The sequence below is a fragment of the Citrobacter sp. S-77 genome (assembly GCF_963864895.1).
GTDB classification, from domain to species: domain Bacteria; phylum Pseudomonadota; class Gammaproteobacteria; order Enterobacterales; family Enterobacteriaceae; genus Citrobacter; species Citrobacter murliniae.
Window position 1 is genome coordinate 749194 of record NZ_CAWLWU010000002.1, and the last position, 57671, is coordinate 806864.

The following is a 57671-nucleotide window of genomic DNA, read 5'->3' on the forward strand; positions in this document are numbered from 1 at the left end:
TACCCAGCGACTTCCAGATGGGCGATACCATCACGCTTAATCTGAAACGTCCCTCTTTTAAAGATGCTAATAACATTGCGGGGGCGATCAACGCGGCATTTGGCGGTATTGCAACTGCGCAAAGCTCGACCAACGTTATCGTTCGTGCCCCAACCAGTCCAGGTGCTCGCGTTGCCTTTATGTCCCAGTTGGATGATGTACAGGTACTGGCCGAAAAAGTCCGTGCTCGCGTGGTGTTTAACTCGCGTACTGGCACGGTCGTCATGGGAGAGGGGATCGCCCTGCATGCGGCGGCAGTATCCCACGGCAGTCTGACGGTTTCTATCAACGAAAGCAGCAATGTTAGCCAGCCGAATGCCCTGGCAGGTGGCCGTACTGCGGTTACTCCACAGAGCAATATATCGGTGAATCATGCCCGACCTGGGGTGATTAACTTACCGGAGTCCAGCAGCCTGAAAACACTGGTTAATGCTCTCAATAGCCTGGGTGCAACGCCGGACGACATTATGTCTATTTTGCAGGCGCTGCATGAAGCTGGTGCGCTGGATGCCGACCTGGAGGTGATCTGATGGCTGACATCAAGGTGAATCACAGCGGGGGCGTTGACGGTAGCGATGCGTTAATGGGACCCAAAATTAAAGATAACGATTTGCAGAAAGCGGCTCAGCAGTTTGAGGCGATTTTTTTACGCAACATGATGAAAGAGATGCGTAAAACCAATGAGATCTTTGATTCAAAAGATAACCCGTTTAACAGCGACTCGGTGCGTATGATGCAGGGTTTTTATGACGACCAATTGAGCAACAGTCTGGCCCAACATAACGGGATTGGGATTGCGGCCATGATCGTGAAGCAACTCTCACCCCACCACAAAGGATAAAGGTCAGGCGGCGGCTTAAGAACCGCGGTTTTGCGCCGCTCTTTATCGGCAAGGTTGTTAACGACAGACCGGGCGACAGGCCGGTAAGGATTCTTTGATGGATATGATTAATATTGGCTACAGCGGTGCATCTACGGCGCAGGTGGAGCTGAACGTCACTGCGCAAAACACCGCCAACGCGCTGACGGATGGTTACACCAGGCAGGTTGCTGTCACCAGTACCATTGGCGCCAGCTCGGGCTCGTCAAACAGCGCCGGTAATGGTGTGCAGGTGGACAGTATTCGCCGGGTGTCGAACCAGTATCAGGTGAATCAGGTCTGGTATTCTGCCAGCGAATTTCATTACTACGACACTCAACAGGGATACCTGCTCCAGTTGGAAACGGTACTTAGCGATGACAACAGTAACCTGAACGCGGGATTTGATAATTTTTTTGCTGCGCTGAGCGAGGCGACAACCAGCCCGGATGACTCTGCTTTACGTGAACAGGTGATCAGCGAGTCTGGTGCGCTGGCGCTGCGTGTGAATAACACTCTGGATTATATCGACTCGCAAAGTAGTGAGATTGCCAGCCAGGAGCAGGCATATGTTGCTCAGGTGAATACGTTGACCAGCGGCATTGCCAGTTATAACCAGCAGATCACTGAGGCGGAAGCGAACGGTGATAACGCATCTGCCCTGTACGACGCCCGCGATCAATTGGTTGAACAGCTTAGCGGCATCATGGATGTTCAGGTCAATATTGATGATGAGGGGAACTACGACGTTACGTTGCAAAATGGTCAGCCATTGGTCAGCGGACAAGAAAGTTCAACCATTGCATTGGAAACCAATGCTGATGGCACTCAGAGCATGTCACTGACGTTTGCCGGAACGACATCGTCAATGAATTCCGATACGGGTGGCGCTTTAGGTGCGCTGTTTGATTACCAGAACGAAGTGCTGACGCCGCTGAGCGGTACTATCAACAGTATGGCGGAACAATTTGCCAATGCGGTGAATACTCAGCTTGCACAAGGCTATGACCTGAACGGTAATCCCGGCGAGCCGCTGTTTATTTATGATGAAAACTCTGCCGATGGCCCACTGGAGGTTAACCCGGATATCACCGCCGATGAACTGGCATTTTCCAGTTCGCCGGACGAAAGCGGCAATAGCGATAATCTGCAGGCGTTGATCAACATTTCCACCGAACCGCTGGAAATTGAGGGGCTGGGAAGCGTGACCGTCGGTGAAGCTTGCTCATCGATCATCAGCAACATCGGTATTTACAGCCAGCAGACTCAAACGGAAGCGACGGCAGCATCGAACGTTTACTCTGAAGCACAAAACCAACAGAGCAGCGTCAGCGGCGTCAGTATGGATGAAGAAGCGGTGAATCTTATTACTTATCAGCAAATCTATGAGGCCAACCTGAAAGTGATCTCTACGGGTGCTGATATTTTCGATTCCGTGCTGGAAATGTGTAGCTAACCTGGAGGGTTATTATTATGCGAGTCTCTACCCAACAATCTTATGTGTCCATGACGCAGAGTTTTAATAATCTCTCCAGCCAACTGTCACATGTTGTTGAGCAAATGGCGACCGGGAAAAGTATTTTGCTGCCGTCTGATGATCCGATAGCCGCTACCCGTATCACCCAGCTTAATCGCCAGCAAACCGCTCTCGATCAATATCAGAGTAATATTGATTCCGCATCGTCGGGTATGAGCCAGCAGGAGTCGATTCTTGATGGGGTTAACAACGATCTGTTAGCGATACGCGACGATCTGCTGGAGGCGGCGAACGGCACTAATACCGCTGATTCGTTAGCCAGTCTGGGCCAGGATATTCAGTCTATGACCGAGGCTATGGTATCGGCATTAAATTATCAGGATGAAGACGGCCACTATGTATTTGGCGGTACGGTCAACGATCAGCCGCCGATTGTTGCAGTGGATGATGACGGTGATGGTGTAACTGACAGCTACACCTATCAGGGCAACAGCAATCATCGTCAAACCACGGTTTCCAATGGCGTTGAGGTTGATACCAATGTCGCAGTCAGTGATTTTTTTGGCAGTAGTCTTGATGTACTGAACACGCTCACGTCGCTGTCGAAAGAGCTACAGGATCCATCAGTTGACCCTTCCAATCCGCAAGTGCAAAGCGATATTCAGAATGCCATCGATACAGTGGATGACGCCTCTGATTCTCTCAATGTGTCAATCGCTTCGTTGGGGGAAACGCAGAATACGATGACCATGTTGAGTGATGCCCAGACGGATATCTCCACCTCTAACGATCAGCTTATCAGCCAGTTGAGCGATCTGGATTACGGCCCCGCGTCTATTGAATTTACCGGGCTGGAAATGGCGATGGAAGCCACCTTGAAAACCTACTCCAAAGTGAGTGAGTTAAACCTTTTTAGTGTGATTTAACAATTAGCAACGGTTCAGGAACAGTATGCAGGTCGGTTTAAATACAACATCACTCTCCGCTAACGGAGCGCTCAATCCTTCCGTTCAACAGCATGCTGTTGCTCAGAATGCTCCCGTCCGTCAAAAGTTACCCGCAACGGCGAGTGATTACCCGGCCTCTCCACTGATCACTACCCGGCCCCAGCGTTACAGTGTTCAGCTCAACGACCAGCTCACTACGCTGCAACAGGCCGATCACTATCTGGGCCAACTGGAGCAGCATTTGCTGGATTATCGCCATGCGGCACGTCGTGGCGGGCAGGCGCAGCAGCAGAAGGGGGCCGATCTTACACAGTGGCTGGAAAAACGATCGTCGCTCTCCGGTGGAGCGGTCGATCGTCAATTGCGCCCGGTATTGCAGGGGGAAGCGCGAGTGACGTTCCAATCGCCTGATCTGGTGCGGATGCTGCAAAAAAATGCCTCGGAGTCGCGGATGTTCAGCGTCTCCGATGGACGGCAAACTCAGCTTTCTGCGGTGGTGGTCGGAGACGATGTCGAGTCTGGCCAATATAAAATGATGATGAGTCATGCGCTGCGTCGTGTTGGAGTGCAAATGCACGAGCAGCAGGGCATGCTCAACTTTTCCACCACAGAAAAACAGTGGCCTCAGTTGGAAAAGACGCTGAGCGCACGCGATGTGGAGGCAAAGTCATCAACGTTTACCCCGTTGAAAACCTTTGCCGATCCTTCGCGAGCAGAAGAATTGTTGCAGACCCTGTCACGAGGAAATTCCCGTACTCCAGATGCCATACAACACGCCCTGGATGCCATTGGCGATCAGAGGGCGCAAATGGCGACCCAGCAAGAGAAAGCCCGACAATTGATTGATGGTATGGCGCGCTTCCCACAGGCAGAAAGCGCAGTAAAAGCATCGGAGTCACTTGGTGGAATACTGGATCACGCTAATCATAATTATCAGGTGTTAGCGCAAGCGGTTAACGGGCAGGCCAGACTTTCTGGCCAGACCGTGCGGAGTTTATTACGTTAGTCAGACTGACATGCTTTTGCTTGTGATATAAACGAGGATGGATCCAAGACAAGCAGGCCACCAGCATCCTGATTAAAAAGTAAAATTTGCTGCGTATCTAAATGGAACCACCACATACGCAGATTATGTTCGTTAACAAAGGCGCCTAAATTCGACAGGCGGCGATCCGTATGATCGGTTTCTGCACCGCTAAAATGAAATTCTCCCTGCTTAGCCGTGCCAGAATAGCGATTAATACATGCCGATACCTTAAATATTGAGGGGGTATTGTTACCTTCCCCGATTGGCAGGAAGGTTAGGGTTGTGTTTTTTCCAGGAGGGCTCAAGATGAGTTCGTAATGAGAACTTTCCCCAGTGGCAAGGTTATAATTACTGGCAACAGTGTTTTCAATGTGTGCATGTACCATAAATGAAGCGAGCGAAAAAAAAGTAAACGCAATGTAAGAAAAATAGTTATTTGCACTTAGGAATTTCATTTAACATTTTCTCCACTTCTTTAAACATAATAGCATTCATTTCATTATCTTTGTTCTGCCAGTTATCAAAATTCAATACCAGCTGCCAACTGTCATTGCATTGATTGCTAAGCACAATATCAAGGACAAACTTACTCAGAGACTCTCTGTAGTACACATTCATTGTCATATTATGTGAGATCAACAACGGATTGATAAGTTGCATTCCTGGTAAAAGATGTTGAGAAAAAAAAGATGTCGTTTTATTTTTGGTATCAGTATCGTAAAGATGATAGACCGAGATCTGATTGGCATTATCAGTGTTTTCTTTTATCAACTGTGGTACATCAACAGGTTTTGTCGCGAACGGAGCTTCAAAGTAATACATGAAAATAAATAAAAATAGAGTGATAGCGATGACAGGCAATGTTATGAATACGGCTCTATAGGGATGCCGTGATGTGATGTTTTCTTTCTCTTTTTTTTCTGGTGATTCATTGATAAGTAATGACTTATCATGGTTTTCCAGTTGTTCATGGCCTGCCTCGTTGTCCTCCTCAGGTGTCCTGCAAGCGGGAGACAGTATGCTCTCTTCAGCGACCTCGGTTTCATCATTAATTAATGTCTGATCACTGAGGGTGGTAAGGTAACTTTTATTAAATAAATAGCCTTTTTTGGGGATGGTCTTAATAATTTCTTGTTGTTTTCCATCATCATCAATCGCAACACGTAAAGCATGAATAGCCGTCGGAAGGCTATTCCCACCCACAATACGACTTTTCCAGACTTCGCTCATTAAATATGAACGAGATAAAACAGAGTCGGCATTTTTAGCTAATGTTTCTAAAAGAATAAAATGGTATTCGCCCAGACGGCGCGTTTCACCTGTCTCGCAATGGATCAGGGCATTAAGCGAAGGATCCATCCGCCAGTTGTTGACTATAATACTCATGGTTTGGTTTACCTGTGCAAGAATTTTTATATCCCTGATGCCACACCGTTAAATATTAGTGCATTAAAGTTCTGGATAAACAGAGATATCGTACTGGCTGGAAAGTGACAGTTTAAGTATAGAGTGTTTTTTTGCGTAGTCCAAAAATGGACTTGGAATGTAACGAAAGCACTAAAAACTCACAATATAAAAGTAGACTGCATTTGCAACGAAATGTAAAAAAAAGCGCAGGGTTGGTAAAATAAAAAGATCTGATTTGAGTTTAATCTCATTGGTTTCATGGTGTTAACGATTTTTGGTTATCAGGGGTAATGGCTTAATGAGATATTACTAATAATCTTTTTATTTAAGCTCAATTTGCGCTTGTCTTGGTTTTGAGTGCTGACAACAACAGCACAGAATGCTTAATGATGATGTCGGCAAAAAAAATTTATGTGGTGCTTTAAGTTTTCTGAACGGGTGGTCGTTTTTACAGGGTATCGAAACGAAGATGATTATTCCCAAGGAGCTGTACCATGTTATCAATTAATACCAATACCGCATCAATGGCGGCTGTTAACGCAATCAACAAAAGTAGTTCATCTCTGTCTACTTCTATGGAACGCCTGGCGACGGGTAGCCGTATTAACTCTTCTGCAGATGACGCCGCAGGCAAACAAATTGCTAACCGTCTGACTGCACAGTCAAGCGGTATGGGTGTTGCGCTGAGCAACATTCAGGACGCAACCGCAATGCTGCAAACTGCAGATAGCACGTTTGATGAAATGACCGACGTTCTCGGCCGTATGAAAGACTTGTCCACGCAAGCAGCGAACGGAACATACAACGCTGACGACATGCAGGCTATGCAGGATGAGTTTGATGAACTGGGTCAGCAGATGTCCGACATGCTGCAGAACACCACCTACGGCGGTACTAACCTGTTTGGTACAGCTTCTGGCAGCAACACCGGTGCTTCTGGTCTGTTCCAGAGCGCAGTGACCTTCCAGGTTGGTGCTGAATCTTCTGACACCATGACTGTGGATATCTCCAGCCAGCTGGACACTCTGGTAACTGACCTGACCGCTGTCAGCACCTCTTTCGGTGCCGATCAGTCGGGTGCAACGGGTGTTTCCGGTGGTACTGAACTGACCACTTCTGGTTCTGCAAACGCGATGATCGGTACCATTCAGACTGCAATGGATGACGTTTCTAAAATTCAGTCCAAGTTGGGTGCGTCTATCAACCGTCTGAACGACACTGCGAATAACCTGACCAGCATGCAGGACAACACTGAAGTGGCAATCGGTAACATTATGGATACCGATTACGCGACGGAAGCCTCCAACATGACGCAACAACAGGTGCTGATGCAAACCGGTATTACCATGCTGAAGCAGTCCAACAGCATGTCCAGCATGGTGTCCAGCCTGCTGCAGTAATTCTGTTCAGTGGTGAAATTGCGCCAATCACAACACCGCCGACTGGCGGTGTTGTGCTTTCAGCGGCAGAGGGTTGGTCTGCAAGCTTCCCGCTCAGCGGAAATTTGATTTCCACGTGCTCAATAATTTGTTGATTTTAAATGAAATGTAAAATTGGCACACCTCTTGCTTAAGTATCAATAACGTCGCACGGAGTTATTCATGATTAACCCAAGAACCATGGCGAAAGCTGCCGCCTATGCGGATATCGCCACGCAAAGTGCAAACCTGATGCAACAGCAGGCGCAACTGGACGCTGAAAGTAGCGGGCTGGATTCGCTGAGTACGGCTTTAACCGATTTTCAATCGGCCATTGATGCATTAAACAGTGATACCGACGGTCCGCTGACCTTTTCGGCGACGACAAATAATGATGCAGCAACGGTGTCGGCGAACTCAGAAGCGCAGGCGGGAACGTATTCGTTTTATGTTCAGCAACTGGCTCAGGCGCAGCAGTCAACGTTCCAGATGGCAGATAATACCTACGATGCAACGGGTACGTTTGACCTGACCATGGCAGATGGCAGCACCATGGAGATCGATCTCTCTACAGCTGATAGCGATGGTGATAATAAGATCGATTCCACCGGGCTGGTGAATGCTATCAATAATTCCGATGATAACCCTGGGGTCTCGGCGGCGCTGGTAAAAACGGACGGTCAGACAACCATTATGCTGACGTCTGACAGTACCGGTGAGGATAGCGCCTTTACGGCGACCGTGAATGGAACCGTCATTGCCAGCCCCGACACCGCGATGACAAAAGCGCAAGATGCTGTGATTTGTCTGGGGGGAGCTAGTGGGCAAACCATAACCAGCAGCACCAATACCTTTGATGATGTGATCCCTGGTGTGAGCATGACTTTCACAGAAGCCAGCGATCCCGATGATCCCAGTGATGTTACCACTATTACCATTGCGGAAGACTCCAGCGCTTCGCAGGCAAAAGTACAAACTTTTGTAGATGCTTATAACACGCTTATCGATACCGTCAATTCACTCACCAGCAATGGTGGTAATGGTTCAAATCCCGGTGTATTTGCGGGCGATGCAGGACTCAGTTCGTTAACGAGCCAACTCGATGACATAGCGCATGCTTACTATGGCGGTGTGTCGATCGTGGATTACGGCATTTCGCTGGATTCTGACGGCCATTTACAGGTCGACTCAGATAAGTTTAACGAAGCGATGGAAGAGAATCCGGATGGCCTGACTTCTATCTTCGTCGGTGACGACAGCATGGTCGCACAGATGGACAGCCTGATGGAAAGCTACCTGGATTCCAGCACCGGTATTATCGCCATGCGTGAGGATAATATTGAGGATCAGCAGGGCAAAATCCAGGACGAAAGCGATCAGCTCACTCAAACCTATAACACCAACTATGACCGCTACCTGGAAGAGTACACCAATACGCTGATTGAAACGTACACCATGAAAGTGAGTATGGCTGCGTTTATGTAAGCAACTGGTTTAGCAAAAGAATAGAGAGTCAACATGTACGACACGCAGGATGGTTATTCGCAATACAAAGAGATGGATCTTGCTGCCCGCACGGCTGCCGCTTCACCGTTAGAGCTGGTACTGGTGCTGTTCTCCGGTTTGATGGATGAACTGGAGCGCGCTAAAAGTCACATCGAGAACAAACGTTTCGAGAAGAAGGCGCAAAGCATCAACAAATGCATCGATATTCTCAACGCCTTAACCAGTTCGCTGGAGTTTGAAACAGGTGGCGAACTGGTGGTGAATTTGTCCCGCCTTTATGACCATTGCGTCTACCGTCTGTATGAAGCCAGCGGTGAAATGTCATTGGAAAAGATTGATGAAGTGATCCTGATTCTGACCAATCTGCGCACAGGCTGGGAAGGTCTGTCGGCCAAACTTGGATAGGGCGATGGAAAGAGAGCAACAGCAACAGCAGCTTTATGCCCTGGTCGATGCGATGAACGAAGCTCTGGACAAAAATCGCTGGCGGCGATTGCCCGCGCTGCATAAGCAAGTGATGAGCGTCTTTCATGAATATGAAGCATGGGAACAAGACGTCACAGCGCTGCATGAAGTGAAAAATCACATGCGTGCGGCATTTTCAGCGCTGATTGAGCGCCGTGAGCGGCGTGCGGGAGAGCTCAAAACGCGTATGGATAAACATCAGCAAAATCAGGAGGGGATGATGGCGTATTCAATGGTTAATTTAATTTCGGAGAAGGCATGAACCCTGTATTAGCTGCTCTGGCCAGTGCGCTGGCAGAGGCCGCGCCCGAAAAGGCCTCTATTTCGGCCCCGGAACCTTCCGGGAGCGGCAGCGCATTTACTTTACCACAGGCGGGGTTTAACGCTGTGGCGGAACGTCTGCTCGGTGCAAAAGTTAACCAGCAGCAGGCGTCTGCTGCTGAGCGTCATCACGATGATACTAACCCAGCAGCAATGCAGGCATTACTGGCTATGCTGCTGGCGCATCCAGCTCAGACGGCGGTTCCCGCTGCTGCACAGAAACCACCTGATGGTGACGTGTTGAAAATGCTGTCGCAGGTGCAATCCGGAAATACAGAAGGGGCGCTCGTCCGGCAACTGGCAAGCGCAATGGCGCAGCAGGAAAAACCCGCAGCAGTTGCGCAGAATGTGAAAGATCTCTCCTCACTTCCGCCTAAACTGCAAGCGTTGTTGACGTCATTAACCCAGGATATGCCGCAGGCAACACCTGAGCAGCAGGCAAAACTGAGCACGTTTTCCGCCCAGGATTTACGTGCGATCTCTCCGGAACAGCCGCCACTCTCTTCCCCGCAGCAAATGACTGCTCGAGTGAAGTCAGCGGAAGCTCCTCTTCCGCACCCAATGGCGGTGGTAAAAAAAAGTGGCAGCAGTGATGTGAGTCAGTCCACCTCCGCCCAGAACTTGCTCAATATGTCCGCTCGGGTGAATCAACCGGCGAATGCTGTTGCTGATCGTAGCGTGGCGCCGATGCAAATTTCTGAGTCTGTGGCAATGTCGCCAGATGAACTGGGGGAGAAACTCACGGCACTGCTGAAAGACCGGATTCAGTTTCAATTAGGTCAGCAGCAGCAAATTTCTACCATTCGTCTGGACCCTCCATCACTTGGCAAACTGGAAATTGCCGTACAGCTGGATGCGGGAAAGCTGATGGTTCACATCGGCGCAAATCAGAGTGATGTCTGCCGTTCGTTGCAGCAATTTAGCGAGAACTTACGTCAGCATCTGACGGCGCAGAACTTCATGGAAGTGAATGTGCAGGTCTCCTCTGAAGGGCAATCGCAACAGCGGCAGCAACAACAGCAGTCAGGTCATCAACAGGATGAGGTGACGTCGGCATTAACCCTTAATGACGAACCTCAATTTCAACGGAATGAATCCGTTTTGATCAAAGTGTAAAAGCAAAATGAAGAAAATTGTTATCGCGTGTGTAATCAGTTCCGTCGTGGCTCTGGGTATTGCGGGGGGAGCCGCGTGGGGTATTTATCATTTTATGGCAAAGGGAACCGCAGCTGCGACGACACATCCTGCCGCAGAAGCAGAAAATAGCCTTGATGATACCAGCAGTATTTTTGTCTCCTTACCTGAAACGGTGGTCACTCTTCATGACAGTGAAGGTGAAGATCATTACATGGTGGCTGAATTAGTTATGGTTGTGAATACAGACAAAGATGCTGAAAAAATAAAGAAAGAAGAACCGTTATATCAGAGTATTACTGTCGATAAGCTTTCAAATATGAAATATGAAGAGATTCGTTCTTTAAAAATATCAGAAATCAGGACGATGGTTTCTAATACGTTGAAAAAAGAATTAACAACCCGAAAAATGGCTGCACCGTATAAGGATATTCTGGTGAAAAAAGTCGTGTTTCAATAAACGGCAAGCCAGGAAATAAAATGATACAGGAAGCTTACGAATCAGAAGATTTTAATGCGACACCCGTGCTCACGCCACAGGAAGAGAGTCATTATTTACAGGCTTATCTTCCACTGGTACGCAAAGTCGTGCGGCAACTTGCGCCGCAATGTACCTGCGTTATCGACAGGCAGGATATGGAGCAAACGGCGCTGATGGGGTTGCTGAATGCAATTCGTCGCTACGGTATGCCTGATGAAGGCTTTGCCGGATATGCCGTACATCGCATACGTGGGGCAATTCTGGATGAACTACGCAGCCTCGACTGGCGTCCTCGCCAGTTACGACAGAAATACCATCAGATTAAAGATCTGATTCGTGATGCGCGCAAACAACTCGGACACGAGCCTGGGTGGGAAGAGCTCTCACAGTTGGGATTGTCGTCAGAAGATTATCAAGAATACCAACAGCTGGAAGGTGCAGAAACACTGGCCAGTCTGGATGAATTATTGAGTGGTGACATGTCAGTTGTCACGCTCGAAGGGCGGGGGCTTGAGGAACAAATTGTTACTCAGGAAATGTTGAGCCATGCGCTGAGACAACTCAGTGAAAAAGAGGGCCTCGTGCTCTCAATGTATTACCAGCACGATATGAATTTAAAAGAGATTGCGCTGGTGTTGGGGCTGACGGAAGCCCGAATTTGTCAAATGAATAAAAAAATCACGCAGAAGATTCGTGATTGTTTATATCAAGATTAACAATTACGCATCGCGATGCGGAGGATGTAATGCAAAAGATTTTTGGTCTATTGGTCATTTTAGGCTGTGTATTTGGTGGTTATTTTGAAGCTGGTGGGCAGTTAATTGCTATTTGGCAACCGGCGGAAATTATCATTATTATCGGGGCGGGTTTGGGGGCCATGATTATTGGTAACCCGATGCATGTGCTTAAAGAGATCATCCACCAAATTAAAGGGGTGATCAGTAAAAAGAAAATGGGGCCGGAGTTTCAGCGCCAGTTACTGATGTGCCTGTATGAACTGCTGGAAATGGTACAAAACGGTGGGCTGCGTATGCTGGATCAGCATATAGAACAGCCGGAAGAAAGTACCATCTTTCAAAAATACCCGCTGGTGCTGACACAAAAACGCCTGGTGACATTTATTGCGGATAACTTCCGCCTGATGGCTATGGGAAAAATTGATGCCCATGAACTGGAAGGCATTCTTGATCAGGAGCTGGATACGGCGGAAGAGTCTCTGTTAACCCCCTCGCGTTCACTACAGCGTACCGCAGAGGCGATGCCTGGTTTTGGTATTTGTGCGGCGGTGCTGGGGATTATCATCACCATGCAGTCTATCGATGGATCTATCGCACTAATCGGTCTGAAAGTTGCCGCCGCGCTGGTGGGGACCTTTTTAGGGGTATTCATCTGCTACTGCCTGATGGATCCGCTGGCGAACGCTATGGAACAACAGGCCCGTGCAGAGCACTCTCTGCTGGAATGTGTGCGTACCGTGTTGGTGGCGCAGGCGGGCGGTAAACCGACTCTGCTGGCTGTAGATGCCGGTCGTAAACTCCTTCACCTGGCTTCTAAACCCACATTTGCCAATCTGGATGCATGGGTCAATGCGATGCTGGAGCAAGAATAAGCATGGGGAAGGGGCCAAATCGTCGTGACCGCGGTGCAAAGACCACTATTATCCGGCGACAAATTAAAAAGAATCATGCTGGTCATCATGGCGGCGCATGGAAGGTGGCATTTGCTGACTTCACGCTGGCGATGATGGCGCTCTTTATGACGCTGTGGATTGTGAACAGCGTCAGTAAGGCCGATCGTGAAAATATCGTGGCGGCACTACACGGTCAGTCAATTTTTAATGGTGGCGGTATGGCACCGTTAAACAAACTGGGTAAACAGCCGATAGCGCCGGGTGCCCAGAAGAAAAACGTCACGCCAAACAAACTGGATAAAACCACGCATCCGCAAGAGACCGCGAAGGTCACAGAAGAAAACGCCAAAAAGGCGCTGGATGTAAATGAGAAAACGGTATTACTGAAGCAAAAATCGGCGCGTGAACTCGGTGAACTGGCGACCAACATCAATGCTATTGCCCGCAATGCACATATGGAAACCAATCTGGAAATGGAGATCGTTCCCCAGGGGTTGCGGGTGCTGATTAAAGATGACCAGAACCGGAATATGTTTGAACGCGGCAGTGCGAAAATTATGCCGTTCTTTAAATCATTGCTGGTTGAGCTTGCTCCTGTATTTGATTCGCTGGATAACAGGATCATCATTACCGGACATACGGATGCGATGAGTTATAAGAGCAACATCTATAACAACTGGAATCTTTCTGGCGATCGCGCATTGTCGGCCCGTCGTGTTCTGGAAGATGCCGGAATGCCTCAGGATAAAGTCATGCAGGTCAGTGCAATGGCGGATCAAATGCTGCTGGATGCGAATAATCCAGAGAGCGCAGGTAACCGCCGCATTGAGATCATGGTGTTGACGCAAAGCGCTTCCGACACGCTGTATCAGTATTTTGGTCAGCATGGAGAGAAGGTGGTGCAACCGCTGGTGGACAAGCTGGATAAGCAAAAGCAGGTGACTTCCTTGAGTCAACAACCCGTTTCTGTACCTCATTAATTCTGTTCTCTGCTCCCACGCAACGTGGGGGCATTTTTTCTCAAGAGAGTCGCATGATTGCTGTAACCGATTTAATTCCCTTAGATATTCCGACCGATAGTAGTACTGATGTTACTCGTCAGGGGGCGCATTTCGACAATGTTTCCGGTATCTGGTACACCGAACCTCGTCAGCTGAATGAGGCACTTCGTGGTTATGCTTACGATACTGATGCTTTTAATATCGTGGCACCTTACTGCCTGGTGATTACATCGAAGATGCACTGTTGGAGCTGCCACCAGCCAACGCGTATTCATGGAGTGATGTTTACCCGCTTTATTAAACAAAATCAGGATGGTAAAGGCTGGCAGTCTGTGCGGCGCAATACGTTTCTCTTCCATATTAATTCTCTGCCTGATGAGATAAAAAAGAACATCAAGGCCAGCAATTACTATCTGGATAAGAGTAAAACAACCGGGCTTCGCTACTGGATGAATCATTGTGAAATTTGTGGCGAACGGTTGGGCGACTACGAGCTTTTTTGCATCGAAGATGAGGCATTTCATCAGATGACCATTGAGAGGATCCTGCGGGCAAATGTCAGAAAAGTGAATAAGCTGTTTGTCAGTTTGGCGGGCAATCCCGCGGATCATGCGCCGAAAGACGTTGTACGTTACCTGTGTGACGCTCGCTTTGTCATGAATGAACCGGAGCCAGCGTAATCCCCCGCGTAAGGCAGATTCATACTTCTCACGATACAAAAATACTGTATACTTAAACAGTGTTGTGGGAGGCGAGTTATGCGCAAAATCATACATGTCGATATGGACTGCTTTTTCGCGGCGGTGGAAATGCGCGATAACCCCGCCCTGCGTGATATTCCCATTGCTATCGGTGGGAGCCGTGAACGCAGAGGGGTCATCAGTACGGCTAATTACCCGGCGAGGAAATTTGGTGTACGCAGTGCGATGCCCACAGGAATGGCGCTAAAATTGTGTCCGCATCTCACCTTATTGCCTGGGCGCTATGAGGCTTATAAAGAAGCCTCCAGCCAGATCCAGGCTATCTTTTCGCGCTACACCTCACTCATCGAGCCTCTTTCCCTGGATGAAGCCTATCTGGATGTTACCGACAGCACTCATTGCCACGGCTCCGCCACGCTGATTGCCCACGAGATCCGCCAGACGATTTTTAATGAGTTACAACTCACCGCCTCGGCGGGGATTGCACCGGTTAAGTTCCTGGCCAAAATCGCCTCAGATTTGAATAAACCCAACGGGCAATATGTGATAACCCCTGCGGATGTCCCTGAATTCATCAGAACGTTACCCCTGGGGAAAATTCCTGGCGTCGGGAAAGTTTCTGCTGCAAAGCTCGAAGCCATGGGGTTGCGCACCTGCGAGGATGTACAAAAATGCGATCTGGCCATATTGCTTAAGCGTTTTGGTAAATTTGGTCGGGTGCTGTGGGAGCGCAGCCAGGGGATTGACGAACGGGATGTCAGCAATGACAGAATGCGTAAGTCAGTTGGCGTCGAGCGTACCCTCGCGGAAGACATTCATGAGTGGCCAGAGTGCGAGGCGATCATCGAACGGCTTTACCCGGAACTGGAACGACGTCTGGCGAAAGTGAAGCCGGATCTCTTCATCGCTCGCCAGGGCATTAAATTAAAGTTTAATGATTTTCAGCAGACGACGCAGGAACACGTCTGGCCGCGCTTAAATAAAGACGATTTAATTGCAACCGCGCGTAAAACCTGGGATGAGCGTCGGGGAGGGCGGGGAGTTCGGCTGGTGGGATTACACGTGACGCTGCTGGATCCGCAGCTCGAGAGACAACTGTTGTTAGGACTCTAACCTGGATTATTTGCCGGACAGAGGCGTTAACGCCGCCATCCGGCAATGTATTACAGAGAGTTATTTCGCCGGAATAGATTTCAACAGCTCAGTCAGCAGCGTCCAGTAATGGCCGACGCTTTCAATATGAACTTGTTCATCCGGGGAGTGCGGACCGGTGATGGTTGGCCCGATGGATACCATGTCCATATCCGGATACGGTTTCTTGAACAGACCGCATTCCAGACCTGCGTGGATAATCTGGATGTTCGGCGTCTTGTTGAACAGACGCTGATAGGTTTCACGCACCAGATGCATCACTGGGGAGTTAGCGTCCGGTTGCCAGCCAGGATACGCGCCTTTGGCTTCGGTTTTTGCACCAGCCAGCTTGCCCAGAGAATCCAGCATACTCACGACATAGTCTTTACCGCTGTCGATCAGCGAGCGAACCAGGCAGTGAATCTGCACGTTATCGTCAGTCATAGTGACAACGCCGACGTTCAGGGAGGTTTCCACAACGCCTTTCGCCACATCTGAATTACGGATCACACCGTTTGGTGTGGCGTTCAGCAGGCGAACAAAGGTATCGCGAGACTGAGCAGTCAGCGCGGCTTTATCATTGGCAACAGCATCCAGCAACAGAGCCAGATTCTTCTCTTTTGCTGCCAGTTCGTTTTTCAGGATGTCCTGATAAGTGTTCACCAGCGCTTTTAACGCATCGACTTTATCTGCGGCAACGGCGAGGGTAGCAAAGGCTTCACGTGGAATCGCGTTACGCAGCGTACCGCCGTTGAAATCAACCAGACGCAGATCCAGCTCTTCAGCGTGGCCTGCCAGGAAACGTACCAGCAACTTGTTAGCATTACCGAGGCCAACGTGAATTTCGCCACCGGAGTGACCACCCTTCAGACCTTTTAACGTCAGCTTAAAGCTCTGGAAACCAGCTGGAATGGCTTCACGAGATAGCGGCAGGTTAGAGGTAAAGTCGATCCCCCCGGCGCAACCCATGTAGATCTCACCTTCTTCTTCGGAGTCGGTGTTGATCAGAATGTCTGCCTGCAGCCAGTTAGCTTGCAGACCAAACGCGCCGTCCATTCCTGCTTCTTCAGTCATGGTCAGCAGAACTTCCAGCGGGCCATGGACGACATTGTCATCAGCCAGAACCGCCAGCGCAGAGGCCATACCGATACCGTTATCTGCACCCAGAGTGGTGCCGCGGGCTTTCACCCATTCGCCGTCGATATAAGGCTGGATAGGATCTTTAGTGAAGTCGTGGACGGTGTCGTTGTTTTTCTGCGGCACCATATCCAGGTGCGCCTGCAGAACTACCGGCTTGCGGTTTTCCATTCCTGCGGTAGCGGGTTTACGAATCAGGATATTACCGACCTGATCGCGCTCGACGTGAAAACCTTTCTCTTTGGCCCAGCTCAGAATGTGTTCAGCGAGCTGCTCTTCATGATAGGACGGATGAGGAATAGAACAGATTTTAGCAAAAATATCCCACAGCGGTTGTGGAGATAATTGAGACAGTTCAGACACGTTGAGTCTCCTTGGCGATGTCCTACAAAATTGACTTGCAGGCCACAGGGTTAGCAGAATTAAAAACACCACAAGTCAGGCTTGCGAGATGCGATTGAGAATACCACTTTCTCTGCTCGCGGGTAGTATAAAGCATGCAAAAAGAGGCGTGGATTCCGCTAAACACTGGTTTTTAGTGCGTCAGATCTCTATAATCTCGCGCAACCTATTTCCCCCTCGAACACTTTTTAAGCCGTAGATAAACAGGCTGGGACACTTTACATGAGCGAAAAATACGTCGTCACCTGGGACATGTTGCAAATTCATGCACGTAAACTGGCGAGCCGCCTGATGCCTTCTGAACAATGGAAAGGCATCATTGCCGTTAGCCGTGGTGGTCTGGTGCCGGGCGCATTGCTGGCGCGTGAATTGGGTATTCGTCATGTTGATACCGTATGTATCTCCAGCTACGATCACGATAACCAGCGCGAACTGAAAGTGCTGAAGCGTGCCGAAGGTGACGGTGAAGGTTTCATCGTTATTGATGACCTCGTTGACACCGGTGGTACCGCCGTTGCCATTCGCGAAATGTACCCTAAAGCACATTTCGTCACCATCTTCGCTAAACCAGCAGGCCGCCCGCTGGTGAATGATTATGTAGTTGATATCCCTCAGGATACCTGGATTGAGCAACCGTGGGATATGGGCGTGGTGTTCGTCCCGCCAATTTCTGGTCGCTAATCAATAACGCTTTCAACGCCTGGCCATGCCGGGCGTTGTTCTTTATTAAGCCCCATCAGGTTACAATGCGCCTTAGTGAGTATTCATGGAGGCCGCAAGAATGTCACAGGCTAACCTCAGCGAAGTTCTGTTTAAACCCCGCTTCAAACACCCTGAAACGTCAACGCTTGTTCGTCGTTTTAATCACGGTGCGCAGCCGTCCGTGCAATCTGCTCTGGATGGAAAAACAATCCCGCACTGGTATCGCATGGTTAACCGTCTGATGTGGATCTGGCGTGGTGTCGATCCGCGTGAAATCCTTGAAGTGCAGGCTCGCATCGTCATGAGCGAAGCGGAGCGCACGGATAAAGAGCTCTACGACACGGTAATTGGTTACCGTGGTGGGAACTGGATATATGAGTGGGCAAAGCAGGCGATGGACTGGCAACAAAAAGCCGCCCAGGAACAGGACCCACAAATTAGCGGACGCCACTGGTTGCACGCATCCACGCTGTACAACATTGCTGCTTATCCGCATCTGAAAGGCGACGAGCTGGCAGAACAAGCTCAGGCCCTCGCGAATCGCGCCTATGAAGAGGCAGCTCAGCGCTTGCCCGGCACACTGCGTGAAATGGAATTTGCCGTCACTGGCGGCGCGCCCATCACGGCATTTTTACATATGCCAAAAGGTGACGGTCCGTTCCCGACCGTATTGATGTGCGGTGGTCTGGATTCAATGCAAACGGACTACTACACCCTGTATGAGCGCTATTTCGCCCCACGTGGTATTGCGATGCTGACGCTGGACATGCCTTCGGTCGGATTCTCATCTAAATGGAAACTGACACAGGATTCCAGTCTGCTCCATCAGCATGTTTTAAAAGCACTGCCTAATATTCCGTGGGTGGATCATACCCGTGTAGCTGCGTTTGGTTTTCGCTTTGGCGCTAACGTGGCAGTACGCCTGGCGTATCTTGAACCTTCGCGCCTGAAAGCGGTGGCCTGCCTTGGGCCGGTGGTTCATGCGCTGCTCAGTGACCCACAGCGTCAGGCTTCTGTTCCTGAAATGTATCTTGACGTGTTGGCCAGTCGCCTGGGTATGCACGATGCCTCAGATGAAGCGCTGCGGGTTGAGCTAAATCGCTATTCATTAAAAGTACAAGGCCTGCTGGGAAGACGCTGCCCAACACCGATGCTTTCGGGATTCTGGAAAAACGATCCGTTCAGCCCGGAAGAGGAGTCTCGCTTAATCGCATCTTCATCTTCTGACGGTAAGCTACTGGAGATCCCGTTCAATCCGGTGTATCGGAATTTTGACAAAGCGTTGCAAGAAATAACCGGGTGGATCAATCATAGATTGTGTTAATAGATTGCTAAATTTTATTGATTTGGTAAAACAGTTGCTTCACCTAAGGAGATCGCAATGACGTTACCGAGTGGGCACCCGAAAAGTAGATTGATCAAGAAATTCACCGCGCTTGGCCCGTACATCCGGGAAGGGCAGTGCGAAGATAATCGGTTTTTTTTCGATTGTCTGGCTGTTTGCGTCAACGTGAAACCCGCACCGGAGAAACGTGAATTCTGGGGCTGGTGGATGGAGCTGGAGGCACAGGAAAAACGCTTTACGTACAGCTACCAGTTTGGTTTGTTTGATAAAGACGGCAACTGGACTGCCGTGCCGATTAAAGAGACTGAAGTGGTAGAGCGGCTGGAATACACCTTGCGTGAGTTCCATGAAAAATTGCGTGGGCTGTTAACGTCGCTGAATCTGGCGCTGGAACCTGCTGACGATTTTAAGGATGAACCGGTTAAATTAACGGCATAATGAACAGTAAAATGCCGGATGGCGGCGCAACCCCATCCGGCATTTTTTATGCTATATCAGAACTGGTAGGTCATACCCACCGCGACGATATCATCGTTGTTGATGGCCAGCTTATTATCGCTATCCAGCTGGTTGATTTTATAATCAACAAATGCCGACATATTTTTGTTGAAATAATATGTTGCACCAACATCGATATAATTCACCAGATCTTCATTGCCTACGCCTTCAATATCTTTGCCTTTCGACAACACATAACCCAGTGACGGACGCAGACCAAAGTCAAATTGATACTGGACAACCGCTTCGAAGTTTTGTGTTTTGTTGGCAAAGCCACCGGAAATAGGTGTCATATTGCGTGTTTCAGAATACATTGTCGCAATATAAATATCGTTGGCATCATATTTTAAGCCCGTGGCCCAGGCTTCCGCTTTATCACCTGTCCCGCGGCTTTGCAGATTTTGCTGATTCGTACGATCGGAATTGGTGTAAGCGCCGCTGATAGCGAAATCGCTGCCGCCAAAGTCGTAGGTCACAGAAGTACCAAAACCATCACCGTTTTGTTTCTTCACATCGCGGTCCTGGTTTTTACCCTGGTATTGCAGGGTGAGATCCAGACCATCTACAACGCCGAAGAAGTCGGTGTTACGGTAAGTCGCCAGGCCGCTGGCGCGCTTGGTCATGAAGTTATCGGTCTGCGCGGAAGAGTCGCCACCGAATTCCGGGAACATATCCGTCCACGCTTCTACGTCGTACAGCGCGCCCAGGTTACGGCCATAATCAAAGGAACCGAGATTTTTTAATTTCAGACCGGCGAAGGCCAGACGCGTTTTTTGCTGGTTTGAATCGCTTTCGGCTTTATTGCCCGCGAACTCTGCTTCCCAACGACCATAACCCGTCAGTTGATCGTTAATTTGCGTTTCGCCTTTAAAACCTAAACGGATATAGCTCTGATCGCCGTCTTTGCTGTCATAATCCGTCATGTAGTGCATGGCTTTTACCTTGCCATACAAATCCAGTTTATTCCCGTTCTTGTTATAGATTTCTGCTGCCTGTACAGATGCCGATGCAACAATACCCATCACCACTAATGCCAGAGTGCTCTTTTTCATTTTCATTCCTGATTTAAAGTACGCGCTTAAATTTTTCTGGGTGTGATCCCCGTTTAAAAACAGGATGGTTTTTATCGTCCGGGAATGAACGTTTTATGACAAAGTAAGAATATTTTTAAAAAAGGATGTTTTTTTATTTTTGTAATAAATGCGTCAAAGTCTGCCGCTACGCTTGCTGATCCTGCGCAATAAAATTTCATGCTTTGTGCGCTGGTTGTTGGCAACCGGGGCCAGTCCTGCTAAAACGTTCGTTTGATATCATTTTCCCCAATTTTGAATGGCAGAGAATCATGAGTGACAGCCAGACGCTGGTGGTAAAACTTGGCACCAGTGTGTTAACAGGCGGATCGCGCCGTCTGAACCGTGCCCACATCGTAGAACTGGTTCGCCAGTGTGCGCAGTTACATGCCGCAGGGCATCGCATTGTTATCGTTACCTCGGGCGCTATTGCCGCCGGACGTGAGCATCTTGGTTATCCAGAACTCCCGGCAACCATTGCTTCTAAACAGTTGTTGGCGGCGGTAGGGCAAAGCCGATTGATTCAACTGTGGGAACAGCTGTTTTCGATTTACGGTATCCATATTGGGCAGATGCTGCTGACGCGTGCGGATATGGAAGACAGAGAGCGTTTCCTTAACGCCCGCGATACGTTGCGCGCGTTGCTGGATAACAACATTGTTCCCGTCATCAATGAGAATGACGCTGTTGCGACCGCGGAAATTAAAGTCGGTGACAATGACAACCTCTCGGCGCTGGCGGCGATTCTGGCCGGGGCCGATAAGCTGCTGCTGCTCACCGATCAGCAGGGGCTGTTTACTGCTGACCCACGTACCAACCCGCAGGCAGAACTGATTAAAGATGTTCACGGCATTGATGATGCGCTGCGTGCCATTGCCGGGGACAGTGTTTCTGGTCTGGGAACGGGCGGCATGGGCACTAAGCTCCAGGCTGCAGACGTTGCCTGCCGCGCCGGCATCGATACCATTATTGCCGCGGGCAGCAAGCCTGGCGTCATTGGCGATGTGATGGAAGGTATTTCCGTCGGCACACGTTTTCATGCCCAGGCCTCTCCGCTGGAGAACCGTAAACGCTGGATTTTTGGTGCTCCACCTGCTGGGGAAATTACCGTCGATGAAGGCGCAACCTCAGCCATTCTGGAGCGCGGTAGTTCATTACTGCCAAAAGGTATTAAAAGCGTGACAGGTAACTTTTCTCGTGGTGAAGTGATTCGTATCTGCAATCTCGAAGGGCGTGATATTGCCCACGGAGTTACCCGCTATAACAGCGACGCGCTACGCCGTATTGCCGGACACCACTCACAACAGATTGACGCGATTCTTGGCTATGAATACGGCCCGGTTGCCGTCCATCGCGATGATATGATCACCCGTTAAGGAGCAGGCATATGCTGGAAAAAATGGGCATTGCTGCCAAAGCAGCGTCATACAAACTGGCGCTACTCTCCAGCCGCGAAAAAAACCGCGTGCTGGAAAAAATTGCTGATGAACTGGAAGCACAAACGGAAAGCATACTCAGTGCGAACAAGCAGGATGTCGATCAGGCACGTGAAAACGGTCTGAGCGAGGCGATGCTTGACCGCCTGGCGTTGACTCCCGCGCGTCTGAAAGCGATCGCTGACGATGTACGCCAGGTCTGTAATCTCGCAGACCCGGTAGGGCAGGTGATGGATGGTGGTCTGCTGGATAGCGGCCTGCGTCTGGAGCGCCGCCGCGTTCCTCTGGGCGTAATTGGCGTGATTTATGAAGCTCGTCCTAACGTGACGGTTGATGTGGCCTCTCTGTGCCTGAAAACAGGCAATGCGGCGATCCTGCGTGGCGGAAAAGAGACTTACCGTACTAATGCGGCGACCGTCGCGGTGATTCAGAAGGCGCTGGAAGCCTGTGGCTTACCGGCAGCGGCCGTACAGTCGATTGATAACCCGGATCGTGCTCTGGTCACTGAAATGCTGCGTATGGATAAGTATATCGATATGCTGATCCCTCGCGGTGGCGCGGGCTTGCACAAGCTATGTCGCGAGCAGTCGACGATCCCGGTAATCACTGGCGGAATTGGTGTCTGTCATATCTATGTTGATGATAGCGCTGAGATAGCACCGGCGCTGAAGATTATTGTTAACGCTAAAACCCAGCGTCCAAGCACCTGTAATACCGTTGAAACGCTGCTGGTGCATCAGAATATCGCTGAACGTTTTCTGCCTGCGCTGAGCAAGCAGATGGCGGAAAGCGGTGTGACGTTACATGCAGACGAGGCGGCGCTGGCATCACTGCAAGCGGGACCTGCCAACGTGGTGGCGGTAAAAGCGCAAGAGTACGATGATGAATTTCTGTCGCTGGATCTGAACGTGAAAATCGTTACCGATCTGGATGATGCCATCGCCCATATCCGTGAGCACGGTACTCAGCATTCCGATGCGATCCTGACGCGAACCCTGCGTAATGCCGATCGTTTCGTTAATGAAGTGGACTCTTCCGCTGTGTATGTTAACGCCTCTACCCGTTTCACCGACGGTGGCCAGTTTGGACTGGGCGCAGAAGTCGCCGTAAGTACGCAAAAATTACACGCGCGTGGCCCGATGGGGCTGGAAGCTCTGACCACATACAAGTGGGTAGGCTTTGGTGACGACACGATTCGTGCGTAATTGAAACCGGGTGATGCAAAAATAGGCGTTTGATTCGCAAGGTTAATGCATCGCCCGGTTAGTTTTACCTTTTACCCCTAACCCGCATTTGTTTTCAGTTCTGCATTTTATTAATCATCCCATCCAGACGGATTTTTATCCATGCTCTCCTCTGTGTCAGAAAGGTAATATTTCACAGAATTTTCTCGCGCAGGCATGAATTTTCCTGACCTGCGGTTCATGTATTGTTTCCATGGTCCGATCTATTAGAATCAGTCTCATTTTTATGAGGAGTTGTTGCGTGAAATCGGATATTCACAAACATAGCATTCCTGTTGTGCCGCTCGGCAACCCGTTTCCCCCCCGCCATTGCTCGCTGTGTCCAAAGGGATCGGCGATTGATCGTGATAATGAATACAGATTAATAGACAAAAGAAGGAAGTTTAAAGCGGGTGACACAATTGCTCGGCAGGATGAAGCTGCGGACATGTTTTTTGTTATTCATGAGGGGTACTGCAAGTCCAGCGTGGAATGTGGCGATAACGTTTTTATCAGTCGCTTTTATGTTCCGGGAGATATTATGGCGCTGGATGCTGTTGAAGGCAGAACGTATTTGACAACTATCAAGGCCGCAACGGCTGCAGAGGTATGCCATATTGATATTGCGCGGTTGTTCAAGGTAGCAGAAAAGGACACTTCAGTTGCTGCGGCAGTAATCAAGTTTCTCTGCAGGGATAATGGATTCATTGTTGATAAAAGGCGGCGTTACGCAAATAAACACGCCGAGGCCAGAATTGCTGCTTTCCTGGTGGAGTTTTACGAGATGCATTTACGGATTGGCAGGCCAGAAACGACGCTTAAGTTGCCATTCTCTCGGGAGGAAATTGCCAGCTATCTCGATCTAAAAATTGAAACTGTCAGCCGCTCATTAAAATCACTCGAACAACAAAATTTGATTACCTTACATCGGGTACGCACAGTAACAATAAATAGTTATCTGGGTTTAAAAGGTTTTAGCTAAATCTCTCTTCGCCGGGCATTATTTATCTCTTGATACACTAGGAATATTCTATTTATGTGGAAAATTCCTAGTTTTATTTTTGTGAAATAATTATCAATTCGAATACTAATCCTACAGGTTATCGTCTTTTTTATAAGAATATTCCCCCTCATCTAAATATTTCATGAGAATTTTCTTGTTGGGTTAAAAATTTAGCATAATTGCAACAAATAATAAGCATTATAGAGAAAGCATGGAGGTGTTAATTATCTTTATGTTTTGTAAGGATTTTGATGGGATTATATTTGTATGATCTTTTTGATATTTATCAAAAATATAAAAAAGATAAATTGTTTGGCATTTCTTAATTTCTCGGATGATAATTCTGAAATTTGGTGTGTTATGAGTAATTATGTCTTAGGAAACTTCTTAGAGAGTTTTTTTGCGGGAAAATTCTTATTTTTTTTGTAATTTTGCGTTTCAGGGTTTGTTGAGATGTTATTTGATTCAACTGATAATTTTTTGGCGCGGCAATTCTGGCTCGCAATTAATGGAACCGCTGGAGTGACTTAATAATAAGACTCGGTGGTGAGTTTGTTCTTAGGAGAAGATAAAAATGAAAAAATTATTATTAGTAACCTCTCTGGCTTCTGTATTTGTTGCGGCAAATGCAATGGCAGATGTTACTGCTTCTGCAACGGCCTCGTGGGACGCGACGGCAACAAAAGATACCACCAGCATGTTGGTTGTCACCCCGCTGAACTCTTTGACTTTCCAGTATGCTGAAGGACTGAATGCTTTCAACTCTCAAGACGGTGCTTTTGATGTGACCATTCAGGGTCAGGAGACGGCAACTGATTTTGAGCTGACAGCTCAGATCATTAGCAACACTCTGACCAACGCCAGTGGTGATGCTTCTACACTGAACGTAGGGGTGGCATGGAATGGCACCGCGCTGACTAATGCATCAGATACTGTCCTGGTAAACTCCAGCTCAACTTCTGGTCTTGAAAGCCTGATGGCTGATGGTGCTTATAACGGCACCGCCCGTGTCAGCGATCAATCCAACTTCAAATTCACCATCGCGTCAGCGACTTCCAATGGTAGTACGCAGGTAACGGATTACTCTGAACTGCCGGACGGTTATTGGACTGGTGATGTAAAAGTACAGTTCAATGCAACCTGGACGACTCCGGCTGCCTAAGCAATAAAAATTCGGGAGAATTTTTTCTCCCGAATTTATCAGGAATGGTGTCATGAAAAAATATTTACCGGCAGCAATGTTGGTAGGGTTAGTAGCATCTTTTCCCGGATGGGCAATTAATGTCGGTGAAATCACATCGATAATGACTTCTGCTGAGAGTTCATTATCGAAAGAAATTACCAATACGACAGACTCGGCACGTTATGTCAGCGTTTCGGTAAAACAATTGTCATCTCCTTTGGCGGGTGGTGTCGAAATAAAACCTGTTAATTCCGGAGAATTACTCTCTACGCCAGCCAATCTAATTCTCCCTGGTCAGGCGAAGGATGTGTTTCGCTTTTTTTATAAAGGGCCAGCAGATGATATTGAGCGTTATTATCGTCTGCAATGGGTAGATGAACCGGTGACCGAGAGCGCGGAAACTCGGGCAAATAAAATGGCTGTTGCAACAGCGTCAGCTGAAATTGGCACTATCCTGGTGGTCGCTCCGCGAAAAGAACATTTTGAATATAGCCGAAATGGCGACGTTATTACCAATACTGGCAATGTTTCGTTTCGCGTGATCGCCTATGGGGCTTGTAAGGATAAGGCTCGTGATCAGGGGCGAGGCTGTCGCGAACGTTATTACATTATGCCTGGTACGAAAATAAAATTACAGTTTACCGACATTAGCAATAGTCGTTCACGCATCGGTATCTGGCACGGTAAGCAGTTTATTACAGTGAAGTGATGGTCAATAGCAGCCATCTGTACGGGATAAATAAAAATACCGGAATGTAAGGATGCATATGACAACAACAAATATTGTCGGCGGTAGCATTTGTTTTTTTCTTGCGCTGACACCAGGATTTTCACATGCAGCCCCAGTAAAAGTGGGCAATTACGTTATTCCCAGCGCTTTCGCCCGTTCACTGGAGCAGGGAATGACGGTGCCGGTATATATTCGTTACAACGAGACTGACGAGAAAAGTCAGCAAAAAATTGCCGATGCGGTGATTTCGCTTGTCGATGGCAATATTACAGTAAAAGCTCTGACTCTCGCTGAATTGCCTAATAATGCGGTGTTATCTGGAAAAACACGCGCGATGGTGGAAAAAATTCGTGATGTGAAATTTCATGATAACACGAATATAGAGCTATCAGATGACGCGCGCCTGCAACTCAATGTCTCTTCATTTCACCTGGAGATGATTGTCAGCAAAGATGCCTTAACTGAAGCGATTGTCGCGCGAAGCAGTCTGCTTGGACCTTCCAGCGTGGACTCTCTCTCTAACGTCCTGAACTATAACTTTGGTTCTTACTACAACGATTATCGTAACGGCAGCAGTACCCGCAGCTATCTGACGATGGACAACACAACATCGCTGCGTGAACACCATATCAACATTAATGGTTCGTTCTACGGCATAGGTGACAGCAATGGTACCAGTAAACTATACCGTGCGATGTATGAGCGCGATTATGAAGGGTATCGACTGGCGCTAGGGATGCTGGACACTTGGAATGTCCAGTCGATTGCCAGCCTGAATGCGCTTAATGGCGGTAAAATTTATGGCGTGAGCTACGGAAACAAAGGAAGTACCGTTGTTGAAAATACCGCGCTTTCGCTCACACCGATCACCGTATTTTTGCCAGCAGCTGGTGAAGTTCATGTATTCCGTGACGGGCGTTTGCTCAGCGTACAGAACTTTAATATGGGCAGCTATGAAATTGATACCAGTCGTTTTCCGTATGGTGTTTATGACGTCACGGTAGATATCGTGGTTAATGGCCGGACAATTAATAGTCGTATTAGCCGGGTTAATAAAATCTTTGCACGTCAACAAGCTGCCGGAATTGATCAGCTCTCATGGCAGATTTTTGGTGGCTCACTGGATTACGACCGTGTGAGCTATAAACGTAACCATTATCGGGATTTGGGCAGTGAGCAGACCTGGATTGCCGGAGGGGCTGCATCGGTGACGCTGGCGATATTGTCGGGATTAGGTCTGAAATCGACGATCTACGGCTTTGACAATAATATGGTCAATGAAACGGACGTCACGCTCAATGTGAATGAATACGTAAGCATTGGCAATCAGACGCTGGTGGCGAACGATTCGTCATGGCGAAACATCAGTAACATCAATCTCAATGTACCTGAGGGATATGGTTCTCTTTGGGCATCTCGTGAAGATAGTAAAATTGGCGATCGTCTGCCCATGCAGGAGCGTGACAATTATTCCATTGGTGGAACTCTTAACCTCGGAAAGTTTATTCCTCATGGAGGCTCGCTTACTGTTAGTCAGACGGAGAATCGTTACTCGGGAAATAAATACCGTAACCTGGACTACAGCACAACCCTTTATTCTGGCAGATATGCCTCGGTTGGGTTACGTGCAGGTATTCAACGCTATTACTACAACAACCGAAATGACGATGGACGTCAGGAACGTTATGTCAGCCTGGATTTATCGTTACCGTTGGCTTCGTGGTTGAGCATGGGGGTCTCCCGGGATCGCTATGGCAGCACCCAGGGTAATCTCAGTGCACGAAAGCAGTATGCTGAAGGCCCCATTAAGTCGGTCGGATTGTCGGCATCAACACGTCTGAGTGGTGAACAGTATTACGATAACAATTACTCTATAAACGGGAATCTGAGTTATGACACGAAATATAACGCAGGCACCGTATCGGTAACGCGTTCCGCAGACAACTCCACCAATATGAACTTCTCTTCTCAAGGTTCCCTGGCGTGGGCAGGTAAAGATTTTGGTCTGAGTAAAGAGAGGCAGCGGTCTGGCGTCATTGTGAAAACAGATTTGACCGGCGAGGGGAAACTGGCTGCGAAGATTAATAACCGTAATTATATTCTCAGCGGCAAATCAAATTTCATTGCACTGCCGCCTTATGCTCGGTACAAGCTGGAGATCCTCAATGATAAAAACTCTGAAGATAGCTTCGATATTGTTTCAGGGCGTAAGCAGGAACTGACGCTATATCCGGGCAACGTGGGTGTTATCAACCCTGAAGTGAAAAGCATGGTCACCGTATTCGGGCGTATTCGTTACCCCAATGGGCAGTTGGCTGCAAATACCGATATCCATAACCACATCGGTAAAACGCGTACGGATGAAAAGGGTGAGTTTGCTATCGATATCGATAAGAAGTATCCGGTCATTACGTTAATTTCAGCCAATGGCAGCATATGCGAAGCCGATCTCGATTTGGAAAAAACACGCGGTGCAGCGTGGGTTGGTGATGTGAAATGTGCAACGCAAACCACGATGGCGCAGAGGTAATAAAATGAAAGTATTAATTAAATTAGCTACTGTAATCTGTGCTGTGGGGAGTTTCGCGCCTGTGCCTGCTTTGGCTTTGAATGCAATCTCTTCCGGCTCAGTCAGTAATAACTATTTGTTTATTGAAAATGCCATTGATAGTGAATACTTTATTACCCCCTCGTTACTCGATCCGCGTTTCAGCGGGTCAAACACGTGGATAAAATACGGTACCTCTCAGGTGAGTCTCGGGTATTTAGGTTTTGTCGGCTGGACTGCGCCTGGAAATTATTATCAGGACATGTGGATTGATAATTCCCCGATTAATGGACCTTTTCGGGGGATCCGTTGTTATAGTGGCACCCAGTGTCCATCAACTGGGTTTATTGCCGGGCAAGGCACTGACAAAAACGGTTTTTATCATGCGCAAGTAGGGTCTGTCGCAGGCGTTATTGGTGGCGCCTACGGATTTGCCTCTCTGACTGATACTGCCTATGAATACTTTCGCAATGTGCCTACCGGTAGCAGCGAAACCTATGTGTTCAACCGCTGTTATACTTCTGTAAATTATGATTATTCTTCCGGGCAACGCTGCAAAGACCAATCCACTGGATTATGGAATTACGTTAATTACACGTTAACCAAACGCGGGCATCTGTCACTTGTTTCGACTAATGCATTTCAAGAACTTTGGGTTGCCAGCGACGGTACCCCGAGCATTACCAAAGACTCCGGTTATTGCGAGCTTGGCGTGGTAGGTAGCACAGACGGCGTGATTTGCAAAATGGTGAGTTTTAACCTGCAACAAACGGCAAACCTAACCACCTACTTAACATTTCGCGCTTATGTTGACACGGCGATGCTTGGTTTTACACCAGGAGCGGCCACAGTGAGATACTCCGGGAATGGTTCAAACTGGTATAACTATAATACTTCAACTGTTTATTCCAACGTTTTCACGACTTCTGGAGAGTACATTTATATTTTTCTGTCGAAAGCATTTCTGAAAAATCTCGTCGATTCAGGAATCAGCATTACTAACAGTCAACCGTTTACCTTCGGTTTTTATAATGGCTTAACACCAGAGTCAGGGCACTACCAGTTTACCCCTTCGCTACAGCTCAATATTGTGCCGAAGGAGTATGGGATCAGTATCATCTCTTCGGATAACACCGCTTCTGCGAGCGGCAGTGGCACGATTGGCGATGCCGCTCCTATTGAAATGGATTACACCGTAACCGTCTCGGGTCCCCGTCAGGCCGATAGCATTACGGCACAAGTTATCGGGGAGAGTACGACGATAAATAGCGTGCCTTACTGCCTGTTTACCTCCACGCAAGGAGGACTGTCCGTCCCAATCCCCGCCTTTCTTCAGTACAACAGTCAATCGGGGGGCGTGGTGCAGAAACGAAATAGCTGTAGTGAAGCGGCAATCAACATGAGTGATGCGCAGTGGCAACAGACGCCCTGGGACGCAAATAACAACGATGACGGAAGTTACTATGCTACTGATTTGAAGTTGCTTTTCCCAATGAATGATTCGCGTTCGATGTTAACCGTTACCGGTACAGACTGGGAAGGTGTCGTCAGTGCCAGTGGTGAGATAAAAGTAACGGCGAATTGGGTGGGAGTGACGCCATGAGCCACTGCCGTCTGGCACTTAGATGGGCATTTATCTTTCTTTCCGGGCTGGCTGCATTCTCCGCACAGGCTGTCTACCTGGAGTCGACTATTTATGAGATGCCATCGGATAAATCGTTTATCAGCAAACGAATCTATAACGATAGCCAGAAACAGAATTTGTATAGTATTGGCGCAGTAAAAATTGATAAACCGGGACCGGGAGGTGAAAACAGAAGTGCCATTGCTGAAGGCGAACTTCTGTTTACACCGCTGAGTTTTTCACTGGCACCGCAGGCGAGCGAGTTTTTTAAGATTTTCTACCGTGGTCCGCAGGATGATAAAGAACGCTATTACCGAATTCTGTTTCGCGAAATGCCGATAACGTTGTTTACCGAGCGTAATCAAGAGAAAGGAGGGCAGGCTCTCCCGGTCATCGCTATGGACACAATATTGGTTGTTCGCCCAAGGGAAATGAATCTGGCTTATACCATTGATGAGGCAAACGGGACACTGAAAAACACCGGGAATACTTTTTTTAAAATCATCATACACCAGGGGTGCAACTCAACCGATGATGAAGCCACCATGCGTTATGTGTTACCGGGGGAAAGCTGGTATAGTAACGAACTGAAATCAAAAAACCGAAAATTTATCGTTGCGCTGCAGAAATACATACCTGTGGGCCAGGGGTGCTTCAAACTCAATCAATAGTAAGCATTGAGTCTGATCTGATATGCCATGATTAGATATTGAACCTATACTGTAACCATCTATATAAAATGTAGTAATCAGCTCAGCACAGATGAGGCTATGGTTATTTGTTTTCAATATCACGGTATTTAAGAGCCAGTAGTATGAAAAGTATAATTAATGATCAGGTTGAGTATGATTCCACCAGCAAAAGCCTGAAACATCGCGATACTACAATAATCCTTTCGGCGTCTACAGTGAGACTACTTGAGTTATTTATTGCCCATAAAAATCAACAACTCCATCGCGATTTTATCATTGAAGAAGTATGGGAAAAGCATGGTATGGCTCCATCGGGTCATAGTCTTAATAAAAGTATCAGTATTTTGCGAAAAGCCTTTAGTGAGTTGGGGGCGGGAAATCCCATTGAAACGCTGCCCCGGCAGGGATTTTTGTTCCATGCTTCGATCTGCGACGAATCGACATCTTCCAGTGGGGATGAAGTTGTGAGTTTGGTATCTGAAACGGAAAAGGTGCTCTCATCCGTAAGACCTAAGCGTAAAAATATTATTCTGCTCATTTTATTATTTTTTTTACTTGGGAGTGTTTTTTTCATATTGCCAGTTTTTAATTCAGGCACCACGAATTTTATCTATATTAGGGCAATAGGTGATTGTAAAATTTATACTGCAGATGACAATAACGCTGATAAAACTAAAGCATTTTTATCTTCTGATATGTGGCGAAAAGTGAATGCGGTTTGTCATGATGGTAAGAAAACGATTGTTTTTTATGATGACAATAATTTATCAGCAGGTAACTCTCTTAAAGAGAACTTTCTCGGAATTTGTTCGCTAGGTAAAGGAGGTGCTGCCCATGAATGCGAAAACTTTATTTATTAGTGTGGGTGTCATCCTTGCAATAATAGCAGCATTCTATCTTTATCATCATCATGATTCGGAGACGCTGACCTGTTCTGCCAAAAATTATCTGCATCTGGAGGCGCAAACTCAGGGTGTAAAGATTGAAGGTGAAGTTCTGCTGGTTTTTCGTATTTCTTCCGCTACAAAAGGGAGGGTATCTCAGGTGGGAAGCCTTAATGTTCAGGGTAAACATTACGCCGTAGATCGTAATGTCGAATTGAACTTTATAGGTAAAGATCGCGATGGATACCTACAGACCCGCCGTGTGGCTACCGTCAAAAATAAAAATGATAATGTCCCTGATGAAGTTACAGACCTGCTCATGTCACGTCAGGATATTTTCTATTACAAGATCATTCATATCGCGGGAAATGTTTATGCGATAAGAGATCTGCGACGTACGCTCATGGTTTGTCGGGCAGCATGAATTGCAATAAAGTATTATTTCCACGGTTGTTTGTGGTTGTATATTTTGTTGCTGTTTGAATTGTGGTTTTTTATTTTGCCTTGCTGTGAAAGTGAGTAAAAGGATTTGTACTTATAAAACATTAGGAATTTTCCTTTTTTAATATTTAAAATGGCCTTACCATTTTTTTGGAATACTCATGTGGATAATCGTGATTATAAACTCTGAAACTACGTGATATGACTTATGGATAAAGTTAATTTGCGAATCGCATTATAATTGCTGGAGGCTGAAGGTGTTGTATATTCTCTCGTTTATAAAACGAGGGACCTGCTATGCCATAAATTTAAGTTGGTGGTAACTATGAATACGAAAAAGGTTTTTCTGCTCAGTTATGATATTTTTCTTTTCTCAGGAATAAAAGCATGGTTGCCAAATCTGGTGTTGGTCGATGCGCGGACATTTATTTCTGGTACGCCGTCAGTTACTCTACAATATCCGTCCTGTTTGCTGGTTATCGATAACCGGTTACCATTATTCCTGGTCAGAAAGTGGTTCCAGAGAAACAGTACACAGTTTATTAATATAAATTGTATTGTTCTTCGGATGAATGAAACCCGTCCTGTTAATCGGGGGTACGAGGAGTATGCCTTTATTAGTGGACGGGAGTTGTCGGATCAATTGATTTCTCAGCTAAGAGCCAATCTAATGGAACCTAATGAGGTTGTGGAAGTCACTAAAGGTTCAACAATGTTTGCTTTTCATTTGACTGAATTTGAAGAGGAAATGCTGTATGCATCATTCACAAAAGAAAAGTTGCACGATTTTTGTATTGCTAACTCGCTAACAATTAAGTCAGTGTATCGATATCGGGAAAGAATTACTGCCCGACTAGGATTTTCTCATTTTAATGAGGTTGTCATTTTTTTGACCAGGAATAATTTATTGCATGAAGATTATCCGACAAACAGTCATTCTGCAGAGAATATAATTTACGGCGATGCATATGATGCCTCAGATTCTAGTAGACTGAGTATGGCAATAAGGAATGAAGAAATCATTCCTTATTTTCAACCCATCGTAAATATTAGTGGGGACGTCTGTGGTGTTGAGGTTTTAGCTCGCTGGCCACAGGGTCATAACTATGCCATTTCTCAGCGTGAGTTTATTCCGCTGGCAGAGAAAAGTGGTTTAATTAATGAGCTGACGAGCTATTTAATGACCACCGTTGCGCGTGTGCTGGTCGACGGAGGTGAGGGTATCAATAAAACTCTATTCGTCTCATTTAATGTTAGTCCATCTGGTTTAAGCAACCCCGTCTTTTATTGGGAATGCCTTAATTTCATGGAAATAACGCAAAGGCTACCGATTAAATTGATGATTGAAATAACCGAAAACCAGACCCTCACTATCACTCCGGCAATCAAAGAGCTGATACGATCACTGAGAAACAGAGGGGTGCTGTTTGCTTTAGATGATTTTGGGACTGGATACGCTAACCTCTGCTATCTCAATGAGTTAGAACTTGATGTTATAAAAATTGACAAAACGTTCATCAAGGCTATTAAAGAGGTTGAGCAACATATTCCTATGCTCGAGTCAATCATTCACCTTTCCGGACTATTGGGATTGCGTATGGTCGCGGAGGGCGTTGAATACGGCTATCAGCAGCAGTGGCTGGGAAAAAATAATGTTGATTACCTGCAGGGTTATCAATTTTTACCGCCAGTGACGTTTGATGATTTTATCCGGTATTACAAGCAGTCTGTAAGTATGTTTGAATCAGTGTCTGACTCCACTTTCTCAACGTAGAGCCTTTCGGGAATGAGAAGGGCATAAGACTTAGTACGTGCGTGTGTTAAAAGCCGTATGGTTATCTACACTATTTTTATTTCCGTAGCATCAGGGGCAAATGCCTCCGGTGCGGTTTTTTTGCAGAGACAGGCACGATAGGTTTTGCCTGTCTGGTTAAGGAGATATCTTGTTGCGAGCGAAGCATCATTTGTTTATTTATCCTAAACGGGTTATTCATAGCTGTGTAAGTGTTAATCGCTAAAGTCCCGAGGTTAGCCCGTAGCCATGCGTAATTTCCTGATAAAATTAAGAGTATGGTTTCTGCCACCGCTGATCTTAGTACTATTCCTCGTCGCGGATGCGTTGACGCTGAGCCAGCGTTTTTCTTTCGGCGCGGTGAATACCGCGTTAAGCGTATTGCTGGCGGTTGTCAGCCTGGCGATGATACTTCATACCGCGTGGCAGATGCGGATGAAACGTACGACGCTCAACCCGCTTCATGCAGAAAAATCGACCACGCTTGTTACCAGCGGATGCTACGCCTGGAGCCGCAACCCGATCTACCTTGGTATGAGTGGACTCCAGTTGGCCTTTGCCCTCTGTGTCGGGAGCATTGCCGGGATACTGGCTGTACCGCTGTTTATGCTGGTAGTTGCCAGATTGCATATCGATTTTGAAGAGGAACAACTGCGAAAACATTTCGGGCTGGAATGGGAACATTATGAACGGCAAGTTCGTCGTTGGTTATAGTAATACCCGGTGATCTCGAATATAGCTATTGCCAATGGGAAAAGTGATGCAAGCGCTCCGCTGTGTCTGCGATGGCGTGTGTGGAAGCACTGACCATATACAAATGGGTAGGCTTTGTGACGACACGATTCGTGCGTAATTGAAACCGGGTGATGCAAAAATAGGCGTTTGATTCGCAAGGCCATTGACGCGTCGCCCGGTTAGTTTTAACCTTCTACCCCGTGCTCACATTCGTGGACATGTCCTTTTCAGGGCCGATATAGCTCAGTTGGTAGAGCAGCGCATTCGTAATGCGAAGGTCGTAGGTTCGACTCCTATTATCGGCACCATTTCAAACTCTTCCCAAGTCTACCTAAATCAACTCAAAGCCCGTATGTTGTGGCTTCTGGCCCATATCTATCTGCTGTTATCAACCGGAATCAAGTTATTGTTGGGGGGCATAAGTGGGGGCACTATCGTAGGTTGCATCATTTTAAATGCGTTTAAAATTTTAAATGTATCAGGGAGTTTTTGATTTTTTTATCCTTTTGATTTTTCTATATTTTAAAGGTGACAGTCGATAATTATTTGAAAACACCCTTGTGAACGTCTGTTGAGAGTCAAAACCATACTTAAAAGCGATTTCTATAATCGATTCATTGGTTTCAACAAGATCCCTGGCCGCAAGTTTGAGTTTTTTATCTCTAATATATTTACCAAGACTAACGTCTTTAACCTGCATGAAAACCCGCTGAAGATGCCACTTCGAGTATCCTGCTCGCGCTGCAACATCCTCGATCTTCAGCGGTTTGTGTATGTTTAATTCAATCCATTGGATTATCTCATCGATGATGTCTTCTGTTCTGAACATAAGTTGACGCTCATTATGAAAGGTTTATGACACCATCCTTCTCAGGATATTGATAATTTATTTATAAATTGCTGCAACACCGTGCAAACGATTGTTCCCTGTGATTGACAGAATTTTGAATGATGTTGCACCTTGTTCATCAGCCTTGCGAGAAAGCTCATTCGATAAATCATTAAGTGTATAGGCATTGCTGGTTGAGACTACGCCAATCTTTTGTTTACCATCTGTATGATTAATATGCTGGGCTGCAGATGCAACATTCATTGAAATAAATCCGATGAGGAATGTCGTCACAAATAGTGTTTTCATATTGCGTACCTCTTCTGAGTAAATTTTTTACCAGACCTGAGAACAGAAGGAATTCCTGCTGGTTCTCACAAATAAATATACGGTTCTAAGCTGTCATAAAACTGACAGCCATATGACAAAATTGTCAGGTTTTTAGATGGTTAACTTGTTTTGAATACAGGTTTTTCTGTTGATAATGCACGCAGGTTCTTTACCGCGAGGTGTCCATATCTAAAAAAAGTCACGGGGTGATGGGCCAATTTAATGGTAGTGTTCATGACGAAAAGTAATATTTTTAGGTGCCGCGGTAACGCGTATTTTCATGACAAACCTTCTGATAACACAGACTTATTTCTGGTATGAACAGAATATCAATTATCGCTATTGTCAGTAATGAGGCTAAAATGATGGTGCCTGTGAACATCCATCATGGTCCTCTTTGGGGGAATGCTTTAATAAGGAAATAGCCAATGCTTAGAGAAAACTTCAACGAACTGCAAATCTTTCTTGTGGTAGCAAGGGAGAGAAGTTTTACCAAAGCTGCTGGCAAACTTGGTGTTTCTCAGTCAGCACTTAGCCATGCGATAAAAGCGCTGGAGGAAAGGTTAAACATCCGCCTTTTAACCCGAACCACCCGAAGCGTTGCCCCCACAGAAGCAGGTGAGAGAATTATTGCCTGTCTTGAACCGCGTATTGCCGATCTTGAGCAGGAGCTGGAATCGCTCGTGCAACTTAACGGTATTGCCTCTGGCAATATCCGCTTATCCGCCGGGGAACATGCTGCGCGAAGTCTTGTATGGCCGAAGCTAAAACCTTTCCTCAGGGAATACCCGGAAATCAATGTCGAACTGGTTGTTGATAATGGTTTTGTCGATATTGTTGAAGGGCGTTTTGATGCCGGAATTCGTCTGGGCGAGAGCGTGGCTAAAGACATGGTCGCTGTGAGGATCGGACCGGATATGCGGATGGCAGTGGTTGGCGCACCGTCATATTTTGCCGCTAACCCTGCTCCTGAAACACCACACGAATTACAAAATCATCGCTGCATCAATATGCGTCTGCCGACTGCCGGTGGGCTTTACCACTGGGAGTTCGAGAAGGAAGGGAAACCGTTACGGGTCAGAGTTGAAGGGCAGGTGACCTTTAATCTACTGGCAGAAAGGATCGATGCTGTTTTATCTGGTTTTGGTATCGCTTGTGTTCCTGAGGATATGGTTGAGGATTATATAAAGTCAGGAGAACTTATTCTGGTTCTGCAGGAGTGGTGTCCTTCATTCCCCGGTTATTACCTTTATTATCCCAGCCGCAAACAGCATCCACCCGCTTTTGCGCTGATGATAGATGCGCTTCGGTACTCTGAATAGCGGGTCCGTAATTCACGGTGGACCCGCTTAAGTTTTAACGGCCTACACGAGCCTGATGCTCAGGCGAGTAGCGCGCGCCGACGATTTTGATTGTTTCAAGCGCCTGTGTTACCTGAAATAAATCATCCTGCGAAAGAATAAGGTCAGCAGCCCCCAGGTTTTCCTCCAACCGGTGCAGTTTGGTTGTACCCGGAATAGGAACAATCCACGGTTTTTGTGCCAGTAACCATGCCAACGCGATTTGCGCAGACGTTACACCTTTCTCGGCAGCCAGTTCACCCAATAAATAGACCAGCTTTTCATTGGCTTCAATCGCTTGCTCGGCGAAGCGCGGCACGGTGCTGCGGTAATCATCCTTCCCAAAAGTCGTTCCTGACTTAATCGAGCCTGTCAGGAATCCTTTGCCTAATGGGCTGAATGGCACAAAACCAATGCCCAATTCCTCCAGCAACGGCAGGATCTCCTGTTCAGGCTCGCGCCACCACATGGAGTATTCGCTTTGCAGGGCAGTGACAGGATGTACAGCATGCGCACGGCGAATGGTTTGTGCTCCCGCTTCGGACAGACCGAAATGTTTGACCTTCCCTTCTGCTATCAGGTCTTTTACCGTTCCGGCAACATCTTCAATTGGAACATCAGGATCGACACGGTGCTGGTACAGCAAATCAATAACGTCTGTCTTGAGACGGCGTAATGATCCTTCAACAGCTTCACGGATATGCTCTGGACGGCTGTTTAAAATCTGCTGCTTGTTGTCATCTCCAAAGGTAAAACCAAATTTAGTTGCGATAACCACGCGGTCGCGAAAGGGTTTTAAGGCTTCGCCGACAACGTCTTCATTCAGAAATGGACCATACACTTCAGCGGTGTCGAAGAAAGTAACGCCACGTTCAACCGCTGCGCGAATGAGTTCGATAGCCTGACGGGTATCTGTCGCCGGGCCGTAGCCGTGGCTGAGTCCCATGCAACCGAGCCCAAGCGCTGACACTTCTAACCCGGATTTACCCAGATAACGTTTTTGCATTTAATGAATACCTCTTTTATCGCGGCTTAAACATCAAGTTTGCGGCCAGTCAGCCATTCCACCATTGCTGGATCGCGGTGTGAGAAGAATGCGCTGGTTGCGGTGTCAAGGGCGGCAATCTGCAGCATATCCTCAGTAGTGAGTTCAAAATCGAGAATGTTGATGTTCTCTTCCATACGTTCTTTTCGTACTGATTTAGCCAGCGAAACGATGCCTCGCTGGAAGATCCACCGCAGAACAACCTGGCCTACGCTTTTGCCGTACTTATGACCAATCGCCGTTAATACGGGATGCTGGAACAGACCATTTTTACCTTCAGCAAACGGAGCCCAGGCTTCCGGTTGAATCCCACGGCTTTGCATCCAGGCAACGGCATGCAGTTGCTGGTTGAAGGGGTTAACTTCAATCTGGTTTACTGCGGGGACAACGCTGTTGAAGGCGATAAGGTCGGCCAGTCTGTCAGGATGGAAGTTACTGACGCCAATGGCGCGAATTTTGCCTGCCTGTTGCAGTTCTTCCATGGCACGCCAGGCACCATGGACATCACCGTAAGGCTGGTGAATCAGGTACAGGTCAACGTAGTCCAGTTGCAGCCGGTTCAATGAACGCTCAAACTGAGCTTTAGCACCTGCGTAATTGATATCCTGTAGCCAAAGCTTGGTTGTTACAAAGAGCTCGCTACGAGCGACACCGGTCTGTTTCAGTGCACTCCCAACCTGGGTTTCATTCTGGTATGAAGCAGCGGTATCGATCAGGCGGTATCCCGTATTGATTGCATCAATAACGGCACGCTCGCATTCGGCGGCATCCGTCATCTGAAACACACCAAAACCCAGCAGGGGCATTTCGATACCATTGTTCAGTTTTACAGTTTGCATGACGTTATCTCTCAGCTGTTGTCCGGGAAAAGCATAACGCAAACTGATTTATTCGATTAGATAGGGTAATTAGCTAGGGTTTATTAGATATGTTCATTAATCTTGTGGATATATGACAATAGGCTTAGTACAGGAGCGGAAGTCACTTCTGTCGATATGTGTTGTTAATGGTGAGTAATTAATGCATCGTGACGAAGTGTTATGATCAAAATGTTCTGTACATAAATTGAAAAAAACGATGGTAAATAAAATACTGGTAAGTGCCTGCCTGATGGGGTTAAAAGTCCGTTATAACGGAAGTGAGAAAGCACAGGTGACGGCTCAACTTGCTCGCTGGCAAGAAGAACAACGTCTGGTAATTCACTGCCCCGAAATGGCTGCCGGGTTGCCTGTGCCACGCCCACCGGCAGAGATTATTTCTGCTTGCGGCACAGATGTGATGCAAGGGCGAGCCAGCATAATAGAGAACACGGGGCGAGATGTTACGGAACAATATCGACTCGCAGCCTGGCTGGCATTGCGCACGGCACTGGAATCTGGTTGCACCGCTGCGTTGTTAACTGACGGCAGTCCAACATGTGGTGTCGAGTTTATTTATGACGGCTCTTTCAGTGGCCAGCGTAAATCAGGTATGGGAGTTGCGGCATCGCTACTTTCAGAGCATGGTATAAAAGTATTTTCAGATACACAGGTCGTGGAGCTTATTTCCTGGATTAAGGACAGGGATTTTGAGTTAGCGTCCGCTTCCCGCTCTTAACGGGTATCATCCGTCTTAATTCAGACCGCTTCGTGCCAATCTGTGAATGAGAAGATTATCTTGTTCAGTTTGAAAATCCTGATTACTCTGGCGGGGCTAATACTTTTAGTTTAAACGAGGCAAGATTTATTTTTTTCAAAAGTAAAGGCTGTTAAATGTAGGGCTACTCCTCCCATTGAGTCAAACTTATGACGAATTTACCTTACGAAACTTTCCTGGAAGCAGATGGTCCACTGGGCCCCCTTAAAGGCACTTTACTCAGTTCTTCTCCAAATCCTGAGAATATTATTTTGATCGTTCCTGGCTCAGGACCCACTGATCGTGAGGGCAATAATCCGCTTGGCGTCAATGCCGGGACTTACCGACTTCTTGCGGAAGGGTTGGCTAAAAAAGGCAGAGCGGTGTTAAGAATTGATAAACGTGGCATGTTTGGCAGTTCATCAGCAGTTATGGATGCGAACTCGGTAGTCTTGAAAGATTATGTCGACGATATTCGGTCGTGGTTGAACATTCTGAACCGCCGATTCAATACAAAATGTGTTTGGCTCCTTGGACACAGCGAAGGTGGGATAGTTACACTAGCTTCAGCTCAGGAAAATCAGATCTCTGGCATAATCCTGGTCGCAACACCATCACGCCCCCTGAGCGAAGTTTTGCGGCATCAGTTCAAAACAAATCTAGAGGACGCGACTCTTCAAACGCTGGGGGGTAAAGTTATCGATGCGCTTGAACAGGGCCAATATATCGATGTTGAAAATATGCCCCCCGTATTACAAAGTATATTCAATCCTTCAGTTCAGGGATTTCTTATAGACCTTTTTACATACAACCCGAGCCAAATGATAGAGGCTGTAACTAAACCGATATTGATCTTACAAGGAGAACGAGATATTCAGGTGGATAAAAAAAACGCAGGAGAACTTGCAGCAGCAAACCCTGGAGCAACTGTTGTAATGTTTCCTGATACAAATCACGTATTAAAGCCGGTTACTTCAGATAACAGGCAAGAAAATATTGCTGCTTATACAGACCCATCACTTTCTCTTGCGCCCGGTATAGTTGATGCCATTTCTCAATTTTTGTCTAAAAATGCAGGCAACATTAGCCCTGAATAAGAATATGCAGCCCTGGGAAATTGCACAAGTTTTCAGATTCGAGCGGGTTGAGCGACTACCCATCCCGATATGTATGATTAAACTAAGCCAGATGTTATTAGCGCAACGCAGTTTCTCGCTCACAGCAGATAGCCTGATTTGAAAGTCTCACAACTGAGATCAGACTACTTCAAACCAGAGAAAATCTTTATAAATAGGATATTCGTTCTGCGCCTTCATCACTGGAGGCTCAATATTTTCTCGTGCTACTGCAGTTTTTTCTCTTTCAGGAACTGGCTTACTAAATCTGCGATCTGAACATTATTCAGATCAGAAAACGGGAAGTGAGTATTGCCTTTTATTCCTATCTCCGGAAGGTGCGTAACCGTCACATCCCCGCCGTGTTTGTTCACCACGTTGTGCCACTCACGAGCCATTGCCAGGCGTACTCGCCAGCTGTCCTGCGCGGGCATCGCCACGGGTTTATCCGGTATGTTATCGCCGTAAATAATCAGAATCGGGATTTTAGTCAGTGCCATAAACTGTTCCATTGGAACAGGTTCACCTTTCAACGTGTCGAAAGCACTTGGCATTGGTGCCGGTAATTCTTTCTCCGGAAAAACAAAACTGCTGCCTGGCTCAAAGGCGATAATGGCTTTGACCTTGTCGTTTTTCATCGCGGTATACCAGCCTGGCCCGCCACCCTGAGAGTGGGTGAAGAGGATAGCCGGACCGGATTTATCCACTACTGCGGACATCGCATCAGAAATTACATTGATATCAAACGGCCCTGTATTCGGAGTCATCTGACGGAAATACTGATTCAGTGCCTCTTTGTCGTGAGAGAACTGAACGCCTTTAAAATACTCAGGCCACACGCCAACACGGAACTGATTAAACCACATCTGCTCATCGGGTTTTGGCGTGACAGTACCTTCTACTGTAGAGCGCCCGGCGCTGCCCCGACGCGGTTGATCGACAAGATAAGTAGAGAACCCACGGCGCAGGAATATATTCTGAAACCCTTCGCGACCGTCCGGTGTACTTTCCCAGGTACGGGAAAACTGACCTGCGCCGTGCAGCATGACAATAGGGTATTTATGCGGATTTTCCGGAATTTGGTAGAAAACAGACGCATGATCACCATGATAAGTTTGACCAGCAGAATCCAGTGGTTTTTTCGCGTTAAATGTACCTGGTGCTGCGATGATAGCGCCGCCAGCAGAAAAGCTTCCTTGTTCCTGAATGATTAATGGCTCTGCATACACCGACTGAACCGCCAGACCACCCGCTATCACGCTGATGGCCAGCGCTTTTAAGATTGTCTTCAAGATTACATCCTCTGTTATGTTTGCAGCTTAATAATATCTGAGTTGACCCTGGCGATAATATCGTTCCGATGAATACCCTTATTTGTCCGGTTCATGAATACGAACGATTAGCTACGTATTGTCTCTAACCAGTTGGTTACCATCTCTGTGGTTCTCCGCTCCTGATCGCATTCAATGACCAACGGTTTTTCCCGGCGCGCGGTTGGGGCAAGTTTTGCAAGGATGCCGTCGCTGTCCCCTTTACCGTAACCGCCGTGGGTGATAAAGGGGATGAGTAATTTTCCCTCGAGGTTATGGCTGCTCAGAAAGGTTTGTACTATGGGTGGCACACTGGTGCTCCAGACGGGAAAGCCTAAATACACGGCCTCATAACGTTCGATATCTGCGACGCTATTTTTTAATGCCGGTTTAATTCCCCGGGCCCGTTCATTTTTTGCTTGTTCAACGGTCTGAAAATAGTCTTCCGGATAAGGTTTCTCCGGCTCGATTGTAAACAGATCGGTATTCAGGCTTCGGTGAATGATACCCGCAACCACCCGTGTGTTCCCGCTACGAGAAAAGTACGCTACCAGAATGCGGCTATTGCCCCGCACGTTTGCGTTTCCAGTTGCCGCTGAAGCCAGAGAAACGTTCGCCAGTGTGAGCCCGGCAAGCGCTGTAAGTAACATTCTTCGGGTGGAATCATGCTCCATAACTCACTCCTCTGTTTGCTTGCCACCGCCCATTCCAATGCTTCTTCAACGCGAATGGCTGCAACATTTTCGCCATATTCACGCCGAAACTGCGCCAGCGGGTGCAGCATTTGCCGAGAGATTAAAACCAAAGGTCAGCAGTATCGCTGTCCAGGAAGAAAACGTAGAGAAGGGCAGAAACAGTGCGGGGTAAGGTAAATATCGAGTCATGCAAAGCGTCCTTATCAAGGATGGGAAAGATAGCCTGCGATGATTCTAAAGAGTGGGACATGTCTTCAGGCTGACGACCCCCTGACATCTGTGTCAGTTAATCTTATTTCTGGCTCTGTCCCGGGGGGAGCGTGGCTGAATGCGTTATCCGGCTGCATTGCAAACGTGACACCAAATGTGTTGATACCGTCCTCACTACGCGCAAAGACGTCCCCCTGGTGCATAATGGCGACGGCACGTACGATTGATAAACCCAGCCCGTGATGGGTATCGCTCCTGGCCCTGGAAGTATCGACGCGATATAAACGTTCAAAAAGCCGATGTAAATGTTCCGGCGCAATGGGAGCACCCGGGTTAGAAACTTCAACGCAGGCGTGATTATTCGTTTCGCTCAACCGAACGGTAACCGTGCTGTTGGATGGCGAATGTCTTGCGCTGTTTTCCAGTAAATTTGCAAGTGAACGGTGGAACAGCCGTCGGTCGATATGCGCGGTGACGTCACCTTCAATATCAAGGGAAAGCTGTTTTTCAGCAAAGGAAGGCTCTACATACTCCGCTGTTTTAAGGGTCTCTTGACGCAGGGAAACCTGCATAAGCTGGGAAGCGTGTTCACCCGCGTGAGCATGTGACAAAAAAAGCATGTCGTTTACGATCGATGTCATACGCTCAAGCTCTTCGAGATTCGAACCTAAAAGCTCTTCCAACTCATCATGCGAACGTCGGCGTGACAACCCCAGTTGCGTCTGGCCAATCAGGTTGGTCAGCGGCGTACGAAGTTCATGGGCTACATCAGCGTTAAAACTTTCGAGCTGTCGCCAGGCTACCTGCTGCCGTTCCAGCACCCCGTTAAATGATGAAGCGAGTTGCTGCAATTCTTTTGGTAGTGCTTTGGTATCAAGGCGTTGGCCGTGGTCTCCCGGAGCGAGCTGCTGTGCTTGTTTACTGAGTGCGCCTAGCGGACGTAGGCCGATCCTTGAGACCATATAACCCAGCAGCGCTACAATAAACACCCCCAGAGCGGCAATAATCAGCAGGGTGCGCGTGAATGCATCAAGCGTGCCCATATACGGAGTGGAGTCGATGGCAACCACATAGCGCAACTCAGGTCTTTCGCCGTTGGCGGGGATTGTTTTTACCAACAAATGAAGTGAGCATGCCCCTTCGGATGCGCCGGGCATTTTATTAAACCCCTCCCGTAAAGAAGACCACTGGATCCCAGTCGGCGGTGTTCCGCCTACGCTAAAATGTGGGTTATCACTCACTACCCAGTAGCGAACAAGTTCGCCTTCTGAATTGGTTAACATGTTGAATTTACTGGCAAGCGTAGACCAGCCGTCAAGAGAAGTTCGCGCAGTGATCCACGGGCTCATTAATGATTCACGAAACAGTAGCTCGTTGTGTATCTGTTTTTGCAATGAGTCATGCAGCGAGCTTCGTAGTGTTATACCGATAACGGAGAGAATCAGCAGAGCGGATAACGCAAACATCAGTGCCAGATGGACGGATATGGAGCGCTTAAGCATGCTTATCCTCTTCATTTATTCTGGCCTGACTTCGAGAACGTATCCCATACCACGTACGGTATGTAGTAATTTTATGCCGAACGGAGCATCAACTTTGGCCCGCAGACGTTTAATAGCAACTTCAACCACGTTGGCATCGCTATCAAAATTCATGTCCCATATCTGCTCAGCAATCATCATCTTTGACAGAATTTCCCCCTGATGACGGGCCAGAAGGCTCAACAGGGAAAACTCTTTCGCGGTCAGTTCCAGTCGCGTTCCTGCACGAAACACACGGCGAGCCAGTAGATCAAGATGCAGATCGTAGATCTGAAGTTGGGTGATGTCGGCTCCATCCGTTGACCGGCGACGTACCAGCGCCTGAATACGCGCCACCAATTCAATGAGTGAGAAGGGCTTAGGAAGATAATCATCAGCACCAAGTCGAAGCCCTTTAACGCGCTCGTCGACCGACCCTCGAGCAGATAACATTAACACGGGGGTCTGTTTACTAGCCCGTACGCCCTCGAGTACCCGGTAGCCATCCATTCCCGGCAACATCACATCAAGAATTATCGCGTCGTAGTCGAACTCCAGCGCGTAATGGAGGCCTTCTGCACCATCTGCTGAGACATCCACCGTAAATCCAGACTCGCCCAGCGCACGGCTGAGGTAGGTAGATGTTTTTTCTTCGTCTTCTACTAAAAGTAACCTCATCCTGTTTCCTCCATTCGCTGTCCGTTCAGCAGCCGCACCCGGGGGATGGTAATTATTCAGCCCCAACAGCTGGCTGACATTTTTCTGACATTTCTGTCAGTTACAGATTCGGTCTTAAGTGACAATGCCAGTCAGTCTGACTGTTTCATAAGCTTGATTAGTGCTTTCCGCGTGTACATCTAAGACTAACGATGTCGGGATGAAAGATAATTACACACATTAAATAGGCGCTATGAACGAAACTCATAAACCGGACAGGGGCATGTAATCGTTATTTTTACCTGAAAGGGATGTTGAATGCTGTGTTTGTAGCGGCATAAATTTACTGTGCCGCTACAATTTCTGCGATAGCAAAAGTCAGATTGCTGATTGGCGCTAGCGAGGTTGCTGCTGGGTAGTGCAGTGAATGCCACCGCCACCTGCCGCGATGCCGTCGATATTGAGTTGAATAATTTCACGTTCAGCAAACAACTCCTGCAAAATATCGCGAGTATTGCGGTCAGTGCGTTTATCGCCAAATTCCGGTGCAATAATCGCACCGTTGCAGACATAGAAATTGATATAACCTGCGGCGAAATCATTGCTTGCGTAGGCTGGACGGATAGCGGAAGGGCCTTCCAGCGTGATCACCTTCAGGCGCCGTCCTTTTGCATCCGTTGCGGCGCGCAAGATTTCCAGATGACGTCTGGTAACGGCGTAATCAAATGAGGACTGATCCTGCTCAAGTCCCGCCACCACCGTACCTGGGTGAGTGAATCTGGCATAAAAGTCCGTATGTCCGTCGGTAATATCTTTCCCGGCAATGCCGGGTAACCAGATGATTTTTTCCAGCCCTAGCAGGTGCTTCAGCTCTCTTTCACACTCGGCTTTGCTGACGCCGGGGTTACGATTCGGGTTAATAACACAGCTCTCGGTGATAATCGCCGTGCCTTCGCCGTCGACCTCAATCCCACCACCTTCCAGCACCAGTGATGAGCGAATAAACGCGGCCCTAGTGTAATCTGTAACGAATTCTGCCACTTCAGCATCTCGAGCGTGCTCTTGCTTATCACCCCAGCCGTTGAAGTTAAACCCAATGCCCCCGAGCTCCCCGCTAGAATTATTCACAAACACTGGCCCGGTGTCGCGGATCCACAGATCGTCAATCGGATGAATCAACAGGTTGACCGTCGACCCGCACAGCCGTGCTGCCAGGTCGCTGTCCTCTTCGCGTACCAGCATATTCACTGGCTCAAATGCGGCGATGGTTTTTGCGATTGTCGCCAGATTTTCCCTAACCACTGGTAGCAGATGAGGTTCCCAGATATCCGCACTGGCGCCAAACGCCATCCAGGTTGCCGCATGAGGTGCGCCTTCATCCGGCATTTGCCATCGGCGGCGTTCTGCAGCACTGGCTAATTTACTGAAGCTGCAGCCCATCATACTGGCGAGTAACATACTCGTTGAAGTTACCAGACTCTGCTTGACGAACGAACGTCTTGTCATCATGGGGAAACCCTTTGTGATTATTCACCCAATATACGGTGAACAGAATAATAATAGATGGTAAATAACACGAGTATATTATTAATAATATAGGTGATATGAAAACCTGAGCGGAATATAACACAGGTGTTATAACTTGCAATTGCTCTGTTTTATATAATGAGAAAAAATGGATGATATTAAAATTTCTCAACTATATATTTATATATAATTTATATTTATTCGCTGTATTTGTCTTGTCAGTAGAGTAACCGCGCCGTCTGACAGCGGGTTGCTGAGCAGAGTGTGATCTGCCCGAATGTTCCGCAGGTCTCGGGGTGGATTTTCAAATAACTTTTTGCCGGTAGACTATAGTAAAGATGGCCATTATTTCTCATCATGAATAACCATGGGCGGGGACGGAAATGAAGAAGATACTGATGCTGGTCGGAGATTATGTCGAAGATTACGAAACTATGGTTCCTTTTCAGGCGCTAAAAATGTTAGGTCATCAGGTTGACGCTGTCTGTCCAGATAAAAGCCTGGGGGATTATGTTCAGACCGCCATCCATGATTTTGATGGGGCACAGACGTACAGCGAGAAACCAGGGCACCGTTTTACCCTGAATGCGAATTTTACTGATGCGCGGGCAACAGATTATGATGCATTACTGATCCCCGGAGGACGTGCCCCCGAGTATTTACGACTGAACCCTGATGTCATTCAACTGGTGCAAGACTTTAACGCGGCGGGTAAACCTATTGCCGCCGTATGTCACGGCCCTCAGATTCTGGCTGCAGCAGGGGTGTTAGAAAACCGTACATGCAGCGCCTATCCAGCTTGTGCGCCGGAGATTCGGTTGAGCGGTGGACATTACGCAGATATCGGGATTGACCAGGCATACGTCGATGGCAATCTGGTTACGGCACCTGCATGGCCTGCGCATCCTGAGTGGCTGGCTAAATTTGTCGAAGTATTAACGAAGTAAGAGGCCCATTGAGTAGAAAGTCGGTATAACCTGTTCGGCTATACCGATTGGGGCATCATGATTGTTTATAAATGAGGCACCAATATATGCAGGTGCCTTTTCTCTGGTGAAGGAGCAGAAATCGGAATACGACGAGACAAAAATTACCGAATCGCATTTTGAACGAGTTTTTCGAGTTTTTTTAGTGTGTTAACCGATACCGTATCAAGACCATGGACTTGTAGACTTTCCATTGGGTGATAGCTTACTAAAACCCGTCCATCTTGCTGCTGGCTAATCAGAACCCGAAACGGTAGATCAAGAGCCAGATCAGGATGTGCAAGCATTAATGGTGTCCCTGCTAAAGGGGTTCCAAAGACAAGCACTGTTGTCGGTGGCATTGATAACTGGACACTCTGAGCTGCTTTTGCGTGGTCAAATTCACCAAATAACACCAGGTTATTGCGGTTAATTGCGTTTATTAAATGTTCTCTTGTTTGCGGATAGTTATAAGCACTAAAATTTTTTTGCATAGTGTCAGCGTTATTATTTTCAGCATATCCTGTTATTGTTGCAGAGATGTATAGAACCAATAATATGAGGCCTTTTTTGATAAAACGTTGCATTATTACCTCCATAAGTCAGAGTGCGAAAAAATTTTTGCAGATACTAACTTTTTCTCTGACTCTCTCTTTTGACGATACACTTTGCTGAGTGCACCATTACGATAAATCCTGCGGCTAGCATTATTGTATCTTTCAGTACTAGTCGGCCGGCACCAGAAAGATAAGGAAACCCTGTATGGGCATCAGCACCATGCACCCACGTTTCTGGCGTAAATATCAGGAATGTTAACGTTACAAAAGGTGTCAGGAACGCCATGGTCGCTCCCCAGAATCCAGCTTTTGGCGAAATGTAATGAGACAGAATGAGCAATGCAAATATTACTTCTATGACGCCTAATCCAGTTGAGTATCCGTAGGTATTGTTTGCATTATGCCAGGCACGATGAGCTTCGACTAATTCGCCTTCATGATTCATAAACTGTGCATAGTTCATGGGATCATTGTAAAAGAATGACATAAATGGGCTGTTAGCAACAAAGGGGACTATGCTGTCTGCCTCATAAGGTATAAATTTCAATAAACCAATCCACATAAATACAATGGCAATGGAAATACGACACAGGTTAACGCCTATGTTTTCTTTTGTTGAAATATATTTGTAGATATCATTGAGCATTGGATTTTCCTTTTGGGTATTAAACACAATCCTTTATATCAGTAGTTCACGAGCAGACCCTGTTATGACGTCCATGCTTTTTGTTCAGGAGTCTTTTTTATAAATTAACGTACTTGACCTCACATTTTTAATGTGATTTTAATGTTGCAATAAAGTAAATTATAATCGAGACTGTAAATTGGATATGGCGGCTTGTGTTGATAGATGTCGTTCAAAATGAGGGTGATTAGACTGATAACTTTAAATTCTCGTTATGTAATGAAGAGATTAATGTATTAATTTATTTTATATTTCTTCAGTATCTGCTGGGCTATCTGTACCAATACAAGAGTGTTGGTCTTCACTAACTTACATAATAGATTAATATGGGTTAATATTCTTGGGTGTGAAATCCTGTTTTTGATAAGCTATTGTTTATTATAAACTCAGTAAAGGTAGTAAATACTATTTTAAGAATTTTCTCTCTGTAATAAATTGTGTATACTCGATCCTGCAAGAAGCTCTTCCGTTATCACTAAAACAATAAATCTGTCCTTAACACCCGTATTGCCTCTACTCTGTATCTCTTCTCAGGGTAGAGGTTTTTTTTTACGTCTATGCAATAAAATATTCACTACACGGGTAAACATTATTATGGCTAATATGATGATTAGCGACGTAAGTTTATAATGCTGCGATATTTTCTGTGTACAGATATATTAAGGCTCAATAGTACCAGTGCGTTTCTATTTGAAGGTGAATTGTTTTGTTGTGGTCTTATATACAGGGGTATAATAAAGATGGGCTTATAATTTCCTTGTTTTCAGTGTGATAGGTATTTTTAACCATTAAAATAAATGTGACTTTGTTCACGGATTTTAATTCATTAAGTGGGTATTCCTAGATTAGTGCAACAGCGTTGCACTTTGTTTTTGAAAATTTGCTCATTGAAAAATATAAAATGATTTGTTTTGAACATAGCATTTGTTGTCGAAATCCCCACAAATAGGCGCTCAGGGATAGGCACTGTTTTTTACTCTCCGGGTTTATCTGGCTCGCGCTGCATGCAGGTCTCCTCTCGCAGTACCTCGTAAATAATACATTAAAGGATGTCCCACAATGGATATTGTTGAACGCTTTATTAACTACACCAAAATCAATACAACGACTTCAAGGGAAAACGGTGCAAACGGGATAATGCCTTCTTCCCCTGGTCAGATGGTGCTGGCAAAGCTGCTTGCAGCAGAGCTTGAAGCATTAGGAATGGAAAACATCGAGGTTAGAGATACTGCTATCGTGACGGCAACATTGCCAGGGAATACTGACGACAGCGTTCCAGTTGTCTCTTTCTTTGGTCATCTGGATACCAGTGCAGAACAGACCGCGAATACGAATGCACAACGTCTCCCCTACAGTGGCGGCGATTTGTGTCTGAACAAAGAGCTGAATATTTATCTTCGTGAAAGTGAATTCCCTGAACTGAAAAATTATATCGGTGATGACCTTCTCGTGACAGATGGAACCAGTCTTTTGGGAGCGGATGATAAAGCCGCTATCGCGGCTATTATGAATGCGCTGCAGTACCTTGTTGAACATCCAGAAATTAAGCATGGCACTGTGAAAGTCGGTTTTGTGCCTGATGAGGAGCAAGGCTTACGGGGGGCAAAAGCCTTTGATGTTTCGGCATTTGGTGCTGACTTTGGCTATACCCTGGATTGCTGTGGAATTGGTGAGTTTGTTTATGAAAACTGGAATGCAGGCGATGCAGAAATTATCTTTACCGGTCAGTCTGCACACCCTATGTCAGCCAAAGGCAAGCTTAAAAACTCTCTGCTGATGGCCCATAAGTTCATTTCTATGCTCCCAGGAGGAGAAGCGCCTGAATATACGGAAGGGCGTGAAGGTTATTATTGGGTGAAACAACTACAAGGCAACAGTGCCCGCACGGTGCTCAAGCTGGATATTCGTGATTTCAGTGAAGAAGGCTATCAGGCACGGATGGAATTTATTCGGCAACTTGCACAGAGCACCAATATGCTTTGGGGTGAAAATAGCGTGGTCTGCCACTTATCCGATCGCTATGCGAATGTTTTTAATAGTCTGCAGGGCAATGCTCACTACCCCATTGATATTGCTCTACGCGCCTATCAGAAATGTGGTATTACCCCGGCACCGGTAGCTATGCGTGGCGGCTATGATGGTGCGGTTCTCTCTCAGAAAGGATTGCCTTGTCCGAATATTTTTACCGGTGCCCATAATTTTCATTCTATTTATGAATACCTGCCGGTACGTTCTCTGCGCGCTGCCAGTGATGTCGTTGTGGCAGTCATTGAGGAAACCTTTGCTGAGTTCGCGGAGCGGAGAACTCAGTCATGATTCAGGTACTTATTGCCCTTTTGGTTATTGTTGTCGTCGCCCGTCTGATCCTGAAAGGTTATCGCGCTGAGCCGGTGTTATTCATTGCGGGTTTGGTGTTGATGATTTGTACCGGATTGACTGGATGGGGGTCTGTATTGCCGAAAGGGGTTGCCGGTACGGGAATTTCATTTCTCGATCCTTTCGAAGTTATGCGCGATCTTTTCAGTACGCGCGCTGCCGATCTTGGTCTGATGATTATGGCGTTAATGGGATTTGCGCATTACATGGATCATATCGGGGCGAATGAAGCAGTGGTGCGTGTAGTAACGAAACCATTACGGGCGCTGCGGTCGCCATATATTTTACTTTTTTTCTCCTACCTGCTTGCCAGCCTTCTTCAATTGGCCATCCCTTCAGCCACCGGACTCGCGGTGTTACTGATGGGGACGATGTTCCCTATTATGCTGGGATTAGGGCTCTCCGCGGCCTCTGCTGCGGGAGTGATTGCGACCTCGCTTGGTGTGGCGTACACCCCAACAGCGATAGATGCCATCAGGGGATCTAAGGCCGTTAATATGGATGTGGTGGAATATGTTGTCTATCATCAAGGGCCTGCTGCGCTTGCAACCGTTTTGGTCGTGGGGGTCTGTCATTTCTTCTGGCAGCGGCATTGCGATCGTAAAGCGGGGACTTTACCACGGGAAATAGGTACCGCTGAGGTTACCGACTCAGGAAAAGCACCGGCTTTTTATGCGCTGCTCCCCATGCTGCCGATATTGATGGCGGTAGGTTCATCCGCAATGTTTGTCAGTGGCATTAACCTGAACATTATCACCATCGTCCTCATTTCCATGGCCATTTGTATGCTGATAGAGTGGTTACGGACCCGTGATTTAAAGTCAGTATGCGAAGGATTCAGCCACTTTTTGAAAGGAATGGGAACCGCGTTTACCGGTGTGGTCGGTCTGCTGGTTGCTGCGGGGGTATTCGCGCATGGTATTAAGGTCATTGGTGCGATTGATCAGTTAATTCTGATGGCAGAACACGTTGGATTACCACCATTTGCAATGGCGGTTGTGTTTGCACTGGTGACGCTTGCTGCCGCGATCATTATGGGGTCAGGTAATGCGCCTTTCCTGGCGTTTGTTGAGCTTATTCCTCAAATTGCTGCAAGTATGGGGGCTAATGCTGTTGCGATGATCCTGCCTATGCAGCAGGCATCTCATATGGGGCGGGCTATTTCACCTGTATCCGGCGTGGTGATTGCTGTTTCAAGTGGTGCGAAGATCACCCCTTTCGATGTAGTTAAACGTACCGCTGTGCCGTTAATTGTAGGCTTTATCACGCATACCCTGATTATCGGTATCTTCTATTAATCGCTCCTGCTAAAAGAACCCTTCCGGCTTGTAGAACGCGGAAGGGGGTTTTTGGGGCCAGAACAGGAACCTTAACTCATCATTTTTATGAATAAAGGGGAATTTATATCTTTAATATTATTGATGCCTCTATATTAAATTTCATTTAAAGCCCATCCTGATCATTTTATGACTTCTGTCGTAAAGGTATGCAATAAAATGATTTCATCAGGAGACTTAATGTCTGCGTGAGGGGTGGCTGATCGTTTTCTGAGCGTTGCTGGTGGGATATGTCAGGAAAACTTCCGCTAATGAGCGGTTTTTGAGTTTTTATGATAGTTGGGTCCACAATATTTCGTGGTATTAATTGCCTTTGAGTATTATTAGTTTTCATCTTTATCGTATTCTTCTTATTATTTTTTACCATTTCATAAAAAGATGAAAGGTTAAGAAATGTAATATGTTATTTATGTGGTTTTTTTACATGGAAATAAATTAATCTGGATCATATTTTGGTGGTTTCAATTGTAGTATTTTTTTAAATGGAGTAATACAGGATTTAAATGTAATGATGATTTGTGTAGGTGGGTTTTAAGTGGTAAGTGATTCAGGAAAAGTCAGTCAGTTGAGACATAATTATCAGGATGAGCTTGAAACGTTTACCTGGAGTGCGTTAGTCGCAATAGGCATCGCAATAATGGATAATAGAATTTACTCTAAAATGTCAGAGCATATTTTTATTATGAACTGGTTGGCAATTGCAAAAAAAGAGGAAGCTCTTTCCAAAGAGTATCGCTAATGAACTGCAATGGCTGATTGATGAAGGAAAGAAAAAAAGTCTCAATGCACAACTTAAATTTAAAATAGAATACTTATATTCTACATCGAGTAGCGATGTGACAATACAGAATTACTATTTTAAATTTACCCATGCTATTGAAGTGTTGCGAAACAATGGGTGGGAGAGTTTTCTGCTCACCCCAGGGAAGTGGCGTGATCTGGATGATAAAATTAAAGTTAGAAACGGCAATTTTATCTTTATGGATGATGCTCGGCTACAAGAATGCTTTGGTATTCAGGGTGAGATCTTAAAGCCATTCTGTGTCCGGGTTTATGGTGATGTTGAGTTCGCTAAATCACTTTTCATCAAAAATAACCTTCCGGTTGAGTTTGTGAAACACACTTCAAATGAGTTTTATTACTTTCAGTTTCTTTTAGATGAATAAGGTTTCACTAACGAATACATACTTAATATTTTTAGAGCGGAGAATGTCTTTTTATCTGAATATAAAAATATCGACTATAAATCACGAGTAAAGGACCAAGTGATGTTTACGCGAAAGTTAGTGGTTACTGATGAATGGGTAAAGTTATCTGATATTCCTGCCAGTGTGTCTATATCCTTTAGGGGGATTATTGAAATATGTGAAAGCACATCGGTCCCGGATGATAATACACCCTTGTTGAGATTTGAGAATGAGATGGCACCGATCGCTGTTGATTCGTTATCCTGGCTAAGGGTTCCACCAGGCAGTCCGGGAAGTGTTATCGTCTATATTCTCTGATTCTGACATCACCTTCGTTTAAATCAATACAAACAGCTCAGGCATTCTTAGCGTCTCAAAGTATTCAAATTAGGTGCCGTTGCTTAATACATAAATGATATTAATGTTCACTTGCTTTAATTTTATTCTTTCAGGTACCAGAAGTATACTGTATGCCGCAGTGTGTATACCTGTGTACTTTACTATATCATAGTGTAAATAGTGGGAAACTTTCTAATAATTAACCATTTTACAGGTTAAGGTATTACGGGCTGAGTCGATAACAATTAAGTCATAGAAGATGTTTTTATTGTTATGGAGATGTTTAAATGTTAAAAAATATGAAGGTTAAAACCAGCCTGTTATTACTATTGTTGTTATTTACATTTATGCAGTTTTTTTCTAATGGACTGGAGTTATTAGATCTCAAAAACACACAGAAAAGTACGCTTTTACTACATAATATAGTAAGAGAGCAGGATTCACTGCATAGTATCACTGGATCTATTAATAAATTAAGGGGCATGCTTGATAATATTCAATTGCATGATTCTGCTGATGTGCAACAGACATTAAAACAAGCACTGGATGAGATTGCTTATGCAAGACAAGAGTTCAATGTTTTCTGGGAAATACCTGGATTGACGACGGATGATCCGCAGGCAGGAAAAATCATCAAGACTGCCTTTGAACAACAAATGGATTTTGAAAAAAAACATATCGATCAGTTAAATGAAGTTATATCGAGCGGACGTATCGCTGATGCATCAATAAATTTAAATAATGAATTGCTCGCTTCGCGTAAAAATTTTGATAGCCAACTGGCTAGCTATTATAAATCAACAATGTTGATCAGTGAGAAGATCGTAGGGCAAACACACTCCCAGTTTAATTCATCAATAATTAAAATATCGGTGATCCTGGCGTTTACGATTTTCATCTTTTTTATTTGTAATATCTGGTTGAACCGCACAATCATCCTACCATTACGAACAGTATCTGAACATTTTTCACGGATTGGTAAAGGCGATCTGAGTCATCCTGTTAAGGTACAGAGTAACAATGAAATTGGTCTGTTATGTTTGAATTTACAAAATATGCAGAATGGCCTTCGGGAGACTGTCACAACGATTCGTGATGGTGTCGAGTCTATTAATATCGGTATGCAGGAGATAGCGACAGGTAATACAGACTTGTCTACCAGAACGGAACAGCAGGCTGCAGCTGTCGTCGAGACGGCTGCCAGTATGGAACAGATATCCGCAACAACAAAGAATAATACCGATAAGTCACACCAGGCATCCGCCATGACGAATGAAAGTACCGAAATGGCATTGCGTGGCGAACGCTTAATGAGTGAAATGGTTGAGAAGATCCATCTGATTAGCCGCAATGCGCAGAGCGTAAGCGAAATATCGAATGTTATTGATAGTATTGCTTTTCAGACCAATATCCTCGCACTAAATGCAGCAGTGGAAGCCGCTCGTGCAGGCGAATCAGGTCGTGGATTTGCCGTTGTGGCTAGCGAAGTCAGGACTCTTGCCCAACGCAGCGCTGCTTCAGCAAAGGAAATTACGGACTTAGTTGCCAGAGCGGCAATCAGCGTCAAAGAAGGTGTGGAAATAGCCGAAAACAGTGGTGTCATGATGGCGAATATTGCGGAGGCAATACGTAACATCAATATATTGATGGAAGATATATCCGGAGCTTCAGGCGAACAAAATAGCGGCATAGAGCAAATCCGGGTCGCTGTCACTCAAATGGAGCAGGTAACCCAGCAAAACGCATCATTGGTGGAAGAGATTGCCGCAACGACAGGCAGTGTGGAAGAACAGTCGGCAATGCTATCGCAGGCAGTGGCTGTATTTCAGGTAGAGGTAAATCAAGAAGAGGGCCTCAACGGGAGCGACAGCATACGTTAGTCGGGAAATGATCATCTCATCAGCTGTTATTCAGTCTGGTGAGATGCTCGGGGCAACGCCCGAAACGATACCTGGCAGGGGACTCATGTTGTAACATTATTGATAATAATTCTCATTATTGTTGTTGTGCCCTGCGGGTAATGGTAATGTTGCACAACGAGTTAATCCCATTTCCTATGCATAAGACAGCATGAACAACACCACCGCCCAAAATGCTTCCGGACGCTTAGCACGAATTTTCTCCGTTAGTGAATTTATGGATTTTGGCGAGCGCTACGGTATTGATTACCGCTTTCCGATGCTGAAGCAAAAAACGGATTTACCGCATTCCTGTGCCGTGCTGCAAGGGGAAGTTGAGGAGATGACACTTCCTTGCGGTATGTGCGTGACCCATTCCGACGTACAGGTGCTGCAACCTTATGAAACAACCTCCCGCCACAGCAGTCCTCTGTATATGCTGGTGGTACTGGAAGGGTGCGTGATACTGACGCTCAACGGGCAGGAGCATGTGGTGCGTTCCGGCATGGCATTTAGCTCCCGGCTGAGTGAACATCAAACGATGAGTGCCCGCCACCATGCTGACTGCAAACTGCGTACGTTATCGCTGGGACTGTATCCCGACGGCGCATGGCGCACAGGATTGCTCGAGTCGTTGATGCGTGAGTGGGAAAGATGCCAGACGCCAACGCTTATCTGGCAGGTTCCGGGCTTTTTGCTTAGCGGATTACAGTATGCGCAGCAGAGTACGCTCGGTAACGTGCCCCGGCAACTGATGCTGGAAGGACTTATTTTACAGCTGTTCGGTCACGGCCTGAGCGTGTGCCAGATGGAGAGCGGTAAATATCAGCCTGCCAATGGTGAACAACAACGGCTGGAGATCGTTCGTCGTCTGCTGGAACAGACGCCGGAGAATGACTACACGCTAAACGATCTGGCCCAGCGAGCGGCGATGAGTCCCAGCAGTTTGCGCAGTAAATTTCGGGCAGCCTACGGCTGTTCGGTTTTTGACTATTTGCGCGATTGTCGTCTGGAACGTGCGCGCGGCTATTTGCTGGAAGGGTACAGCGTTCAGCAGGCGGCATGGATGTCGGGTTATCAGCACGCCACTAACTTTTCTACCGCCTTTCGTCGTCGCTATGGTTTTCCGCCTGGCGATGTACTCAA

The 57671-nt window shown here is 46.8% G+C and carries 55 protein-coding genes, 1 tRNA gene and 2 pseudogenes (2 of these 58 only partly in view); 42 read left to right on the forward strand and 16 right to left on the reverse strand.

The features are described from left to right. From AACS05_RS04165 to AACS05_RS04185, 5 genes are all read left to right on the forward strand, one after another. Nucleotides 1-569 carry the 3' portion of a flagellar basal body P-ring protein FlgI gene (locus tag AACS05_RS04165; RefSeq protein ID WP_045440187.1) on the forward strand. It extends 553 nt beyond the left edge of the window, so 569 of the gene's 1122 nt are visible here — the last part of the coding sequence; its start codon lies off the left edge, out of view; its stop codon occupies nucleotides 567-569. Next, nucleotides 569-880 carry a rod-binding protein gene (locus AACS05_RS04170; protein WP_045440189.1) on the forward strand — a complete coding sequence of 104 codons (312 nt, stop codon included), beginning with the start codon at nucleotides 569-571 and terminating at the stop codon, nucleotides 878-880. Before AACS05_RS04165 ends, AACS05_RS04170 begins: the two co-directional genes overlap by 1 nt. Nucleotides 881-977: 97 nt before the next feature. Beyond that, nucleotides 978-2354, forward strand: coding sequence for a flagellar hook-associated protein FlgK (gene flgK, locus AACS05_RS04175; RefSeq protein WP_045440192.1), 1377 nt, complete (start codon nucleotides 978-980; stop codon nucleotides 2352-2354). Nucleotides 2355-2371: 17 nt separating this feature from the next. Continuing rightward, complete coding sequence (gene flgL, locus AACS05_RS04180) at nucleotides 2372-3301, forward strand: flagellar hook-associated protein FlgL (protein ID WP_045440194.1); 930 nt, start codon at nucleotides 2372-2374, stop codon at nucleotides 3299-3301. Between the two features lie 25 nt (nucleotides 3302-3326). Further along, the gene (locus AACS05_RS04185; RefSeq protein ID WP_045440197.1) at nucleotides 3327-4328 is read left to right on the forward strand and encodes a hypothetical protein; all 1002 of its coding nucleotides are present in this window, start codon (nucleotides 3327-3329) and stop codon (nucleotides 4326-4328) included. Here the strand turns inward: AACS05_RS04185 and AACS05_RS04190 are convergent. Both AACS05_RS04190 and AACS05_RS04195 read right to left on the reverse strand, forming a co-directional pair. Continuing rightward, nucleotides 4325-4804 (reverse strand): hypothetical protein, encoded by a 480-nt coding sequence (locus tag AACS05_RS04190; protein ID WP_045440201.1) that lies wholly within the window; start codon nucleotides 4802-4804, stop codon nucleotides 4325-4327. The genes AACS05_RS04185 and AACS05_RS04190 overlap by 4 nt on opposite strands. Continuing rightward, the gene (locus tag AACS05_RS04195) at nucleotides 4782-5735 is read right to left on the reverse strand and encodes a transcriptional regulator (RefSeq protein WP_045440203.1); all 954 of its coding nucleotides are present in this window, start codon (nucleotides 5733-5735) and stop codon (nucleotides 4782-4784) included. The genes AACS05_RS04190 and AACS05_RS04195 overlap by 23 nt, the downstream gene beginning before the upstream one ends. A 515-nt stretch (nucleotides 5736-6250) precedes the next feature. Between AACS05_RS04195 and lafA the strand changes: the two genes are divergently transcribed. From lafA to dinB, 11 genes are all read left to right on the forward strand, one after another. Next, a complete protein-coding gene (gene lafA, locus AACS05_RS04200; RefSeq protein ID WP_045440205.1) occupies nucleotides 6251-7156 on the forward strand; it encodes a lateral flagellin LafA in 906 nt (301 codons plus the stop codon). 201 nt (nucleotides 7157-7357) lie between these two features. After that, a complete protein-coding gene (fliD, locus tag AACS05_RS04205; protein WP_045440207.1) occupies nucleotides 7358-8659 on the forward strand; it encodes a flagellar filament capping protein FliD in 1302 nt (433 codons plus the stop codon). A 33-nt stretch (nucleotides 8660-8692) separates the two neighbouring features. Beyond that, entirely contained in the window at nucleotides 8693-9085 is a 393-nt protein-coding gene (gene fliS / locus AACS05_RS04210; protein ID WP_045440209.1) for a flagellar export chaperone FliS, read from the forward strand. A 4-nt stretch (nucleotides 9086-9089) separates the two neighbouring features. Continuing rightward, nucleotides 9090-9407, forward strand: coding sequence for a hypothetical protein (locus AACS05_RS04215; protein ID WP_045440212.1), 318 nt, complete (start codon nucleotides 9090-9092; stop codon nucleotides 9405-9407). Next, complete coding sequence (locus AACS05_RS04220) at nucleotides 9404-10582, forward strand: flagellar hook-length control protein FliK (RefSeq protein WP_045440216.1); 1179 nt, start codon at nucleotides 9404-9406, stop codon at nucleotides 10580-10582. The genes AACS05_RS04215 and AACS05_RS04220 overlap by 4 nt, the downstream gene beginning before the upstream one ends. 7 nt (nucleotides 10583-10589) lie before the next feature. Then, the gene (locus AACS05_RS04225) at nucleotides 10590-11060 is read left to right on the forward strand and encodes a flagellar basal body-associated FliL family protein (protein ID WP_045440219.1); all 471 of its coding nucleotides are present in this window, start codon (nucleotides 10590-10592) and stop codon (nucleotides 11058-11060) included. Between the two features lie 20 nt (nucleotides 11061-11080). Further along, nucleotides 11081-11797, forward strand: a complete 717-nt coding sequence (locus tag AACS05_RS04230; RefSeq protein ID WP_045440222.1) for a FliA/WhiG family RNA polymerase sigma factor — start codon at nucleotides 11081-11083, stop codon at nucleotides 11795-11797. 29 nt (nucleotides 11798-11826) lie between these two features. Then, nucleotides 11827-12690 (forward strand): flagellar motor stator protein MotA, encoded by an 864-nt coding sequence (gene motA, locus AACS05_RS04235; protein ID WP_045440225.1) that lies wholly within the window; start codon nucleotides 11827-11829, stop codon nucleotides 12688-12690. A gap of 2 nt (nucleotides 12691-12692) precedes the next feature. Then, a complete protein-coding gene (lafU, locus tag AACS05_RS04240) occupies nucleotides 12693-13691 on the forward strand; it encodes a putative lateral flagellar export/assembly protein LafU (RefSeq protein WP_045440228.1) in 999 nt (332 codons plus the stop codon). A gap of 53 nt (nucleotides 13692-13744) precedes the next feature. After that, on the forward strand, nucleotides 13745-14392 hold the full coding sequence (locus AACS05_RS04245; RefSeq protein ID WP_045440231.1) for a hypothetical protein: 648 nt from the start codon (nucleotides 13745-13747) through the stop codon (nucleotides 14390-14392). A 78-nt stretch (nucleotides 14393-14470) separates the two neighbouring features. Further along, nucleotides 14471-15526: a DNA polymerase IV gene (gene dinB / locus AACS05_RS04250; protein WP_045440234.1), complete on the forward strand. Its 1056-nt coding sequence runs from the start codon at nucleotides 14471-14473 to the stop codon at nucleotides 15524-15526. A 60-nt stretch (nucleotides 15527-15586) separates the two neighbouring features. Here the strand turns inward: dinB and pepD are convergent, their stop codons facing one another. Next, nucleotides 15587-17044 carry a cytosol nonspecific dipeptidase gene (gene pepD, locus AACS05_RS04255; protein ID WP_045440238.1) on the reverse strand — a complete coding sequence of 486 codons (1458 nt, stop codon included), beginning with the start codon at nucleotides 17042-17044 and terminating at the stop codon, nucleotides 15587-15589. 261 nt (nucleotides 17045-17305) lie between these two features. Here pepD and gpt point away from each other — a divergent pair, with 261 nt between their 5' ends. From gpt to crl, 3 genes are all read left to right on the forward strand, one after another. Then, nucleotides 17306-17764 (forward strand): xanthine phosphoribosyltransferase, encoded by a 459-nt coding sequence (gene gpt / locus AACS05_RS04260; protein WP_003031380.1) that lies wholly within the window; start codon nucleotides 17306-17308, stop codon nucleotides 17762-17764. A 100-nt stretch (nucleotides 17765-17864) separates the two neighbouring features. Further along, a complete protein-coding gene (gene frsA, locus AACS05_RS04265) occupies nucleotides 17865-19109 on the forward strand; it encodes an esterase FrsA (protein ID WP_045440242.1) in 1245 nt (414 codons plus the stop codon). 57 nt (nucleotides 19110-19166) lie between these two features. Then, nucleotides 19167-19568, forward strand: coding sequence for a sigma factor-binding protein Crl (crl, locus tag AACS05_RS04270; RefSeq protein WP_045440244.1), 402 nt, complete (start codon nucleotides 19167-19169; stop codon nucleotides 19566-19568). 56 nt (nucleotides 19569-19624) lie between these two features. Here the strand turns inward: crl and phoE are convergent, their stop codons facing one another. Then, nucleotides 19625-20680, reverse strand: a complete 1056-nt coding sequence (gene phoE, locus AACS05_RS04275) for a phosphoporin PhoE (protein ID WP_045440249.1) — start codon at nucleotides 20678-20680, stop codon at nucleotides 19625-19627. 290 nt (nucleotides 20681-20970) lie between these two features. Between phoE and proB the strand changes: the two genes are divergently transcribed. The 13 genes from proB to AACS05_RS04340 all read left to right on the forward strand — a co-directional run bounded on the left by proB (nucleotide 20971) and on the right by AACS05_RS04340 (nucleotide 35297). Next, nucleotides 20971-22074, forward strand: coding sequence for a glutamate 5-kinase (gene proB / locus AACS05_RS04280; protein ID WP_045440251.1), 1104 nt, complete (start codon nucleotides 20971-20973; stop codon nucleotides 22072-22074). 11 nt (nucleotides 22075-22085) lie between these two features. Next, nucleotides 22086-23339 carry a glutamate-5-semialdehyde dehydrogenase gene (gene proA / locus AACS05_RS04285; protein WP_045440254.1) on the forward strand — a complete coding sequence of 418 codons (1254 nt, stop codon included), beginning with the start codon at nucleotides 22086-22088 and terminating at the stop codon, nucleotides 23337-23339. Nucleotides 23340-23619: 280 nt separating this feature from the next. Then, complete coding sequence (locus AACS05_RS04290) at nucleotides 23620-24339, forward strand: Crp/Fnr family transcriptional regulator (RefSeq protein WP_045440256.1); 720 nt, start codon at nucleotides 23620-23622, stop codon at nucleotides 24337-24339. A 595-nt stretch (nucleotides 24340-24934) separates the two neighbouring features. Beyond that, nucleotides 24935-25522 carry a common pilus major fimbrillin subunit EcpA gene (gene ecpA / locus AACS05_RS04295; RefSeq protein ID WP_045440258.1) on the forward strand — a complete coding sequence of 196 codons (588 nt, stop codon included), beginning with the start codon at nucleotides 24935-24937 and terminating at the stop codon, nucleotides 25520-25522. Between the two features lie 52 nt (nucleotides 25523-25574). Next, nucleotides 25575-26252 carry an EcpB family pilus assembly chaperone gene (locus AACS05_RS04300; RefSeq protein WP_045440260.1) on the forward strand — a complete coding sequence of 226 codons (678 nt, stop codon included), beginning with the start codon at nucleotides 25575-25577 and terminating at the stop codon, nucleotides 26250-26252. Nucleotides 26253-26310: 58 nt separating this feature from the next. Continuing rightward, nucleotides 26311-28803 carry a CS1-pili formation C-terminal domain-containing protein gene (locus AACS05_RS04305; protein WP_045449459.1) on the forward strand — a complete coding sequence of 831 codons (2493 nt, stop codon included), beginning with the start codon at nucleotides 26311-26313 and terminating at the stop codon, nucleotides 28801-28803. 4 nt (nucleotides 28804-28807) lie between these two features. After that, on the forward strand, nucleotides 28808-30424 hold the full coding sequence (locus tag AACS05_RS04310; RefSeq protein ID WP_045440263.1) for a hypothetical protein: 1617 nt from the start codon (nucleotides 28808-28810) through the stop codon (nucleotides 30422-30424). Continuing rightward, on the forward strand, nucleotides 30421-31116 hold the full coding sequence (locus tag AACS05_RS04315) for a fimbria/pilus periplasmic chaperone (protein ID WP_045440265.1): 696 nt from the start codon (nucleotides 30421-30423) through the stop codon (nucleotides 31114-31116). Before AACS05_RS04310 ends, AACS05_RS04315 begins: the two co-directional genes overlap by 4 nt. A gap of 143 nt (nucleotides 31117-31259) precedes the next feature. Next, nucleotides 31260-31997 carry a winged helix-turn-helix domain-containing protein gene (locus tag AACS05_RS04320; protein WP_045440268.1) on the forward strand — a complete coding sequence of 246 codons (738 nt, stop codon included), beginning with the start codon at nucleotides 31260-31262 and terminating at the stop codon, nucleotides 31995-31997. Beyond that, a complete protein-coding gene (locus tag AACS05_RS04325; RefSeq protein ID WP_045440270.1) occupies nucleotides 31972-32445 on the forward strand; it encodes a hypothetical protein in 474 nt (157 codons plus the stop codon). The genes AACS05_RS04320 and AACS05_RS04325 overlap by 26 nt, the downstream gene beginning before the upstream one ends. A 342-nt stretch (nucleotides 32446-32787) precedes the next feature. Next, nucleotides 32788-34236, forward strand: coding sequence for an EAL domain-containing protein (locus AACS05_RS04330; RefSeq protein WP_045440272.1), 1449 nt, complete (start codon nucleotides 32788-32790; stop codon nucleotides 34234-34236). Between the two features lie 267 nt (nucleotides 34237-34503). Next, nucleotides 34504-34968 (forward strand): methyltransferase family protein, encoded by a 465-nt coding sequence (locus AACS05_RS04335; protein WP_045440274.1) that lies wholly within the window; start codon nucleotides 34504-34506, stop codon nucleotides 34966-34968. Nucleotides 34969-35221: 253 nt separating this feature from the next. Beyond that, nucleotides 35222-35297, forward strand: a tRNA-Thr gene (locus tag AACS05_RS04340). Nucleotides 35298-35467: 170 nt separating this feature from the next. Here AACS05_RS04340 and AACS05_RS04345 read toward each other — a convergent pair. Both AACS05_RS04345 and AACS05_RS04350 read right to left on the reverse strand, forming a co-directional pair. Further along, nucleotides 35468-35818 (reverse strand): helix-turn-helix domain-containing protein, encoded by a 351-nt coding sequence (locus tag AACS05_RS04345; RefSeq protein ID WP_045440277.1) that lies wholly within the window; start codon nucleotides 35816-35818, stop codon nucleotides 35468-35470. 57 nt (nucleotides 35819-35875) lie between these two features. Further along, the gene (locus AACS05_RS04350; RefSeq protein ID WP_045440279.1) at nucleotides 35876-36127 is read right to left on the reverse strand and encodes a DUF1471 domain-containing protein; all 252 of its coding nucleotides are present in this window, start codon (nucleotides 36125-36127) and stop codon (nucleotides 35876-35878) included. Nucleotides 36128-36576: 449 nt separating this feature from the next. Here AACS05_RS04350 and AACS05_RS04355 point away from each other — a divergent pair, with 449 nt between their 5' ends. After that, a complete protein-coding gene (locus tag AACS05_RS04355; protein ID WP_045440282.1) occupies nucleotides 36577-37470 on the forward strand; it encodes a LysR family transcriptional regulator in 894 nt (297 codons plus the stop codon). A gap of 34 nt (nucleotides 37471-37504) precedes the next feature. Here AACS05_RS04355 and AACS05_RS04360 read toward each other — a convergent pair whose 3' ends face one another. Both AACS05_RS04360 and AACS05_RS04365 read right to left on the reverse strand, forming a co-directional pair. Then, nucleotides 37505-38494: an aldo/keto reductase gene (locus AACS05_RS04360; RefSeq protein WP_045440284.1), complete on the reverse strand. Its 990-nt coding sequence runs from the start codon at nucleotides 38492-38494 to the stop codon at nucleotides 37505-37507. A gap of 26 nt (nucleotides 38495-38520) precedes the next feature. Beyond that, nucleotides 38521-39372: an aldo/keto reductase gene (locus AACS05_RS04365; protein WP_045440286.1), complete on the reverse strand. Its 852-nt coding sequence runs from the start codon at nucleotides 39370-39372 to the stop codon at nucleotides 38521-38523. 238 nt (nucleotides 39373-39610) lie between these two features. Here AACS05_RS04365 and AACS05_RS04370 point away from each other — a divergent pair, with 238 nt between their 5' ends. Beyond that, the gene (locus tag AACS05_RS04370) at nucleotides 39611-40129 is read left to right on the forward strand and encodes a DUF523 domain-containing protein (RefSeq protein WP_045440287.1); all 519 of its coding nucleotides are present in this window, start codon (nucleotides 39611-39613) and stop codon (nucleotides 40127-40129) included. 188 nt (nucleotides 40130-40317) lie between these two features. Further along, complete coding sequence (locus tag AACS05_RS04375; RefSeq protein WP_045440290.1) at nucleotides 40318-41244, forward strand: alpha/beta hydrolase; 927 nt, start codon at nucleotides 40318-40320, stop codon at nucleotides 41242-41244. Between the two features lie 245 nt (nucleotides 41245-41489). On the opposite strand, the gene AACS05_RS04380 is transcribed toward AACS05_RS04375, so the two are convergent. The 6 genes from AACS05_RS04380 to AACS05_RS04405 all read right to left on the reverse strand — a co-directional run bounded on the left by AACS05_RS04380 (nucleotide 41490) and on the right by AACS05_RS04405 (nucleotide 47163). Beyond that, entirely contained in the window at nucleotides 41490-42554 is a 1065-nt protein-coding gene (locus AACS05_RS04380) for an alpha/beta hydrolase (protein WP_045440293.1), read from the reverse strand. A gap of 107 nt (nucleotides 42555-42661) precedes the next feature. Beyond that, nucleotides 42662-43246 (reverse strand): flavodoxin, encoded by a 585-nt coding sequence (locus AACS05_RS04385; protein WP_045440295.1) that lies wholly within the window; start codon nucleotides 43244-43246, stop codon nucleotides 42662-42664. Between the two features lie 78 nt (nucleotides 43247-43324). Beyond that, nucleotides 43325-43456, reverse strand: coding sequence for a hypothetical protein (locus tag AACS05_RS04390; protein WP_255351235.1), 132 nt, complete (start codon nucleotides 43454-43456; stop codon nucleotides 43325-43327). A 65-nt stretch (nucleotides 43457-43521) separates the two neighbouring features. After that, on the reverse strand, nucleotides 43522-44979 hold the full coding sequence (locus tag AACS05_RS04395) for a heavy metal sensor histidine kinase (protein ID WP_045440298.1): 1458 nt from the start codon (nucleotides 44977-44979) through the stop codon (nucleotides 43522-43524). A gap of 15 nt (nucleotides 44980-44994) precedes the next feature. Continuing rightward, nucleotides 44995-45675, reverse strand: coding sequence for a heavy metal response regulator transcription factor (locus tag AACS05_RS04400; protein WP_045440301.1), 681 nt, complete (start codon nucleotides 45673-45675; stop codon nucleotides 44995-44997). Between the two features lie 375 nt (nucleotides 45676-46050). After that, nucleotides 46051-47163, reverse strand: coding sequence for an agmatine deiminase family protein (locus AACS05_RS04405; RefSeq protein ID WP_045440304.1), 1113 nt, complete (start codon nucleotides 47161-47163; stop codon nucleotides 46051-46053). 401 nt (nucleotides 47164-47564) lie between these two features. Between AACS05_RS04405 and AACS05_RS04410 the strand changes: the two genes are divergently transcribed. Then, nucleotides 47565-48128 (forward strand): DJ-1/PfpI family protein, encoded by a 564-nt coding sequence (locus AACS05_RS04410; RefSeq protein ID WP_045440307.1) that lies wholly within the window; start codon nucleotides 47565-47567, stop codon nucleotides 48126-48128. A gap of 143 nt (nucleotides 48129-48271) precedes the next feature. Here the strand turns inward: AACS05_RS04410 and AACS05_RS04415 are convergent, their stop codons facing one another. Next, nucleotides 48272-48733, reverse strand: a complete 462-nt coding sequence (locus tag AACS05_RS04415) for a DUF302 domain-containing protein (RefSeq protein WP_045440310.1) — start codon at nucleotides 48731-48733, stop codon at nucleotides 48272-48274. A gap of 43 nt (nucleotides 48734-48776) precedes the next feature. Beyond that, the gene (rclC, locus tag AACS05_RS04420; RefSeq protein WP_404842376.1) at nucleotides 48777-49337 is read right to left on the reverse strand and encodes a reactive chlorine resistance membrane protein RclC; all 561 of its coding nucleotides are present in this window, start codon (nucleotides 49335-49337) and stop codon (nucleotides 48777-48779) included. 1110 nt (nucleotides 49338-50447) lie between these two features. On the opposite strand from rclC, the gene pepT reads away from it, so the two are divergent. From pepT to AACS05_RS04445, 6 genes and pseudogenes are all read left to right on the forward strand, one after another. Next, complete coding sequence (pepT, locus tag AACS05_RS04425) at nucleotides 50448-51704, forward strand: peptidase T (protein ID WP_045440314.1); 1257 nt, start codon at nucleotides 50448-50450, stop codon at nucleotides 51702-51704. Continuing rightward, a complete protein-coding gene (gene dcuC / locus AACS05_RS04430) occupies nucleotides 51701-53062 on the forward strand; it encodes a C4-dicarboxylate transporter DcuC (RefSeq protein ID WP_045440317.1) in 1362 nt (453 codons plus the stop codon). The genes pepT and dcuC overlap by 4 nt, the downstream gene beginning before the upstream one ends. A 737-nt stretch (nucleotides 53063-53799) precedes the next feature. Then, complete coding sequence (locus tag AACS05_RS04435; protein WP_223306975.1) at nucleotides 53800-54267, forward strand: DUF2913 family protein; 468 nt, start codon at nucleotides 53800-53802, stop codon at nucleotides 54265-54267. Between the two features lie 659 nt (nucleotides 54268-54926). Beyond that, a pseudogene (locus tag AACS05_RS24925) lies at nucleotides 54927-55691 on the forward strand (HAMP domain-containing protein); the annotation flags it as partial. Between the two features lie 210 nt (nucleotides 55692-55901). After that, nucleotides 55902-56507, forward strand: a pseudogene (locus AACS05_RS24930) (methyl-accepting chemotaxis protein); the annotation flags it as partial. A gap of 190 nt (nucleotides 56508-56697) precedes the next feature. Next, nucleotides 56698-57671, forward strand: the 5' portion of a protein-coding gene (locus tag AACS05_RS04445; RefSeq protein WP_045440322.1) for a helix-turn-helix transcriptional regulator. The gene runs 10 nt beyond the window's last position; 974 of the gene's 984 nt are visible here — the first part of the coding sequence; the start codon lies at nucleotides 56698-56700; its stop codon lies off the right edge, out of view.

Excerpts from the sequence above, each read along its gene's own strand:
- flgL (WP_045440194.1), top strand. The coding sequence starts at position 2,372 with ATGCGAGTCTCTACCCAACAATCTTATGTGTCCATGACGCAGAGTTTT.
- AACS05_RS04375 (WP_045440290.1), top strand. The coding sequence starts at position 40,318 with ATGACGAATTTACCTTACGAAACTTTCCTGGAAGCAGATGGTCCACTG.
- AACS05_RS04370 (WP_045440287.1), top strand. The coding sequence starts at position 39,611 with ATGGTAAATAAAATACTGGTAAGTGCCTGCCTGATGGGGTTAAAAGTC.
- AACS05_RS04350 (WP_045440279.1), bottom strand. The coding sequence starts at position 36,127 with ATGAAAACACTATTTGTGACGACATTCCTCATCGGATTTATTTCAATG.
- AACS05_RS04170 (WP_045440189.1), top strand. The coding sequence starts at position 569 with ATGGCTGACATCAAGGTGAATCACAGCGGGGGCGTTGACGGTAGCGAT.
- AACS05_RS04315 (WP_045440265.1), top strand. The coding sequence starts at position 30,421 with ATGAGCCACTGCCGTCTGGCACTTAGATGGGCATTTATCTTTCTTTCC.
- proA (WP_045440254.1), top strand. The coding sequence starts at position 22,086 with ATGCTGGAAAAAATGGGCATTGCTGCCAAAGCAGCGTCATACAAACTG.
- AACS05_RS04330 (WP_045440272.1), top strand. The coding sequence starts at position 32,788 with ATGAATACGAAAAAGGTTTTTCTGCTCAGTTATGATATTTTTCTTTTC.
- AACS05_RS04410 (WP_045440307.1), top strand. The coding sequence starts at position 47,565 with ATGAAGAAGATACTGATGCTGGTCGGAGATTATGTCGAAGATTACGAA.
- AACS05_RS04345 (WP_045440277.1), bottom strand. The coding sequence starts at position 35,818 with ATGTTCAGAACAGAAGACATCATCGATGAGATAATCCAATGGATTGAA.
- AACS05_RS04400 (WP_045440301.1), bottom strand. The coding sequence starts at position 45,675 with ATGAGGTTACTTTTAGTAGAAGACGAAGAAAAAACATCTACCTACCTC.
- AACS05_RS04365 (WP_045440286.1), bottom strand. The coding sequence starts at position 39,372 with ATGCAAACTGTAAAACTGAACAATGGTATCGAAATGCCCCTGCTGGGT.
- AACS05_RS04390 (WP_255351235.1), bottom strand. The coding sequence starts at position 43,456 with ATGACTCGATATTTACCTTACCCCGCACTGTTTCTGCCCTTCTCTACG.
- frsA (WP_045440242.1), top strand. The coding sequence starts at position 17,865 with ATGTCACAGGCTAACCTCAGCGAAGTTCTGTTTAAACCCCGCTTCAAA.
- phoE (WP_045440249.1), bottom strand. The coding sequence starts at position 20,680 with ATGAAAAAGAGCACTCTGGCATTAGTGGTGATGGGTATTGTTGCATCG.
- AACS05_RS04335 (WP_045440274.1), top strand. The coding sequence starts at position 34,504 with ATGCGTAATTTCCTGATAAAATTAAGAGTATGGTTTCTGCCACCGCTG.
- gpt (WP_003031380.1), top strand. The coding sequence starts at position 17,306 with ATGAGCGAAAAATACGTCGTCACCTGGGACATGTTGCAAATTCATGCA.
- AACS05_RS04325 (WP_045440270.1), top strand. The coding sequence starts at position 31,972 with ATGAATGCGAAAACTTTATTTATTAGTGTGGGTGTCATCCTTGCAATA.
- flgK (WP_045440192.1), top strand. The coding sequence starts at position 978 with ATGGATATGATTAATATTGGCTACAGCGGTGCATCTACGGCGCAGGTG.
- AACS05_RS04405 (WP_045440304.1), bottom strand. The coding sequence starts at position 47,163 with ATGATGACAAGACGTTCGTTCGTCAAGCAGAGTCTGGTAACTTCAACG.
- AACS05_RS04225 (WP_045440219.1), top strand. The coding sequence starts at position 10,590 with ATGAAGAAAATTGTTATCGCGTGTGTAATCAGTTCCGTCGTGGCTCTG.
- AACS05_RS04245 (WP_045440231.1), top strand. The coding sequence starts at position 13,745 with ATGATTGCTGTAACCGATTTAATTCCCTTAGATATTCCGACCGATAGT.
- pepT (WP_045440314.1), top strand. The coding sequence starts at position 50,448 with ATGGATATTGTTGAACGCTTTATTAACTACACCAAAATCAATACAACG.
- fliD (WP_045440207.1), top strand. The coding sequence starts at position 7,358 with ATGATTAACCCAAGAACCATGGCGAAAGCTGCCGCCTATGCGGATATC.
- lafA (WP_045440205.1), top strand. The coding sequence starts at position 6,251 with ATGTTATCAATTAATACCAATACCGCATCAATGGCGGCTGTTAACGCA.
- AACS05_RS04190 (WP_045440201.1), bottom strand. The coding sequence starts at position 4,804 with ATGAAATTCCTAAGTGCAAATAACTATTTTTCTTACATTGCGTTTACT.
- AACS05_RS04360 (WP_045440284.1), bottom strand. The coding sequence starts at position 38,494 with ATGCAAAAACGTTATCTGGGTAAATCCGGGTTAGAAGTGTCAGCGCTT.
- dcuC (WP_045440317.1), top strand. The coding sequence starts at position 51,701 with ATGATTCAGGTACTTATTGCCCTTTTGGTTATTGTTGTCGTCGCCCGT.
- AACS05_RS04215 (WP_045440212.1), top strand. The coding sequence starts at position 9,090 with ATGGAAAGAGAGCAACAGCAACAGCAGCTTTATGCCCTGGTCGATGCG.
- AACS05_RS04320 (WP_045440268.1), top strand. The coding sequence starts at position 31,260 with ATGAAAAGTATAATTAATGATCAGGTTGAGTATGATTCCACCAGCAAA.
- motA (WP_045440225.1), top strand. The coding sequence starts at position 11,827 with ATGCAAAAGATTTTTGGTCTATTGGTCATTTTAGGCTGTGTATTTGGT.
- AACS05_RS04185 (WP_045440197.1), top strand. The coding sequence starts at position 3,327 with ATGCAGGTCGGTTTAAATACAACATCACTCTCCGCTAACGGAGCGCTC.
- AACS05_RS04300 (WP_045440260.1), top strand. The coding sequence starts at position 25,575 with ATGAAAAAATATTTACCGGCAGCAATGTTGGTAGGGTTAGTAGCATCT.
- AACS05_RS04355 (WP_045440282.1), top strand. The coding sequence starts at position 36,577 with ATGCTTAGAGAAAACTTCAACGAACTGCAAATCTTTCTTGTGGTAGCA.
- ecpA (WP_045440258.1), top strand. The coding sequence starts at position 24,935 with ATGAAAAAATTATTATTAGTAACCTCTCTGGCTTCTGTATTTGTTGCG.
- AACS05_RS04220 (WP_045440216.1), top strand. The coding sequence starts at position 9,404 with ATGAACCCTGTATTAGCTGCTCTGGCCAGTGCGCTGGCAGAGGCCGCG.
- dinB (WP_045440234.1), top strand. The coding sequence starts at position 14,471 with ATGCGCAAAATCATACATGTCGATATGGACTGCTTTTTCGCGGCGGTG.
- AACS05_RS04310 (WP_045440263.1), top strand. The coding sequence starts at position 28,808 with ATGAAAGTATTAATTAAATTAGCTACTGTAATCTGTGCTGTGGGGAGT.
- AACS05_RS04305 (WP_045449459.1), top strand. The coding sequence starts at position 26,311 with ATGACAACAACAAATATTGTCGGCGGTAGCATTTGTTTTTTTCTTGCG.
- AACS05_RS04415 (WP_045440310.1), bottom strand. The coding sequence starts at position 48,733 with ATGCAACGTTTTATCAAAAAAGGCCTCATATTATTGGTTCTATACATC.
- AACS05_RS04395 (WP_045440298.1), bottom strand. The coding sequence starts at position 44,979 with ATGCTTAAGCGCTCCATATCCGTCCATCTGGCACTGATGTTTGCGTTA.
- proB (WP_045440251.1), top strand. The coding sequence starts at position 20,971 with ATGAGTGACAGCCAGACGCTGGTGGTAAAACTTGGCACCAGTGTGTTA.
- fliS (WP_045440209.1), top strand. The coding sequence starts at position 8,693 with ATGTACGACACGCAGGATGGTTATTCGCAATACAAAGAGATGGATCTT.
- lafU (WP_045440228.1), top strand. The coding sequence starts at position 12,693 with ATGGGGAAGGGGCCAAATCGTCGTGACCGCGGTGCAAAGACCACTATT.
- crl (WP_045440244.1), top strand. The coding sequence starts at position 19,167 with ATGACGTTACCGAGTGGGCACCCGAAAAGTAGATTGATCAAGAAATTC.
- AACS05_RS04195 (WP_045440203.1), bottom strand. The coding sequence starts at position 5,735 with ATGAGTATTATAGTCAACAACTGGCGGATGGATCCTTCGCTTAATGCC.
- AACS05_RS04385 (WP_045440295.1), bottom strand. The coding sequence starts at position 43,246 with ATGGAGCATGATTCCACCCGAAGAATGTTACTTACAGCGCTTGCCGGG.
- AACS05_RS04230 (WP_045440222.1), top strand. The coding sequence starts at position 11,081 with ATGATACAGGAAGCTTACGAATCAGAAGATTTTAATGCGACACCCGTG.